Origin of the sequence: Poseidonibacter antarcticus, from assembly GCF_003667345.1 — a bacterium.
Classification (GTDB): Bacteria; Campylobacterota; Campylobacteria; order Campylobacterales; family Arcobacteraceae; genus Poseidonibacter; species Poseidonibacter antarcticus.
Genome location: NZ_RCWF01000010.1, coordinates 1 through 57,671, shown reverse-complemented (window position 1 = coordinate 57,671; position 57,671 = coordinate 1). Strand labels below are relative to the sequence as shown.

Here is a 57,671-nt window from a genome sequence, read left to right as displayed (position 1 = left end):
TTTTAGTAATTGTAACTTATATAAATGAAAAACATACAAAAGAACCTTTAGGAAGAGCAAATGCAGCCAATAGAGGTACTTCTATTTTTGTAGAATCAAATATTAGAAATTCAGAAGTTATTCATGCTATGGGTATGTTACCTAGTATAAAAAAGACATGGAAAGAAAAACATGATGATTTTTTAACTCAACAAACTATTGCAAGTGAAAATGCATCAATTTGGACAAATAGTACAAAAACATTAAGAATGATGTTTCAATCACTTATGTTAGGTTTAGGTGGATATTTGGCTATTACAAATGAAGTTACTCCTGGTATGATGATTGCTGGTTCTATTGTTTTAGGAAGAGCTTTAGCTCCTTTGGATTTAATAGTAAATACATGGAAACAATTTTCAAGTGCAAGAACATCATATAAAAGAATAGATGAACTTTTAGAAAATTCGCCAGCTGATATTGAGTATATGCAACTTCCTGATCCTGTAGGTGAAATTAGTGTTGAAAATATAGTTTTAGTTCCACCAAAAGCTACAAAACCATCTCTTTTTGGTGTAAATCTTCAAATTGATAAAGGTGAAATAGTAGGTATTATTGGACCTAGTGCCGCTGGTAAATCAAGTTTAGCTCGAGCTATATTAGGTATTTGGCCATTAAATAATGGAAATGTAAGACTTGATAAAGCAGATATTAAACAATATGATAGAGGGTTTTTAGGAAAATTCATAGGATATTTACCTCAAGATATAGAATTATTTGAAGGAACTGTTGCTCAAAATATTGCAAGATTTACAGAAGTAGATTCAACAAAAGTTGTTAAAGCTGCACAAATGGCTGGTGTTCATGAAATGATTTTACAACTTTCAGATGGTTATGACACAGTTATAAATTCTTCTTCACTTTCAGGTGGTCAAAAACAAAGAATTGCATTAGCAAGAGCTTTATATGATGATCCTATACTTGTAGTTTTAGATGAACCAAATTCAAATCTAGATGATGTTGGTGAATTAGCATTAGTTGAAGCACTTAAAGCATTAAAAGAAAGAGGAACTACTGTTATTCTTATTACTCATAAAAGAAATGTTTTAATGGCAACTACAAAACTTGCATATATGAAAGATGGAAAAGTAGAATTATATGGTCCTACACAAGAAGTTTTACAAAAACTAGGGATGTCTCAACCTGCTGTAAAAGGGCTTGAAAATAAAGTAAAACCTAAAATACAATTAAGTAAACCAGGAGCTAATTAATGGAAAATGATAAGATTATAAGTAATCCAAATAATATTATAAAATTTGGATTTAGTGTTCTTTTTATAGTATTTGGATTATTTTTTGGTTGGATGGCGTTTGCTCCTTTAGCAATATCTATTGTATCAGCTGGTGAAGTTTCAGTTGATACGAATAAAAAAACTGTTCAGCATTATGAAGGTGGAATAATAAAAGAGATTTTGGTAAAAGATGGTGATTTTGTAGAAAAAGGCGAGTCATTAATTGTTTTAGACTCTACTCAAATAGAATCAAGTTTAAGAACAAATCAAAATCAATATTATGGTGTAATAGCAGCAGCTGCAAGACTTGAAGCTCAAAAAAACAAAAGTTTAACTATACATTTTCCTAAAGAGTTATTAGATAAAAAAGATGAAGCAAGTATAAAAACTATTATAGATAGTCAAACTAATATTTTAAGATCTAAACTAAGATCAGTAGAAGAAGAAGAATTAATAAGTAAACAAAAAATAATGCAATCTAAAAATCAGATTGCAGGTTTAAACTCTATTATAAAAAGTAATAAAGATAGATTAAAATCAATATCAACTGATATTAGTGCACAAGAAGAATTATTTGCTCAAAGATTAGTTGATATTCAAAAACTACAAGAGTTAAGAAGAGAAGAGATAAAAATAAAAGGTGATATTCAAAACTCTTTATCTGATAAAAAAAGATTATATGCACAAATTGAAGAGGTTAAAGGTCAACAAGAATTAAAAAATAAAGAATTTCAAAATGAAGTTTTAAATAGTATTGTTGAGTATGATTTAAAAAAAGTTGATTTACAATCAAAAATTACAATTTCAAAAGATCAATTAAAAAGAGTTAATATTACAGCTCCTGTATCAGGTTATATTATTGGCTTAAGTGCTCATACGATTGGTGGTGTAATAGATTCTTCAAAACCAATATTAAGTATTGTTCCAAAAGACAGTGATTTATTTATTTTAACAAAGGCTCAAACTCAAGATATTGATAAATTAAAAGTAGGGTTATTAGCAGATACTAGATTTTCAGCTTTTAATACTCAACAAACGTATACAGTAGAATCAAAAGTTATAAATATTTCAGCAGATGCTTTTGTTGATGAACAAAGTGGATCATCTTATTATGAAGTGAAATTAATATTAACAGAAGAGGGTAAAAAACAACTTAAAGAAAATGGATTTTATTTACTTCCTGGTATGCCAGTTGAAGCTATGATAAAAACAGGAAATAGAACTACTCTTAGTTATTTGATTAAGCCATTTGTTGATATGATTAGTAGAGCATTTAATGAGGAATAATAATGAAAAATAAATTAAGATATATCCCCATTTTAACGATTATTCCTATACTTTCATTTGGAATTTCATTAAAAGATGTTTATTCATTTACTTTACAAAATGATGAATCTATTAAAACTAATTATTATGATACTGAATCAAGAAAGCAAGATTTAGATATTCAAAAAGCAAGATTATATCCTAATATTAGTTCTACTTTGACTAAGTCAAATAGATCTTATTTAACAAATACTGAAATCCAAAGAACAGAAAAAGAAAATTATAATAGTTTAGAATTTTCTCTTTCTCAATCTATATATGATGGATCTATTTATTCTTCTATAAAAGAGGCTAAATATGATATGAAATTGCAAGAAATACTTCTAGAAGAAAAAAAACAAGAAACAGCTTTATCAGCTATAGATGTTTTTATTGATGGATTGATTTCAAAAAGTTTAATTGAAACTACGAAAAAAGAGTTAAAATACTATGAAACAAAAAGACTTCAATTTGAAAAGATGTATAAACTAAATCTACTTGCTAAAAATCAATTAGATAAATCGAAATTGGATTATAATGATATTTATATTAAGTTAAATGAATATAAAAATGATCTAAAATTAGAAAAATTAAAACTTCATCATTTTATGAATAAAAAAGTTGATAGTCTTGAAGAAGTTAAAGATATAGAAAGTTATGATGTAAATTATGAATTTGATAAATTACTTCTTGATAACTTAAAACTAAAAGGTGGAAAAGTTGGAATTAATTTAGTTAAACAAAGAGTAGAAACATCTAAAACTGGACATTATCCCGTATTAGCATTAAGAGCAAATTATACAAAATATGATTCAAATAATTATATTGATGATTATGAAACAGATAAAAGAATATTATTTGAATTAAAAATACCACTTTATGAAGGTGGAGGTACTAATGCTAAGATTGAGCAAAATAGATTATCTTATGAAGCTTCAAAAATGGATTTTATTGATAAAATTGAGCAAACAAAAAATGAGTATGAAGAGCTTATGTTATTAAAAGAAATACAAGTTGAAAAAATCGAGATTTATAGTTCAGCTATAAAAGATACTGAAATATATTATAATTCTATATTAAAAAGTTTTGAGAAAAATTTAAAAAATAGAGTTGATTTAGCAGAAGTAGAATTTATGTTTGCAGAAAAGAAACACAAAATAATTGAAGCTAAATATGAAAAACTAAGAATAAATCTAAGACTTAAATTCTTAGCAGGAAATCTAAATTTAGCATTATAATATATATATTGAAGGGAAAAATTATATGAAAAAAGCAATAATTACAGGTATTACAGGACAAGATGGAGCTTATTTAGCTGCCTTACTTTTAGAAAAAGGTTATGATGTTTATGGTACATATAGAAGAACTTCTTCTGTTAATTTTTGGAGAATTGAAGAGTTAGGAATTAAAAATCATGAAAACTTACATTTAGTAGAATATGATTTAACTGATCAATCAAATAGTATTAGAATGGTAGCTGATATTAAACCTGATGAAATCTATAATTTAGCAGCTCAAAGTTTTGTGGGAGTTTCTTTTGAACAACCAATTGCAACAGCTCATATTACAGGTCTTGGTTGTGTTCATTTACTTGAAGCTATTAGAATTGTAAATCCTAAAATTAAATTTTATCAAGCAAGTACTTCTGAAATGTTTGGTGATGTTCAAGAAATTCCACAAACAGAAAAAACACCATTTTGGCCACGAAGTCCTTATGGAGCTGCAAAAATGTATGCACATTGGATGGTAGTAAATTATAGAGAAGCTTATGATATATTTGCAACAAGTGGAATTCTTTTTAATCATGAATCACCATTAAGAGGTCAAGAATTTGTAACAAGAAAAATCACAGATAGTGTAGCAAAAATAAAACTTGGGAAATTAGATCATATAGAACTTGGAAATATGGATGCAAAAAGAGATTGGGGTTTTGCAAAAGATTATGTTGAGGGAATGTATCTTATGCTTCAAGCTCCTAAACCTGACACTTTTTTACTTGCAACTAATAGAACTGAAACAGTAAGAGATTTTGTAACAATGTCTTTTAAAGCAGTTGGAATTGAAGTTGAATTTAGAGGAAAAGCTGAAGATGAAATAGCAGTAGATAAAGCAACAGGAAAAACTTTAGTAAAAGTAAATCCAAAATTTTATAGACCAGCTGAAGTTGAACTTCTAATTGGAAATCCACAAAAAGCAAAAGATGAATTAGGATGGGAACCTAAGTGTACACTTGAAGAATTATGTGCAATGATGGTAAAAGAAGATTTAAGAAGAAATGAAATAGGTTTTTCTTTTTAATAAATGAAAAAAGTCTTAATAACTGGAATTAATAGTTTCACAGGAAAACACTTAGAAAAATATCTAAAAGAGAAGAATTTTGAAGTAGTAGGTACTACTTCAAAAACTTGTGATATTACAAATAAAGAAGATATTGTAAATGTATTAAATAAATTTAAACCAAATTTTATAATTCATTTAGCTGGAATATCTTTTGCTGCACATAAAAACAATGAAGATTTTTATAAAATCAATACAATTGGAACAACAAACTTACTTGATGCAATTTTACAAACAAATTTAAAAGTAGAAAATATTATACTTTCAAGCTCTGCAACCATATATGGAAATCAATGTAAAGAAGTATTAGATGAATCTCTTTGTCCAAAGCCAGCTAATCATTATGGAGCTAGTAAATACTCTATGGAATGTTTAGCAAGTGGATATTTTAATAAATTACCAATAATTATTACAAGACCTTTTAATTATACAGGAATAGGACAAGCCCAACATTTTTTAATACCTAAAATTGTTTCTCACTTTAAAGAGAATAAAAAAGAAATAGAATTGGGTAATTTAGATGTAAAACGAGAATTTAATGATGTTAATTTTGTTTGTGAGGTTTATTCTAAGTTACTTATAACAAAAGAAAAAAGCCAAATAGTAAATATAGCTTCACAAAATCCTATTGCACTTTTAGATGTAATAAAACTAATGAATAAAATATCAGGATATGAAATAAAAGTTTTAGTAAATCCTGCTTTTGTGCGAAAAGATGAAATAAAAACTTTATGTGGAAGTTCAAAAAAACTTTTTGAATTAATAGGTGAAATAAAAATAGATAAAATAGAAAATACTTTAAAGGGCTTATATGAAGCCTAAGATTCTTATTGATTGTATTTCTTTATTATCTCCTTTAACTGGAATTGGTAGATATACTTATGCAATTGCTAAAAAAATAGAAAAGAACAAAGATATTCAAAGTAGTTTCTTTTATGGATATTATAGTAAAACATTGATTCAATCTACGGATAAAAGAGATTTGAAAATATTGAAGAAACTTTTATCGAAAAGTCAAATATTAAAAAAAGTAGCAAGAAAAATCATAGGAGTTTCTAGTAGATTTTTTGTTCCATCTTATGATCTTTATTGGCAACCTAATTTTATACCAAATGAAGGTATAAAAGCAAAGAAAACTATTACAACAGTACATGACTTTTCATTTATATTACATAAAGATTTCCATCCAAAAGAAAGAATAGAATATTTTGAAAAGTATTTTTTCAAAAATATAATTAGAAGCGATATGCTTATTACAGGATCAGAATTTTCTAAACAAGAGATTTTGGAAAGATTAGATTTTAAAGACGAGCAAATTAAAGTAATTTATCATGGAATAGACCATAATTTATTTAAAATTCATAATGATTTAAAATTGGATTTTGAAATTCCTAAGAAGTTTATATTTAGTGTTGGAAGTATAGAACCAAGAAAGAACTTGATTGGATTATTACAAGCATATAATCTTTTATCAGATAATATAAAAAATGAATATAAGCTTGTTCTGGCTGGGTTTAAAGGGTGGGAAAATAAAGAGATAATGAATATTATAAATAAAAACAAAGAAAATATTATTTATCTTGGTTTTATTTCTGATATTGAACTTGCAAAAGTTTACAATCTTAGCTCTTGTTTTTTATTTCCTTCTTTTTATGAAGGTTTTGGTTTACCTATTCTTGAATCTATGGCTTGTGGAACTCCTGTTATTTGTAGTGATACTACTTCTTTACCAGAAGTTGGTGCAGATGCTGTTGTATATTGTAATCCTTATGAGATAAAAGATATAAAAGATAAAATAGAATTGGTGTTAAATGATACAAAATTACAAACTAGGATGATAGAAAAAGGACTTAAAAGAGCAAAGTTGTTTTCATGGGAAAAATCAGCAAAAGAACATCTTGATTTATTTGAAGAAGTTTTAAAAAATTGAAAATAGCAATAATACACGACTGGCTTGTTACAAATGCAGGTGCTGAAAAAGTTCTGAAAAATATAATAGATATTTATCCAAGTTCTGATATTTTTTCTTTAGTTGACTTTTTAAATGAAAAGAATAGAAAAGATGTAATAAATGAAAAAATAGTAAAAACTTCTTTTATACAAAAACTTCCTTTTGCAAAAAATCATTTTAGAAACTATTTACCTTTATTCTCAAAAGCAATTGAAAGTTTTGATTTATCTTCTTATGATTTAATAATTTCTTCTTCATGGGCTGTTGCAAAAGGTGTTAAAACTGCACCTTCACAGATTCATATATCTTATTGTCATACTCCTATTCGTTATGCATGGGATTTATATGATGAATATACTTCAAATATAAAACAACCCAAAAAAATTCTAGTAGAGCAAACCTTAAAAAGATTAAGAAAATGGGATATAAAAACTTTATCAAGAGTTGATTTTTTTATTGCAAATTCAGAATTTGTACAAAAAAGAATAGATAAAACTTATAAAAGAGAATCTACAGTAATCTATCCACCTGTAAATACAAACAAATTCATTTTAAATGAAAAAAAAGAAGATTATTATCTAACTGCATGTAGATTAGTTCCATATAAAAAAACAAAATTAATAGTTGAAGCTTTTAATCAAATGCCAAATAAAAAACTAGTGGTAATTGGAAATGGTGAAGAATATAAGTTAATTAAAAAAATAGCAAAAGAAAATATTGTACTTTTAGGTTATCAAGAGTTTGATGAAATGATAAAGTATATGCAAAAAGCTCGTGCTTTTGTATATGCAGCTATTGAAGACTTTGGAATAGTTCCTATTGAAGCGCAAGCTTGTGGTACGCCTGTTATTGCTTTAAACGATGGTGGAACAGCTGAAACTGTAATTGATGGAGTAAATGGTGTTCATTTTCAAAAACAAACTTGTGAAGATATTATTGATGCTATTAAAAGGTTTGAACTTATGGATTTTGATTATAAAAAAATATCTTTATTATCAAAAAAATATAGCCAAGAACGATTTAAAAAAGAGTTTAAATTATTTGTAGATAGTAAAATTAAACAAATTTAATTATAAAATAAAGTATAATGATTTATGCAAATAAATAAATTTAATCTATCAACTACAATATATATGTTTTTATTACTTAGTATGGATTTTCTTATTTTACTTTTTTCTTTGGAAATAAGTAAGTATCTAAGAAGTGATATCCCAACAAATACTATGCCAGAATTTATTGCTTCAAATATTAGCAATTATTATTGGATAATTTTAGTTGTACTTTTTATTTTTATTTTAGAAAAAATTTATTTTATACGATATGATTTTTGGGCTGATACAAAAAGAGTTTTTAAAGGCTTGATTTTATCTTTTATAGCTGTTTTTACAGTTATGACTTTTGCAAAAATATCAAATGATTATTCAAGAAGTTTTATAATAATATTCTTTTTAATATCTGCTTTTTTAATTCCTTTTTCAAAAAGGTTATTTAAGAGATTTTTATTTCGTTTTGATATTTTTAAAATAAAAGTAAAAATAATTGCAAACTCCTCACAATATGAAACATTATGTAATGAAATGATTGAAAACTGGTATTTTGGTTTTAAAATATCAAAAAAAAGATATGATATAGTTCTTATATCTTCAAAAAATTTTGAAATTAAAAAATTAGAAAAAATCATTAAAATACATTCAAAAAGAACAAGAGATATGTATATTATTCCTTATATGTATCACTTAGATTTTTCACATACAAATGTAGTAGATTATTTTAATATTAGATTATCTGCTATTCATATTGAAAATAGATTGTTAAATTTCAAAAATATACTTATTAAATATGTTTTTGAAAAATCTTTAGTTATTTGTATTTTACCATTTGCATTACTTTTACATCTTTTTATAGCTATTGTGATTAAGCTTGATTCTCAAGGTACTGTTTTTTTTAAACAAAAGCGTTTTGGGAAAAATGGAAAAATTTTTAGATGTTATAAATATAGAACTATGTATATAAATGGAAATGAACTTTTAGATAAATATTTAAAAGAAAATTCCGAAGAAATAGAGTATTATAATATCTATCATAAATATAAACACGATCCTAGAATTACAAAAATAGGTAAATTTTTAAGAGCTACATCATTAGATGAATTTCCTCAATTTTTTAATATTTTAAGAGGTGATATGAATTTAATAGGTCCTAGACCTTATATGCTAAATGAAAAAGCAAAAATAGGTAAAATAAATGAAGATACTATCTTAAAAGTAAAACCTGGTATTACAGGGCTTTGGCAAGTTAGTGGAAGAAATGAATTAACTTTCAAAGAAAGAATAGAACTTGATAAATGGTATATCCAAAATTGGTCATTATGGATGGATTTTGTAATTTTTATGAAAACAATTAATGTTGTACTATCAAAAGTAGGGGCAAAATAAAGTAAAATTACTTTATAATGTTTTATATTATTAATATAAAGGATTATAATGAAAAATGCATTTTCACTTTTAGAGTTAATATTTGCTATTGTAGTTATTGGTATTATCTCTTCTTTTGCAATTCCAAAATACTTAGATACTAAAAATTCTGCTGTAATTTCTACTATTAAAAGAGATATAGCAACTGCTACTACTTCTATTCAAAGTTATTATTTAGTAAATAATGAAATTGATAAAATATCTGATGCTGTTACTTTAAATGAACAAAATTGGACAATAGAAGATTTAAAAGTTACTTATAAAGAAAATGAAAATAATTGTGTTGTATTAGAAGTAAAAAAAGATGATGATGGAGATGAATTAACACTTAGCATAACCCCTGATGTTGGTCCTATTTGTAAAAAGTTAAATGAAGATGGAATTATTGAAACTACTTATGACTTGTATTAATTATTCTAATTTTCTAACTCTTAAAAAAGAAGCAAATTTTGGTTTACCATATTTTGTAAGATTATAGTATTTAAAGCTAACCATATCTTTGATTTTTGGATGATTTATTCTTTCTTCTTTTGAAAAGCCATTTCCTAAATTGAAAATAATTCCATTTTCAAGTTTTAGAACTAAACTTTTAAAATTGCCATTTTTATAATTTATTCCAATTACTTCTGCTTCCATATCTTTAAATTTTTTTACTTTTAAGATATTTGGACTTCTACCTATAAAATATTCTAAATCTGGATTTTTTATTATTAAACCTTCAGCTTTTTGCTCTACTAGTTTATTTAAATATTCTTCCAAATGTTCTTTGTTTTTACATCTTATTTGTTTAATTATCTTGATATATTTATTATGATGTTTTTCTTGAAATTTTTTTATTTTTTCTAATCTTTTTAGAAAATTACCTTTTTCTTCTGGAACTTCAAATATATTATAAGTTATTTCATTCCAATGTTTTGATGGAATTTTATCTAAAACTATACTTTGAATATTCTCAAAATCATCTCTTTTAGTCCATAATTCACCATCAAGTTGGAACTTTGGAAAATTTTTGATAAACCAAGAAGGGGCATTTATAATATTTCCATTTTTACTTAGTAAATTTTTTCCATTCCAATATGCTCTTATTCCATCAAGTTTCTCACTCATTAACCAATTTGTAATATTTTGAGAATGATTATATGTTTTTGGTTTTTGTAACTCTATAGAAAATAAAGAAATTTGTAAAGTAAATAATAGTATAAGTAATAAAAGTAATCTCATAATAACTCTTTTAAAATAATTTATTTTATTATATTTAAAATGATATTAAATATTTCAATTAAATCATAAAGTCATAATAATTATTTAGATAAAATAATTTACTTTTCACTAGATTTAGTGTAACTTAAGGATTATTTTGAGTAAAAAAATATTAACAAAAGATGAAAAAAATTTATTACTAAATTCAATTAGAAGTGTTGATAATTTCCCTAAAGAAGGGATAATATTTAAAGATATTACGACTTTATTAAATGATAAAAAGGCCTTTAGACTTCTAATGACACATTTAGAAGATAGATATAAAGATTATAATTTAGATTATATTGCAGGAATTGATGCAAGAGGTTTTATTTTTGCAGCTGCACTTGCAGATAGATTAGGAATTGGTTTTGTTCCTGTTCGAAAAAAAGGAAAACTTCCAAATACGACAGTATGTGAAAAATATGAGTTAGAATACGGTTTTGATGAGGTAGAAATACACTTGGATGCTTTTAGAGATGATAAAGATGCACGTGTACTTTTAATGGATGATATTATTGTAAGTGGTGGAACAGCTTATGCTGCTGCTAGCTTGATAAATAAGTTAAATGTTGACTTAGTTGAAGTGTGTTTTTTAATGAATATTGAAATTTTAGGTGGTGTTAAAAAATTAAAACAAATTGCACCTGTTTATTCAGTATTAGAAATATAAGAAAGAGATATTATGAGTGATTATATACCAAAAACAAGTGCTTTTGATCCAGATTCAAAAGGTCAGTTTGGCATTTTTGGAGGACAATATGTTCCTGAAACTTTAATGCCTGTGTTAAAAGAGTTAGAAATAGAGTATAAAAAATACAGATTTGATAAAGAGTTTTGGTCTGAGGTAAATGCTTTATTAAAAGATTATGTAGGACGTGAAAATCCACTTTATTTTGCAGGAAATATTTCAAAAGAAATAGGAGCAAAGGTATATTTAAAAAGAGAAGATTTAAATCATACAGGTGCACATAAAATTAATAATGTTATTGCTCAAGGATTACTAGCTAAAAAACTTGGTAAAACAAAAGTAATAGCAGAAACAGGAGCAGGGCAACACGGTGTTGCAACTGCTACAATTGCTGCTCTTATGGGTTTAGAATGTACTGTATTTATGGGTGCAAAAGATGTAAAAAGACAAGAGTTAAATGTATTTAGAATGAAACTATTAGGTGCAAAAGTAATTGCAGTTGAAAGTGGAAGTAAAACATTAAAAGATGCAATGAATGATGCAATTAGATATTGGGTTACAAATGCACGTGATACTTTTTATATAATTGGAACAGTTGCAGGTCCTCATCCTTATCCTATGATGGTTAGAGATTTCCAAGCAGTTATTGGTTATGAAGCAAGAAAACAAATTTTGCAAAAAGAAAATAGATTACCTGATTATGTAATTGCATGTATTGGTGGTGGTTCAAATGCTATTGGTATGTTTTCACACTTTTTAGAAGATAAGGAAGTTACTTGTATTGGAATTGAAGCTGGTGGTTTAGGACTTGATACTAATAAACACGGATGTTCACTTGAAAAAGGAAGTCCTGGAGTTTTACATGGTCAATGTTCTTATTTACTTCAAGATGAAGATGGTCAAGTATTAGAAGCACATTCTATTAGTGCAGGGCTTGATTATCCAGGAATTGGTCCTGAACACTCTTTCCATAAAGATAATAAAAGTATTCAATACGATTCAATTACAGATCAAGAAGCATTAGATGCTTTCGTTTGGTTAAGTCAAGCTGAGGGTATTATTCCTGCTTTTGAAAGTTCACATGCAATTGCATATTTAAAGAAAGCTAAAGAAAAATTAAAGGGTAAAACAGTAATTGTAAATTTATCAGGTCGTGGTGATAAAGATATGATTCAAGCAAAAAGTTTATTAGATTTTGACTAAGGAATGAAAATGCAAGAGTTCTTTAAAAAGTTACAGACTCACGCTGGAAAAATATTAGCTGTTATATTGCTTATATTTATTTCTTTTATAGCCTATAGCCTTTATCAAGCGCCTGTTACAGGTTTTGAAAATAGATTTATGTACTTATTAAAAGAGTATGGATATATTATACTTTTTGCATGGGGAATGATTGAGGGTGAAGCTGGTCTTATAATGGCTGGGCTATTATCTCATTCAGGACATATGAATCTTTATATTGCAATTTTTGTTGCAGGTCTTGGTGGTTTTGCAGGAGATCAAGTATATTTTTATATTGGTAGATTTAACAAATCTTATGTAAATAAAAAGTTTAAAGGTCAAAGAAGAAAATTTGCCCTTGCTCACCTTTTATTACAAAAATATGGTTGGCCTATTATTTTTGCACAAAGATATATGTATGGTATGAGAACTATTATTCCTATTTCAATAGGACTTACAAGATATTCAGCAAAAATGTTTGCTTTTATCAATCTTCTTTCTGCTTGGTGTTGGGCTACTTTTACTATTGTTCCTGTTTGGTATTTTGGTGAAGAAATATTAGAAGTATTACATTGGATAAAAGAGTATTGGTATTTTGTATTACCTATTGTCTTAGGTTTTGGAGGAAGTATGATTTATTACTTTAACAAAGCTTCAAAAAAAGTAGAAAAAATAAATATAAATGAAAAGGTTTCAAATGAAAATTAATTTAACAAATACAAATATAGATAAAATAAAATCAGATTTACAAATTGTATTAGTAGATAATATTGATGATGTAGAAGAAAAAGAGTTATTAGAAAGTTTAGGTTTTGAAGCTCATGATGAGATTATAGCTTTTTTACCTGAATCAGGAAAAATATTTGTAGGTTTTGAAGAAGAGACTTATGACTCTTTAGCAATTGCAATTGCTACTGCGATTAAAAAGTTTCAAACGACATCTTTTAAAAGTGCAAAATTAGATTTGACTTCTTTAGATTCTCGTGTATTAAAGTTTATTGTTGAAGGTACACTTTTAGGTGCATATACTTTTGATAATTATAAATCAAAAAAAGATAAAAAGAAAAAACAAGAATTAACTATTTCTATTGAAGAGGACTCACCATCTTTAGATAATATCGAGTTAAATTCAATTTTAGAAGAATCTAAAATTATCTCAAAAGCTGTTAATAAAACTAGAGATATGGTAAATACAACTCCTGCTGATTTCTATCCTGAAGTAATGGCAGAAGTTGCTAAAAAACTAGCAAAAGATGCAAATATTGATTGTAAAATCAAGGGTGAAAAATATTTAGAAAAAAATGATATGAATGCAATGTTAAGTGTAGGACGTGCATCTATTCATGAGTCTCAATTAATTCATTTATCATATAAACCAAAAGAAGCTAAAAGTAAAATTGTTCTTGTTGGAAAAGGACTTACTTATGATTCAGGTGGGCTTTCTTTAAAACCTGCTGATTATATGGTTACTATGAAATCTGATAAATCAGGTGGTTGTGCAGTATTAGCTACTATTTGGGCTATTGCTAAACTTGAATTACCTTATGAAGTTCATGCAGTTGTAGGTGCGGTTGAAAATATGATTGGTGGAGATGCTTATAAACCTGATGATGTATTAGTTGCTAAAAATGGTAAAACTATTGAAGTAAGAAATACAGATGCAGAGGGAAGACTTGTTCTTGCTGATTGTTTATGTTATGCACAAGATGAGATAGATGATATTGATTATATTTTTGATTATGCGACACTAACTGGTGCTTGTGTAGTTGGAGTTGGAGAATATACAACTGGAATTATGGGAAATGATGAGGTATTAAAAGCAAGTGCTGTTTCATCAGCACATAATTCAGGTGAATATGCAACAACTTTAGATTTTAATAGATTTTTAAGAAAATCAATCAAATCAGAAATTGCAGATATCTCAAATATTGCAAGTACTAGATATGGTGGAGCTATTACAGCTGGATTATTTTTGGATAATTTTGTATATGAAGAAAATAAAAACAAATGGATTCACTTTGACATTGCAGGACCTGCTTATGTTGAAAAAGCATGGGGATATAATCCACATGGTGCAAGTGGTGCTGGTGTTAGAATGACAATAGAGTTTTTAAAAAGTATTAGTTAATTAATACTTTTTATGACTCTTGTCATAAAACTAATTATTCTTACTTTAAATTACCACTCTAAACTAACTTGTGTATTTGGTTTACTAAATAATTTTTTTTGAAATGTTTACTATTAAAAGAATAAATTATATTAATATTTATTGGTACAGTAATTAATGAAGTTTAATTTAGATATTAGATTGTGTTTGTATTGTCTTTATATTGTTCTATATAATCACTCTCAAAATAATTGATATTATCAACTTTTTTTTGTTTTTTAATAAAGTATATAACTCTATCAGATTTTTCCAATTTTTTATAATCTAACTTTACTATAGCATTATTAAACTCTTCGATTGTTAATCCTTGGATTTCATCACCATCTTGTGTTTTTATATACGCATAATTTTTGTCTAGCATTTTTTTTCCTTTCAAATGTAGAATTAAGTATATAATAATGTTAATTATGAACATCTTAAATGTGATTTATTGACAATTACTATGTAAATAAATCACATTCAAGACGCTATTTTACAGAAAGCTAAATAAATGCCAAAAAGACTAAGTTCATATCTTAACTTAGAAAATATTTCTCAAATTGTAATAGGATCTTTTGCTGTGCTTGTATCTTTTTCTGAACAGTTTCTTTCTTATTTTGTAAAAACTTTGCAGTATTATGAAAATTGATGATTTATCAAGGAATCAAAGAAATATTATTGACATACTTAAAAAAGTAAAAGAAAGAACAAGCATTAACAGCTAAAATAGAAGGTAAACACTCAGCCTTAAGTGGTAATCAAAATAAGGTAGAGAAGCTATTAAAATATAGGTTTTTAAGACAAAGGTAGTGAAATCTTAAAATTAGCTCCATAATACGTAGTGTCTTTATATATAAATTTCTCATTTGAAACAGAAATTTCTCCATTTAAATGATTTTCTATAATCTGTTTTGACATATGTAGACCAATTCCTGTTCCTGTGATTTCTTTTGTAGTAAAATATGCTTGAAAAACTTTATCTAAATATTCTTCAGGAATTCCTCCTGCATTATCATGAACAGTAATAATAAGTTTATTATCAATTTCTTCTGTTGCTACTTTAATTATTCTATCTTCTTTTGATTTCACAAGTTCTTCAATTGCATTATTTTTAATATTTATTAAAACTTGAATTAGTTCATTTTGATATGTAGTTAAATGAAAATCATTAATTTCTTTTATTAATTTTATATGGTGTGTTTTTGTTTGTGAAAGTATTAATTTTTCAACTTTATTTAAAGTATCTTGTATATAAAAAGAACTTTCTAATTTATTTGGTTTTAAATAACCTTGAAAATCATTTAATGTATTATTCATATAATCTACTGAATTCATTATATTTGAGACCATACTTTTTATTGTATTGTTTTCATCTATTATATTACCAAATTCTTCTTCAAGTTTTATACTTGAAGCACAAATAGAAATTGTATTTAAAGGTTGTCTCCATTGATGTGCAATATTTGTTAACATCTCTCCCATGGCAGCCATTTTTGATTGAATTACTAACATTCGTTCTTGTTTAATAATCGCTTGTTCATTTTGTAACTCTTTTTCAAATTGTTTAAGTTCAATTATTAAATCGTCTAAATCTATTGGTTTAAGAATGAAATTTTTTACTTTTAATTTTATAGCTTCAATAAAATATTCTGGTTGACTAAACGCTGAAGCTAAAATAATAGGAATATCTAAATTATTTTCTTTTAATTCTTTATACATGTCTATACCACTCATCTCAGGCATATCTATGTCAGAAATAATTATATCAGGCTTGATTTCATTTACTTTGCTTATAGCTTCAATTGGATTTTTAAAGGTATATATATTTGAAACTTCTTTTTCTAAAACAGTTGCTATTTTTTTTAATAAAAATTCATCATCCTCTACAATTATTACTCTCAAATTTATCATAAAAAAATATCTCCTAAATTAAATAAGATTTATATTAGCATATATTTATGCTTATTAAGATAAAATCTAGAAACTAAATAATAGGTATTAATTTAATGGTAGATGACTTTTTAAAAAGTATAAGTATTTTAATAGTTGATGATAATAATACAGACTTAGAAGTCATTTCTAAATCTCTAGGTAGATATTTTAAAAAAGTTCATACAGCTTCAAATGGTGCAGATGCTTTTAATATTTATGAAGAAAATAAAAATATTGATATTATAATTTCAGATATAAATATGCCTAAGATAAACGGAATAGAGTTATTAAAACTTATTAGACGTTCTGATATGCAAATCCCTTTTTTAATTGTTTCAGCAAATCTTGATCAAGAAATATTAATTCAAGCAATTAATTTAAATGTTAGTTCTTTTTTACCAAAACCTATTAATCTTCAATCTCTTATTCGAAAAATTGATATGCTTTGTGAAGGAAAATATTTTAAATATAAAGCTGAATTAAGAAAGAATGAGATTAATAATTATCTAGATTCTGTTAATAGTGTAGCCTTGATTTATAAAATGCAATCAAATGGTAATATAACCTATATGAATGAATCTATGTTTGAAGTTACAGGATATAAAGAAGAGGATCTAAAAGATTTATCTTTTGAAGATATTATTCATCCTGATATAGATAAAAAATATATTGATGATACTTGGAATACCTTAAAAGAAGGAAAACTTTGGAAAGGTAATACAAAGTTTATAAGTAAGAATAAAGAAGAATTTCATTTAAATAATACGATTTTTAAATTAGATACAGAAGAAGATTCTTATATAACTATTTCTTTTTTAACAACTAAGGAGAATCTTGAAAAAAGAGATTTTCATAAAAAAGTTTTAAATAGTATAAAAGAATTTAATATAAAAGAATTTAATTATAAAAAAGAAATAGAAAATCTTAAATTTGAAAGATCAAATTTATCAATGTTTTCAAACTCTTCTGATATTTTAGAAAAAAGAGTAAATACTTTACTCTCTCAAGTAGATAAGTATGAAAAAGATTTAAATAAAAAAGATGAAAAATACAATTCTATGCTGATGTCTAAAAGAAGTGAACTTGAGAATCATATAGAAAAAGCTCAAAAAGAAATAATTAAAGTTGATGCTCTTACTGAAGAGAATAGTATAATCAAAAATAAAATAGAATTACTAGAGAAAGAAAATATTAAGATAAGAGAGACTACAATAAATCTGGTTAAACGTGTTCGAGAACTAGAAGAAGTCTTAAAAATCGAAAGAACTAAATAACTTAATTCCCCTAACTTAGTTAATCTAACCAATACTCAAAAAGAAAGAACTAATTTGTTAAAAGAAAAAATAATTAATATAAATTTTATGAAAAGAGTACTTGTTTTTACACTAGGACTCTTTATTATGGCCTTTGGAATTTCCTTTTCTATAAAAGCAGATATAGGAGTATCACCTATATCATGTGTACCTTATATATATAGTTTAAAGTTTCCTTTATCAATAGGGGAACTTACAATAATTTTAAATGCTTTATTTATGGTAATCCAAATAGCAATACTTCGTAAAAAATATAATATTGTTCAGTTAGTACAACTTCCTGCTATTATAGTTTTTGGTTATTGTATTGATATTGCAATGCCTTTGGTCGAAAACTTAAACCCAATAAATTATATGGAACAACTAATTTTGTGCTTAATTGCTTGTGTTGTATTAGCCTTTGGAATATTTCTTGTTATTAAAACAAGATTAACCTATCTTCCATTAGAAGGATTGGTTCTTGTTATTTCGCAAACTTTTAAAAAAGAGTTTGGGAAAATAAAAATTTCTATGGATAGCCTAATGGTAGTAATAGGAGTAATTAGCTCATTTATTTTTTTAAATGAATTAGTAGGAATAAGAGAAGGTAGTATTATCGCTGCATTATTAATTGGAGCACTTATTAAGTTTTTTAGTGTTAAATTAAATGTTGTAGAAAAATGGCTTTTTAATGAAGAAATAAAAGAATCAAAAAATGAAGATTTAAGTAATAAATATAATAATACATTTGTTATTACAATTTCAAGAGAGTATGGTAGTGGTGGACATGAGATTGGAAAATATATCGCACAAGAATTAGGAATATCATTTATTGATAAAGAATTAATTGATTTAACCGCAAAACAAACAGGTTACACAACACAATATATTCAAGAAAATGAGCAGAAACTTACTAATTCATTAATATATGATTTATATGAACAAAACTATACTTATGTAAATGATGAGATACCACCAAAAGATGCACTTTTTTTAGTTCAAAGTAAAATAATAAGAGAAATTTGTGCAAAAGAATCATGTGTAATAGTAGGACGATGTGCAAATTTCATTTTAAAAGATCATCCAAATTGTATAAATATTTTTATTCATGCAAATGAAGAGTATAGAAAAGAGAAAATAAATAAAGAATATAATGTAAAAATACCTTTAGAAAATAATGACTTAAAACAATCAGATGAGCAAAGAGCGAATTATTGTATGCATTTTACAAAAAAAGATTGGCGAGATGCAACAAATTACCATATTACACTAGATAGTACATTATATGGATCAAAACAAAGTGCAAAAAAACTTATAAAACTTTTAAAAAGTAGTATTTAATATTACTTTTTCTAAGATTTTTATCTTTTTATTTTATGCTTTTGATATAATATTAAAGTTTAATTTTTCGAAGTCTTCTTTGAAGTCTTCTCCAATTTTTGTGACTTCATCATTATTATGACAAATCCAATTAATTACAAAATTTAATGAATGGCTAAAATCTTCAATAAGATCAAATATTTCAAAGAAAACTCTTGAACTACTTGAATTAAAATAAACTATTTCAATATTTAAAATAATGTCTTTATTTACTGTATTTTTAAAAAAATTTTCTAATATATTTAAAATTGGGTCATAAAATTCTAGAGTATTTTCAGGATAAGAATTTCCTTTTATATTCATTACTCCTTCATTAAGATTAAGATTTACCTCTGGTGTATATTTTGTTTCTTTTATAATAAAATTTTCCATAAAATTTTTCCTTATTTTAATAAAGCAAATTATATATTTAAATTGTTATGAAATGGTAAGAAGAACTAAAAGCATTCTATTTTATAACCAAAACCATAGACATTACTAATGTGGATATTTATAATTTTTTTTCTTAAACCTGTAATAATAGTTTTTAAAGTTTTTCTATCACCCATCTCATCATTTTTTTGCCAAACTTCATAAATAATTTCATTATAAGTAAAAACTTGGTTTGGTTTTGTTAGTAAAAAATTTAATACTTTTTTCTCTTTTGGTGTAAGCTTTAGTATTTTATTATCATTATAGAGCTCAAATTCATCTCTTTTCCATATAAGATCATTAGATATTTTTATACTATCTAATGAAATTGTATTAAATCTACTTAGCTCTTCTAAAGAGTTAACAATAATTTTTTTTAGTTCTATTAAGTTTATTGGTTTGATTAAATATTTAAAAAGTTTAAGTTCTGTTGCTGCTAAAAGTGTATCAATATCATCTTTAAAAGTTGTAATTATTATTTTTGAGTTTTGATCAATTTCTCGTATCTTTTTTATAAGTTCAATTCCATCCATAATTGGCATTTTTAAATCACTTATAATTACATGAGGATTAAATTTTTTATAAAGTTCAAAAGCTTTTTTACCATTAACTGCAGTAATTACATTATAATCTTCTTTTAAAACTTTTGATAGCATACTTAAAGTGACAAGTTCATCTTCAACTATTAATATACGATATTTCAAATAAGACCTTTTTATTGATAATAATCATTATAAGCAAAAAATACTTATACGATGTTTTGTTAGTATTTTATTAAATAATAAAATTAAAGATCCTTTTCCATCTCTTTTAATAAAGTCATTCTCATCCAAGCTGAAGTAGTAATCTTAACTCCAACTTCTCTTGACATATTTAAAGCCTGTTGCTCAATCCAATCTTTTTCATGTTTGTTTAATGCAACAGGAATAGCTACATTTCTTACTTCTTCTTGTACTTTTTTTGGTCTTCCTGCTTTTTTCTTTGTAGGTGCTTTTTCTTTTAAAACTTTTTCATTAGTTTGAATTTTTGAAGAATTTTGTTTTAACTTATCTGCATAGCCCATAATTAATCCTTTAGTGCTTTTTTAATATTATTCATATCTTCTATTGCATTTCTATAAATATGTCTTTTAAATCTATTTGTTCCAGCTTTATTTTCAATAGCTTCACAATCAAATAAACTATCTTCTAATACAGAAGAATCTCTAACAAATAAAATAGTAAAATTTATATCTTTATATGATTTTTTTATCTCTTCTTCTAAATACTCTTTTAACTCAATAGCTTTGTTGTTGTTCTTAGTTCTATTAATTACAATGATTATATCCTTGTTAATTTCAGATACATCTTTAAGTGTTGCAATAGTAGCTTGAACATCAACAATTGAAGTAAGTGTTGGTATTATAATTTTACTAGCTTGTTTAATAATATCATTTATTCTAGAATCTTTAAATCCACCAAAATCATAAACTACATTTTCATCAAATGGAATTTCATCATAATCTTCAGTTGAAACTAAAAAACCTTTTTCTTCTGGCATTAAATTATGTGCAGATGAATGAGAATCATTCGTAACATAAGTATAATTTAACATTTGAGATACCTGAACAGATAGAGTAGTTTTACCAACTCCACCTTTTATACTATAAACAACATACGACAATATAAGCTCCTAATAATTATTTCTATATTTGATATAAAATAATTATAACTAATATATTATTAACAATTACTTCTATATATAAATATAATATTATATGTTTAATATATTTTTATTATAACTAAATAGAGAGTTATTATTTTATTTATATTTTATATAATATTTCTATATATAAATATAAGAATAAACAATTGTTTAACTATATTTATACTAATTAAAAAAATAAACTCATTATTTCTTATGTTTAATAAGATAAATTTTATCTACTTCTTTGCCATTATCGTTTATAATCTGTTTGTAGAAAATACTCTGTTTAATTGATGGGTTATTATAGAATAAATACTAAAGGATAGAAATGGGATTAGGTGTAGGAATAGTAGGATTACCAAATATAGGAAAGTCAACGACTTTTAATGCTTTGACAAAAGCTCAAAATGCAGAGGCACAAAATTATCCATTTTGTACAATTGAACCAAATAAAGCAATTGTACCCGTTCCAGATAAAAGATTAGATGAATTAGCAAAAATTGTAATTCCTGATAAAATCCAACATTCAACTATTGATTTTGTTGATATCGCAGGTTTAGTAAAAGGTGCATCTAAAGGTGAAGGTTTAGGAAATAAATTTTTATCTAATATTAGAGAAGTTGAAGTTATCTTACATATGGTTAGATGTTTTGAAGATGAAAATGTTGTACATGTTGAAGGTGGAATTGATCCTTTAAGAGATATTGAAATTATTGAAACTGAACTTATCTATGCCGATATTACTCAAGTTGAAAGAAAATGTGACAAATTAAAAAAAGAATCAAAATTTGATAAAGTTGCAGCTGCAAAATTTGAAATTGCATCAGCTTTATTAAAACACTTAGAAAATTTAGAATCTGCTAAAACTTTTGAAGATTGTGAAAATGAATTATTTATTGAATTAGATAAAGAGTTAAGACTTTTATCAAATAAAGATGTTATTTATGGTGCAAATGTTGATGAAGATTCTTTAGCAGATGGTGGAAATAAATTTGTTGATTTAGTAAAAGAACACGCTTCAAAAGTGCAAGCTGATGTAATTGTATTATGTGCAAAAATTGAAGAAGAATTAGTTGGACTTGATGATGATGAAGCACAAGAATTTTTAACAGATTTAGGTGTAGAAGAATCTGGATTAGAACAAATTATTCATAAAGCATTTGATAAACTTGGACTTCAATCATACTTTACAGCTGGAAAAGTTGAAGTAAGATCTTGGACAATTCCAAAAAATACAAAAGCACCACAAGCAGCAGCTGTTATTCATAATGACTTTGAAAAAGGTTTTATTAAAGCAGAAGTAATAGCTTATGAAGATTTCATTGCCTTAGGTGGAGAAGCAAAAGCAAAAGAAGCTGGAAAGTTAAGACTTGAAGGTAAAGATTATGTTGTTCAAGATGGTGATATTATGCACTTTAGATTTAATACGTGATGAGTACTGATATTATAAAAAGAATTGAGTCATTGTCTCCTTTACCTAAAACAATTATAGATATTGAAGAGTTTAGAAAAAAAAGTGATAAGGAGGCTTCTGATTTATTAGAAATAATAGAAAAAGATGCTTTAATTATTTCTACTTTATTAAAAATTTCTAATTCTGCAATGTTTGGATTTAGGTCTAAAGTAGAAACACCAAGTCGTGCTGTTAATTTATTAGGTATTAATTTTACAATTACTATTGCTATTGGTGGAACGATTCAAAATCTTTTAAAGACTAATTTAGAGCCATATGGAATTACAAGTGATGATTTTATGAGAACATCAAATCTCTCTTCATCACTTGTAAGTTTATGGTTAGGAAAAGTTAATTATGATTTAAAAGAAGAGTTATTACTTCCTGCATTATTACAAGAAACTGGAAAATTTATTTTAGCAGATAATATAATTAATGATGGGAAATGTGAAGAGTTTAAAGCAAAAATTTCTTCAGGTATAAATTTAGCTCTTGCTGAAAAAGAAGTTGTTGGATTTAGTAGTTCAGAAATTACTGCGAAAATATTTAGACATTGGAAATTAAGTGAAAACTTAATTGAATTAATTGAAAATGTTGATAATATTTCTAACTGTGATGAAAGAATTAAAGAGAAAGTTCAAATACTTGATGTAATTAAAACCGCATGTGAAATTACAAATCCATTAAGCCAAAAAAATATAACTCTTGCAATTAAAAAAGCTAAAAATTATGGTTTAAATGTAAAAGCTTTAGAAGAAGCAATTGAAAAATTAGAAGATAGATTATTAGATGAATAAAGTCTAATAATCTATTATAAACCTTGCAAAATAATATTCCATAAATATTCTACTTCTTCATCATTTAGATTGATTAATTTTTTTTCTTCAAATAACTCTTTTATTTTTTTCAATTCAAATATTCTTGAATAAGTACACTTAGCATGAACAGGAAGAAAACCTCTAACCAATGAGATATTCTCAGTAATTTTATTCTCACATATTAAACATTCATAATCTGTATGGAGTCTTCCCTCATGTTCTAAAATAGATAAATAAGATTCACAAATTGCTCTTAGTGCATTTTGTTTAATCATAATATGTACTAAATTATCTAAATTATAAAAATAAAAAGAATCAATTTCTTCTAAGTCTTTAAAATGAGGTTTGAAGTTTTTTATAAATCTTTGCCAGCAATACATTTTTTCATAATCTAAAATCCACTCAAAACCTAGTTGTATTACATCTTTTAGTCTTGGAATCGTTGATTTTGTATCTTCTAGTTCGAAATCTATTTTATAACCTATATTAATATTAGAATGTCTAGCACCATAAAATCTATAAGTTGTTAAAATAGATGTCTCTGTTAGTATTGAAACAATTAAGTCATCATCTTTTACAGGTTTTATATCTATTATATAACCTTGCATAAAAAGATTAGTCCTCTTTTCTCATTTCATTTATTTCTTCAATTATTTCTTTTGCTTCCTCATTATCAATAGCATCATCTTCAATATCTTGAAGCATAGCATTAAAATCATCTCTCATCTCTTGCATAGAGCTTAACTCTTCTTTTGTTCTTTCATCTTCTTTTTTTGCTGCAATTATTTCAAATAATTCATCAATGTAATCTTCTATTTCTATTAGTACGTCATTCTTTATTAAAGAGGCTAATTCTTCTTGAATAGTCATAAGTATCCTTGTTTAATTTATTTGCAATTGTATCTAAAAAAAACTAGCCTTTTGCTTCAATAAAACCAAATAATAAATCTGATATAATCAATAAAATAATTATGTAAGGAAATTTAATGGCAGAATTTAATAATGTTTCTATCGCAAAAGCTGCATGCGTTCTTTTTGAAGGTAATATAACAAGCAGAAGTATTGAATTTGATGATGGTTCTAGAAAAACTTTAGGTATTATGCTACCAGGAGAATATGAATTAAATACAGTTCATACTCAAATTATGGATATTCAAAGAGGTGAGTTGGAAGTTCTTTTACCTGCAAAAGAGTGGGTTTCATACAAAGGACCTGCAACATTTAAGGTTCCTGCAAATTCAAAATTCAAATTAAGAGTGACATCATTAGTTGACTATTGTTGTTCATTTATAAAAAATAATTAGAATAAATTTATAAAGTTTATTTACAATGCGAATTAATCGCATTGTAAAACGTTTAATATAAAATCTCTTCTTTAATCTCTTCAAATTTTAATATTTTTTTACCAGCATGACTTTGAGAAAATTCTTTGGCTTCTTTTTCATTTTTAAAAGGAATTAATTCTTCACCCATTGGTCCATAAATATTTGAACCTATTACATAATAAGCGCTTTTTGCATCAATTGCATTTAAACTATAATAATCAGTTACAATCATTTTACTTATATCACTTTTTTTATGATTATGATTGAATTTACTTGGATTAAAATAAAACTTCATCATATCTTTTACACCATCAAAATAATGAGTGTGTTTTTGACTTACATCAATTTGCGCTACCCATTTTGGATATTTTGATACAAACATTCCACATACTGGGCATTTTGCATCTTCAGGTACTTTTATCATTTTATCTTTATTTGCAGCTAAAATAGGGTCATATAAATAAATCGCAACTGCTTGTTGCATATTTGCTTTTAAAGGTTTACATAATTTATTATCTATAATATATTTTTTAGCTTCACCTACAGAATTAAACTCAGGATGTTTATCTTGTTTACACATAGCTTCGTAAATTTTTTTACCTTTTTTTGCAACAGGAACCCTTTTTTTATCAACCATCGCATTATCTTTATTTATATCTTTTTTTGCAATTTCTAATGCTTCATCAAAGTTGTGAATTTTTCCTCCAAACTCTTTTTGAAAAGCTATAGCATCATTTTCATTTAAAAATGCATATTTACTAATAGCACTCATCGTACCTTTTTTTGAAGAACCCACTACATAAAATGCTTTTTGTGCATCAATTAATTTTAATGATTTTGTATCAACAACTTCAATTTTTTCTATCTTGTCATTATAATGATTATGAATCTTTGCTTGACAATGAAGAGAACAATACTGTTCTTTATTACCATTTTTGAAAGTTGTAACGTGATTAGTTTTGTAAAATTTTGTTAAGTGCATTCCACATACATTACAAAAGTTTTTACTTGAATCAGTTTTTACCAAAGTAGCATCTTCAGATTTTACAGTTTGGAACATTTTATGTTCATTTGCATTTAGTGATGTAAGAGCTAGTCCTACAATACTTAGCATAATTAGCAGTTTTTTTAACATTAGTTTTCCTTATTTTTGTTTGTAAAATTATATTACGAATAAGTTAAATAAATGTTAATAAATGAAGATTGGATAGGAAATAGAGTTAAGGATAGAGAAACTCTATCCTTATTTTAATTATGCAGCTTTTTTAACTGCTTTTTTTGCAATTTTTTTAGCACATTTTAATTTTTTAGGTGCTTTTTTAACAAGTACTTTTTTAACTGTTTTTACTAATTTAGCCGCTTTTTTCTTTTTAAGATCCGTTTTTTTAACTGCTTTTTTTGCAACTTTAGTGATTACTTTTTTCTTTAATTCTTTTGCCATTTTTGGCTCCTTTATTATTTAATTATTGAAAGTATAATCATTTATAACTTAAATGTATGTTAAGATATATATTTAAGTAATAAAATATAGAGTTTTTTATGAAAAATAGTATAAAAATTTCAAATTATAAATATAAATAAAATATTATTTAATAATAATTATATGTTAAGTTGCTTTTAGCTTATAAAAAATAATATGATAAAAGCATTTTTAATAAGAGAATAGTCTATATTTATTTAATTTATGAATATAATATTAGATAATCTTATATCGTTAAAATATAAAGTTGAATAATTTAAAATAGCTTAAATATCTTTAAGTTGAATATATTCATCTTCGATTTCATGTTTTATTTCACTTTTTTCAAGTAGTTCTGTAATTTCAATTAGTGCTTCTAGTTTTGATTGTTTAGTCATACTATTTATCTTAAATTTATTTGTTTTATCAATAAAAGAAATATATGGATATTTTTTTAATACTTCTTTTTTAAATTTCTCAATTATGAATATTTCTTCATTTATATTAACAATTTCACAATTAAAGTTATTAAGAAAAATTTTTATAATTTGACTTGGATCAAAAGGTTTAATTAAAATATTTGTTTTATTTTCCGCTCTACATTTTACACAGTCCATATTATTAAAACAAGTAAATTCATCATTTAATAGTATAATATTTTGTTGTTTATGCATATTGTGAATATGGTCTACAATTTCTATACTTATTTTATTATCAAAATCTATAAAAACAATATCATAAGTATATTGATTATATTGATTACGAAAATTATTAAGAGTAGATACGTATTCTATATGGATATCTATTGACAGATTTTGGATAATATTAGATATTTGATTATATGTATCTGGATTTTTATCATAAATTAAAGTTTTCATATTTATCCTAATTACTCTTTGAGTTATTATTTTAATTGAATTTAATGAATAAAAAATGAATTTAATTTATAATTATCCTAATTTATATATATTTGTAATATCATTGCGAAGCGCAATAAATTCTTCTATATCTCCATCATGATTTAATATTGGCATGATTGAAGTTTGTACATAGTATGCATGACCATCTTTTGCTCTATTTTTTAATACACCAGACCAAATTTCTTTTTTATATTTTATAGTATCCCACATTTGTGTAAACATTTCTTTAGGAGAATCAGGATGTCTAATAATATTGTGAGCTTGACCTATTAGTTCTTCTTTTGTATAACCTGATAAATCTGAAAATACAGGATTAACATAAGTAATTATTCCATTTATATTAGTTTTAGATATTACAGCAGACTGATCAACAATTTTTTTATAATTATCTAATATTTTTTTATTATCACTTAATTCGAATATTAACTTTGTATTATCAATATGTTGCTCGACTTTTAATATAAACTCTTCTGCAAAAATAGGTTTACGTAAACATTCATCAGCTCCATTATTATATGATTCCCTAACAGTTGCATAAGTTCTATTTTCATCAGATAAAACAAAGAAACTAATTACTTTTGATATATCTTGTTTGATTAATTGTATAAATTCAAAGCAGTTTTCATAATTAAGGTCTAGTATAATTAAACTATATGGTTTTGATTTTATTAAATCAAAAGCTTCTTCAAAATTATTTAAAATATCTACATCATAATTTCGTGGAACTAATAAATCTTTTATTTGCTGACAAGTTTTTTTTGATTGTTCAATAATAAGAATATTATTGAATCTTGTGTTGTTTTCTACTTTATAGATTGTTTTATAAATGGAATTTGATAAATAATCTACATCAGAAATATCTACTATATAATCTAAAACACCTTTAAAATAAAGATAATCTTTGTAATGAACATCTTCAGTACTTGATAATACGATAATTTTTGTAGTATAAAGCTCTTCAAATTTTCGTATAAAATCAATACCTTCTCCATCAGGAAGGTCTAAGTCTAAAATAATATAAGCATATTTACTATTATTTATATAATCTCTTGCTTGTTGTAGTGTATAAGCATTTTCACATTTAAAACCATATCTTTCAAGTTTGTAAGATAAACGTTCATTTCTCTTATAATTTCCTTTCACAATAAGTACTTTTACATCTAATTTTTCATAAGTAGTGTTAAATTTAATCTTCGAATTAGGATTATTCCAAGAGATTTTATATCCCATTCCACTTTGATTTAAAATTATTTCATTAAAACTCTTTTTACGTATTTTTCTAATTACTGTCCTAATAGTATCTAATGAAGTTCTATTTTTAGAAATAGTATTTTGTATTGTTTCATAAGATACGCATGAACCTTTTGCATCAATTAGTATTCTTATTAAATTGTTTTCTTGAGAAGTAAGTTTAATAATTTTATTTTCTGCTGTTTTAATATCATTTCCATTATAAATATAATGCTTACCTAAGTCAAAATTTAAATCAACTTTTACCTTTTTACTTTTTAAACTTTTATCAATTATTATGAGTTTTTTTATAACATTTAATATTTTCTCTAAAGTAATATCTTTAAATAAAAACTCATCTACTTTTACTTTAATAGCTTGAAGTAAAATATCTTTATTTGATTCACTTGTAATTATTACACTTTTAATAGTAGGAGATATTTTTTTTATTTTTTTTATTAAATTTATACCATTACCATCTTTTAATTGAGTATCTGTGATTACTATATCTGGATTATGAAAAGAATTTTCTATGATAGCATCTTTTAAAGTACTTGTATATTTTACGTTATAGTTTTGAGCTAATAATGCTAATAAAAGTTTTTGACCATATTCTTTGTTTGAATCTACATATAGTATTTTTGTACTATTCATTATGTACCTTATTTTCGTATTATTTCATATTATATAAAAAAAATGAATATTTAATGAACATAAAACTATTTATTTTGAAATTTTCTTTTCTAAAGCTTAGTATTGTTTGAATTGGCTTTTGATATAATAAGAACTAAATCAAATATTAAGTAAAAGCAAATAGGATAAAAATGATAGACTTAGGTCATAAAATAATTGGAACAGGTACAAAAAAAGTTATGTTTTTACATGAACTTATGGGAAATTATAAAAATTATGAACCCACTTTCCCTTACTTGGATACTCAAAAATATACTTTTATATATGTGGACTTACGAGGATATGGATTGTCAAAAGATATTGAAGGTGAGTATAGTTGTATTGAAGCTGCAAATGATGTTAAAAATCTTATAACTTTGTTGGATTTAGATGAAGTTGTTATTGTAGCACACTCTATGTCTACGATGATAGCACAAAAAATCGCACTATTAGATACAAGAGTTTTACAACTTATTCTTATCACACCCATTCCTGCATCTGGTATAAAACTTCCAGAAATAGCAAAAAATAAACTTATAAATGAAATGAGTGAAAATAAAAATAAAATTGAAGAAATAGTATATAGTTCAAGTAAAAGATACAATAAAACTTGGGCAAAAAGTAGAATAAAAATGGCATACGAAGCATCAAGTTTAAAAGCTAGAGTAGGGTATATGAAAATGTATTTAGAAACTGATTTTTCCAATGAAGTAGAAAATATAAATATTCCTATTAAAATAATAGTTGGAAAGTATGATTTTCCTATTTTTTCATTAAAATTAGTTACAAAACTATTTTCAGAATATTATAATGATTTAGAAATTATAGAGTGTCAAGAAGCAGGGCATTATCCAATGTTAGAATGTCCAGTATATTTTGCATCAAAAATTGAAGAATTCTGCTCATAAAAAAAGTCAAAAATTTTAAAACTCTACCTTTTAGATACTTGTAGACTATAAACAACATACGATAATATAAGCTTTTACTAATTATTTCTATATTTAATTATAACTAATATATTATTACTTATTATTCCTATATATAAATATAAAATTATATATTAAATATATTTTTATTATAACTAAACTTTAGGTACAAATATTTAGAACTTAATAGGTACATAATCTTATTTGATTTGTTTATCACTTAATTATTGGAATAAAATAATATATAAAATAAGAGTTAAATAATAGCCGGTGTAAGTTTAGTGACAATTGACATATTTTTATCATTATTTCCAATTATAATCAAAAGATTATATATTATTCCGAAGGATAAGAATGAAAAGAGTGATTATTATTGGAGCTAGTTATGCTGGTCTCTATGCTGTTAAAAATTTTTCAGAGTGTAAGAATATTGAAGTTGTTTTATTTGATAAAAATGAATATCATTATATTCAAGTGGAATCTTATTCTTTTGTATCAACATCTCAAAATATTGATGACGTTACTATAAATATAAGTCAATATATAAAAAGTTTAAATAAAAATATAAATTTTTATAATGAAAAAATAGATTATTTTGATTCAGAATTAAATGAAGTTATTACAGATAAGAATATTAAATATTCTTATGATTATTTAATAATTGCAACAGGATCTCTGACAAATTTTCCTATTCAAGTTCCAAATATTAAAGAATATTCAATTGGAATTAAAACTCTTCAAAGTGCTGTCAAAGTAGAACGACTGTTTAGTTCTCTTATTAAAAATAAAAATAAAAAATTTAATATTGTTATTGGTGGTGCGGGTCTTTCTGGTATAGAAGTAGCTACTGAGATGGCTGCAATTATAAAAGATAAATTTCATAATATGAAAGATAATAATTTAGAGATAAATATCATTATTGTAGATGGTATGAAAACGGTTTTACCAAATATGGATGATAGATTAGTCAGAGCTTGTGAAAAAAGATTAGATGAATTAAATGTAAAAACATATTTAGGTTCATTTATAACGGATGTAGATAAAAATAAGATTTATTTAACTAATGAAACTGTTGTTGATTACGATTATTTTATTTTTACAGGAGGGATTAAAGCTGTTACAATTAATTCCAATAAGAACCATGATGTTAATAAATTGAATCAATATATTGTCAATCAAAATTTAAAAATGAGAAATGAAAAGAATATCTTTGTTATAGGTGATGCTGCTGAAATAACTTTAAATGATAAATATTTTGCTCCAACTGCACAACTTGCAATTCAATCAGGTGAATATGTATCAAAATATATTCAAAATGAACTGTCGTTTAAATATACAGAAAAATTTAATCCTAAATCAAACGGTGTTTTGATTTCCTTAGGTGGTAAATATGGGATAGGTTTAGTTTTTAATAAATTATTCATTAAAGGGTATGTAGCATTTTTATTAAAGAATTTTGTTACTTATATGCATAAAATAAAATTTATTATGAAATAAAAATAAATTAGATTTTGCCATAATTTTATCATTTTATAAATATAAAATATCAAAAGGCTTTGTTTAATATTATAATTAATTATAAGGATATAAAATGTATAGAAATTTAGAATATAAAAAAAATAATAAAGTAGGAATAATAACTTTTACAAGAGAAAGTGCATTAAATGCTCTAAATAAAGAAACTCTTCAAGAATTATCATTATTAATTGACAATATAAATAAGGATAAAGAGGTGACAGTTATTGTAATGAGTGGTAAAGGAAGAGCATTTGTTGCAGGTGCTGATATAAAAGAATTTGAAGGTTTGAGCGTAGATGAAGGTAGAGACATTAGCAATCAGGGCTCAGCTTTATTTAGGAAAATAGAGTTATCAGACAAAATTTTTATAGCAGGTATAAATGGATTTGCTTTAGGTGGAGGATGCGAACTTGCAATGGCATGTGATATTAGGATTGCTTCTACAAAAGCTAAGTTTGGTCAACCTGAAATAAATCTTGGACTAATACCTGGTTTTGGAGGGACTCAAAGATTGATTCGATATGTTGGACTAGAAAAAGCTAAAGAGCTAATTTTAACTGGAAGAATTATAGAAGCTGAAGAAGCTTATACTATAGGTCTAGTAAGCAAGATTACTGATGATGAACTTTCAGAAGTCACTATGGACCTAGCTAATAAAATAGCTTTAAAGAGTCAAGATATAGTGAAATATACAAAAAGAATTATGAATAGTTATTTAGAGAATTCAGATTGTTATTTATCTAGAGAATCAGATATTTTTGGGATGTGTTTTAATCTCCCTGATCAAAAAGAAGGTTGTTCTGCTTTTATTGAAAAAAGAGAACCTATTTTTAATAAAGAACAATAGAATTGAGTGGAACTTTTAGTAGTTAATATTTTGCTATTTCTTTTAATAGAACAATTCTTATTGTAGTATCAACCATGGTACTATTTACTATTTTGTAATTTATCTTATTGTTACAACATTATTTAAAGAAGCAGGAAATATGAAAAAAGTTATTTCCTGCAATAATAGTTATATTAGTTCTTAATATAAAATGATTTGATAATACTTAAGAAACATAATTAAAATATCTAAGTTATCATCTTTCTTAAATATAAATCTATTATTCTTACTTGAGAAAACTATTCTTTAGTAGTAGGAATATATGTAATATCTCCTATATACCTTTTACATTTAAAATTTCAACTGGATTAATATTATATTGTTTACTTGAAAGATCAAAACATTTAGGTAAGTATGACAGTAATAATGTTGTTTTTGAAGAGATGATAGTTCTAATATCGTAAAATAAATCTTTACCCTTTATAGATTCTAAGATACAAAATAAAGAGTAAAGAATTTATTTATTTAAAAATAGGTTTTCTTTCTTTATCTCTTCATAATTTTTAAATAATTCTTCCTTATGACATTTTAATGTCATCTTTTCTATATATACTAATTTATATAAAAAATAAGGAGTTAATAATGAATTTTGGAATCAGTGAGGATCATAATGTATTAGTAGATAGTCTTAGAGACTTTGTTGATAATGAGATAAAACCTATAGCTATCGAAATTGATGAAAAACATGAAATACCAACATCTTTGATTACACAGATGAGTGAGTTGGGATTTATGGGTACATATATTCCTGAAGAATATGGTGGGGCAGGAATGGATTATTTTTCTTACATTTTAACAGTAGAAGAAGTTTCAAAAGCTTGTGCTTCAACAGGTGTTTTAATTGCAGCACATACATCATTATGTTGTGGACCAATATTATCTTATGGAACAGAGGAACAAAAGAAACAATATCTTCCTGATTTAGCTAGCGGTAAAAAAATTGGTTGTTTTTTACAAACAGAACCAAATGCTGGAAGTGATGTTGTAAATATTGATACAAAATATAAAGAAGAAGATGATTGTTATGTAATATCAGGTTCTAAAATATTTATCACTAATGGAGCATATAAAGGTACAGGTATTTTAATTGCCACAAAAGATAAGACATTAGGACATAAAGGCTTATCTGCTTTTATTATTGATTTATCAACACCAGGTGTTGAAGTTACTAAAAATGAAGTAAAGATGGGTATTAGAGGTAGCTACACTACAGCTTTTGGTTTGGATTCAGTTAGGATTCCTAAGGAAAACTTATTAGGAAAAGAAGGTGATGGTTTTAAAATTGCCATGGAAACTCTTAATGCTGGAAGAATAAGTATTGGAGCACAAGCTTTAGGTATTGCCCAAGGTGCACTTGATAAATCTATTGATTATACACAAGAAAGAAAACAATTTGGAAAACCACTTTCTGCTTTTCAAGCTGTATCTATGAAATTAGCTGAAATGAAAGTTAGAATAGAGCAAAGTAAATTGTTAATTTATAAAGCTGCTTGGTTAAAAGAGAATGATAAACCATATATTATGGAATCAGCTATGGCAAAACTTTCTGCCTCTGAAACAGCTACTTTTGTTACAAAAGATGCAATTCAAGTTCATGGTGGCTATGGATTTATATGTGAATATGAAGTTGAAAGAATGTATAGAGATGCAAAAATCACAGAAATATACGAAGGTACTAGTGAGATTCAAAGAATAATCATTGGTAAGATGTTAATAAAGTAATAGATTTAGGAGTAGAAATATTTCTCACTCCTAAAATAATATATATATAATTTAATTTAGGGAAGATTATGGAAATAACTAGAGAAGTATATTGGAATGTTGGTAATAATGCAACAACAATAGGATTAATGTATTTGTTTACTTTTTTAGCAATGGGATTAGTTGTGTATTTTTTTTATAAAAGATACAAAGTATATCAATTAGGAAGACCTTTAAATAGAACTGATAATATTGGTAAAAGAATTAAGTATATGCTTACTAATATGATGGGACAAATTAGAGTTAGAAGAAATAGTCGTCCAGGAATTGCACATAGTATATTCTTTTGGTCATTCATAATTTTATTTATTGGAACATTTTTAGTATTTGTTCAAGCAGATATTACTAACCTTTTATTTGATTATGTTTTTCTAAAAGGTGATTTTTATAAAATTTATTCACTATCTCTAGATATAGCAGGTTTTGTTGCAATAATAATGATGACAGCTTTATTTATTAGAAGATTTATTTTTAAACCTAAAAACCTAATAACTTCACGTGAGGATACAATTATACATATTCTTTTATATCTGATTTTAATTACTGGATTTTTAATTGAGGGTATAAGAATGGCTGCAACTGAACTTATAACTAATCCAGAATGGATGATTTTTTCTCCTATTGGTATGGTTATAGCTAATATGCTTTCAGAGGTAGATTCTACTACTTTATTACTTACACATAAAATATTATGGTGGGTACATCTTTTTATCGTGCTTGCTTTTTTTGTTGTGATACCTTTAACTAAATTAAGACATATGTTTACAATTACAGCAAATTATGTATTTAAAGATACAGGACCTACGGGTAAACTTGTTACTTTAAATATGGAAGATGAAAATATTGAGACTTTTGGAGCTTCTAAGGTGGCAGATTTTACATGGAAAGATATCTTTGATGCAGATGCTTGTATAAGTTGTAATAGATGTGAAGATATTTGTCCTGCAAATGCAACAGGAAAACCTTTATCTCCAATGAGTATAATCCATAAAATAGGCGATGCTGCTTTTAATGATCCAGAACGAAATTTAATAGAAGATATTGGTCGAGACTCTATTTGGTCGTGTACTACATGTAGGGCTTGTGAAGATATTTGTCCTTCTGCAAATGAGCATGTAAGTAAAATCGTAGATATTAGAAGAAACCTTGTTCTTATGGAAGGTGAATTTGCTGGGGATGAAGTTATGAAAGCCATGGATAATGTTGAAGTTAATGGTAATCCTATGGGGTTGGCACTAGCATCAAGAGGTGATTGGGCAATTGGACTTGATGTTGTAATTATGAGTGATACTTATGAAATAATAGAAAATCCTGTTGATGTTCTTTATTACGTAGGATGTTATGCTTCTTTTGATGCTAGAAATCAGAAAATTGCAAAGAATTTCGTTGAAATATGTAATGCTTCTGGGATTAAAGTAGGTATTTTAGGAAAAGAAGAAAAATGTTGTGGGGAACCTATTCGTAAAATGGGTAATGAATATTTATATCAAGAACTTGCAAAAGAAAACATTCAAAACCTAGATAAATATAAAGCACTTAAAATTGTAACAACTTGTCCACACTGTTTTAATACTTTAAATAAAGACTATAGAGATTTAGGATTTGAAACAGAAGTAGAGCATTATACGGTTTTTCTTAATAGACTGGAAAAAGAAAAAAGAATTCCTATGGAAGAAAAAGAATTTGATTGTACTTATCATGATTCATGTTATTTAGTAAGACACAATGATATAGATGAAGAGCCTAGATCTCTTTTAAATTCTGCTGGTGCAAATATTATAGAAATGACTAAAAGTAGGAAAGATACTTCTTGTTGTGGTGCAGGTGGTGGAAGAATTCTTGCCGAAGAGCATCTTGGAAATAAGAAGATTAATGTTGATAGAGTAAATATGGCTCAAGAGACAGGGGCTCCAACGTTAATTTCTAATTGTCCTTTCTGTCTTACAATGTTTGAAGATGGAATTAAAATGGCAGATTGTGAAGATAGTCTTGTAGTAAAAGATTTATCAGAAATAATAGTTGAAAGACTAAAAAAATAATAAAGGATATATAAATGAAAATACTTGTATGTATTAAACAAGTTCCTGATATGGAATCAAAATTTAAAGTAAATGCTCAAAATAATTGGTTTGATGAAAATGATTTAGCATATCGTATAAATGAGTATGATGAATATGCTATTGAGCAAGCAGTTCAGCTAAAAGAACAATTATCAGATGTTGATATTACTGTTTTATCTGTAGGTCCAAATAGAGTTAAGGAAGCTTTAAAAAAAGCTCTAGCAATGGGATGTGATAGAGCTATTCATATTGAAGATGAAGAATCATATATAAAAGATTCTTCACAAATTGCAAGCTTAATTGCTGATTTCTCTAAAGATAAGGAGTTTGATATTATTTTCACTGGAATGCAATCACAAGATAGAGGATCTGCACAAGTTGGTGTTATTATTTCAGAATTGTTAAATATTGCTTGCGTATCTACAATAGCAGATTTTGAATATAACGATAGCATTACTGTTAAAAGAGAACTAGAAGGTGGATTAAAGTCTATTATTAAAGTAGATACTCCTGTTGTATTAACTTGTCAATTAGGACTTAATACTCCAAGATATCCTACTTTACCTAATATTATGAAAGCAAAAAAGAAAGAACTATTAACTATTGATAGTTTAGAGTTATCAAGTACTGATAGTTTAAATGAAACACTTAATTTTTACTATCCAGAGAAAAGTGGTGCTTGTCTTATTTTAGAAGGTGATACTTCAGAGCTTGCAGATAAATTAATTACAATATTAAAAGAAAAAACTTCGGTTCTTTAAAAGGAAATTATTATGAAATTATTATTAGTTGGAGAATATAGAGAAAATAAATTGTTGGATGTTACTTACGATTTAATAGGATTTGCAGATAAATTAGAATCAGAAAAAGTAATGGTAGCTATTGGTTATGAATCAGATGTCCCAAAGTTTGATGGCAAGCTTTACTTAGCAGATGCCAATGAACTAGGGGAGTATAACCCTTCAACTCATAAACAATTGATTTTAGATGTTATTGAAAAAGAAAACCCAGATTTAATAGTATTTATACATTCTTCTTTTGGCTGGGATTTAGCTCCTAGAGTTGCTACTTCATTAAAAGCAACACAATTGACAGAGGTTGTTGAGTATAAGGACAATTCTTTTATTGTTCCTTCTTGTAATTCAAAGTTGAGAAGAGAACTAAAATCTAAAACTTCAAAGACTGTTATTACAATTCAAGCTGGTGCTTTTACTCCTCTTTATGATTCTGTTGGAGTTCCTGAAATTGAAAATATATCAATAAGTACTACATCAGATATAAATTTTGTTGGATATGAAAAAGCGGAAGAAAAAGGTTTAGATTTAACAAAAGCAGAAATAATAGTTACAGCAGGTAGGGGAGTTGGTAAAAAAGATAATATCCCAATCATTCAAGCTTTAGCAGATAAATTTGGTGGTGAATTAGGTGCTAGTAGACCAGTTGCTGATAATGAATGGGTTGATCAAAGTCACCAAGTTGGTACCACAGGACAGACTGTTTCTCCTAAATTATATGTAGCTTGCGGTGTTTCAGGGGCTATACAACATTTAGCTGGGATGAAAAAATCTGAATTTATTGTTGCAATTAATACAGATAAAGATGCTCCAATTAGTGAGGTTGCAGATATTCTAGTTGTTGCTGATGTACTTCAGTTTGTTCCAATTCTAACAAATAAATTATCATAATAGTTAGTTTGGAGAAGTAAGGTGGATATTAATTTTTGGAATGAGCGATGGGAAAAGAATGAAATAGCTTTTCATATGAAGGAAATAAACCCTATGATAGTTAATCATTTTAATGAATTAAATTTATCAAAAGGAAAACGTATATTTGTACCTTTATGTGGAAAAACATTAGATATAAAATGGTTATTGTTAAATGAATATCATATTGTTGGTATTGAATTAAATAAAACAGCAATTGATTCTTTATTTATTGATTTAAATATCATTCCTACAATATCAAAGTATAAAAACTTTCTTTCCTACAGTGCTGATAATATAAATATTTTTGTAGGTGATTTTTTTGAATTAACAAAGGAGTTGATTGGTTATATTGATGCTATTTATGATAGAGCAGCATTAGTTGCTCTCCCTGAGGATATGCGTTTGAATTATGTATCTCATTTATTAGATATTACAAATGTAGCACCTCAATTATTAATTAGTTATGACTATGATCAAAATATAATGAAAGGACCACCTTTTTCAGTTCCTTATCATGAAATTCAACTACATTATTTGGAATATTATGAGATTACATTACTTAATGAGAATATTAATATTCCAAGTGGTTTAAAACGTAAATCGCAAGCTAAAGAGACTATTTGGTTATTAAAAAATAGTTAAAAATATAAAATTTAGAAAAGGAAAAATTATGAATATAGAAGAAGTTGGGATTATTGGTTCAGGACAAATGGGAAATGGAATAGCACATGTTTGTGCTCTTTCAGGGTATAAAGTTGTATTAATAGATATTGCAGAAGAAGCATTAAATAAAGCAATGCAGACTATTGAAAAGAATCTTAATAGACAAGTACAAAAGAATAAAATATCTCAAGAAAAGATGGATGAAGCTATTAGTAAAATAACAACAAATACTGATTCAAAAGCTCTTAAAAATGTTGATTTAGTAATTGAAGCTGCTACAGAAAATTTTGACTTAAAAGTAAAAATATTTCAAGGAGTATTAGAACATATAAAAAAAGATTGTTTATTATCAACAAATACATCAAGTATTTCTATTACAAAATTAGCATCTACAACTGATAGAGCAGAAAAATTTATTGGTTTACATTTTATGAATCCAGTTCCTGTAATGAAGTTAGTGGAAATAATACCTGGCATTGCAACTACAGATGAAATGTTTGAGACATCAAAACAATTTGCAGAGTCTTTAGGGAAGGTTGTTGCTGTTTCAAAAGATTTTCCTGGTTTTTTATCAAATAGAATTTTAATTCCTATGTTAAATGAAGCAATATATGCCTTACATGAAGGAGTTGGTGATATAAAATCAATTGACACTACAATGAAGCTAGGAATGGCACATCCAATGGGTCCATTTCAATTAGCAGATTTAATTGGATTAGATACTTGTTTAGCAATTATGAATGTTCTTTATGAAGGATTCTCTGATACTAAGTATAGACCTTGTCCATTATTGGTGAAATATGTTGAAGCTGGTTGGTATGGAGTAAAGTCAGGAAAAGGTTTTTATGATTATTCTTCAGATACACCAATTCCAACAAGATAAAAGAATATTAGGAGAATAATTATGAATATTTGGAATAAAGAAATTTCATTAGAAGAACTCAATGAAATGGGTAAAAATACAGCAATAGAAAGTTTAGGAATTAAAATTACTAAAATTGGTGAAGATTCATTAGAAGGTGAAATGCCAATTGATACGCGAACTCATCAAATACAAGGTATTCTACATGGTGGATCTTCTGTACTTTTTGCAGAGACATTAGGTAGCCTTGCTGGATTATTAGCAGCAAGGGAAGGTTTTACTGTTGTTGGATTAGATATAAATGCGAATCATTTAAGAGGTTTTTCAGATGGGAGTGTTTTAGGAATTGCAACAGCTATTCATATTGGACGAACTACCCAAGTATGGGAAATCAAAATATTCCATAAAGAAACGAAGAAAATGGTTTGTGTTTCAAGATTAACAATTGCTGTTATAAAAGAAGCTTAGATGAAAATTAGAATTTATTATGAAGATACAGATGCAGCAGGTATTGTTTATCATACTAATTTTATAAAATATTGTGAAAGAGCAAGATCAGAACTTTTCTTTCAAGAAGGTTTTCATAAAAATAATAATAAAGATGAACATTTTGTTGTAAGACATATTGTTAGTGATTTTGTTCAAGTTGCCTTTTTGGGTGATATAATTGAAGTTAAAACAGAAATTGTTGAACGAAAAAATACATCAGTGATTTTAAAGCATAGTATTGTAAGAGATAATGAACTTATTTGTACATTTGATGTTGTACTAGTTTATGTGAAAAATTATAAAGCAATACCCATCCCTGATAAAATTTTTCAAGTCTTAGAAAATAAAAAATAACTAGATTACTACATAATTTTTTATGTAGTAACTACTCTTATAAAAATCAAAAAAATAAATTTTTACTATTTAAAGTAACTTATTATTAGAAATTCTAATTTGCCATAAGTTTATCATTATTTATTCATATACTTTCAAAGTAAATGTAATTAAAGGGAGAGATACATGGACAAAGAATTAGATATAACTGAAGTTGGAAAATTTCTAAAAGATGGTATGACTATTGGTATTGGTGGATTTTTAGGTTGTGGTAATGCACATAATATAATAGATGAAATACTAAAAACAGATGTTAAAAATTTGACTTTAGTAGCAACAGACACTTTTTTTGAAGCTCAAGGAATTGGAAAGCTTATTACAGAAAAAAGAGTTTCTAAATTAATGGCTAGTCATATTGGTACTAATAAAGATACTCAAAAACAAGTTAATGAAGGCTTTATTGAATTAGAACTAGTACCTCAAGGAACATTGGCTGAAAGATTAAGATCTGCAACTGCTGGCTTAGGTGGTGTTTTAACTCAAACAGGTATAGGTACTTTCGTTCAAGAAGGTAAGACTACTATTTCTATTGATGGTAAAGATTATATATTAGAAAAACCAATCTATTTAGATTTAGCAATTGTTAAAGCACAAATTGGAGATAGAGCTGGGAATTTGGTTTATCATGGTGCAACGAGTAATTTTAATGTTCCAATGGCAGGTGCAGCAAAAGTAACAATTGCTGAAGTTGAAGAGTTAGTTGAAAATGGAGAAATAGATCCTCATACTATCCATACTCCATTTGTATATATAAATCATATTATAAAGGCATAAAAATGGAAGCAAAGAAAATAATTGCGAATAGAGTTGCAAAAGAATTTAAAGATGGTGATTTCATAAACTTAGGGATTGGATTACCTACTTTAGTTGCGAACTATATACCAAAAGAAATAAAAATTAATTTACATTCAGAGAATGGTTTTGCAGGACTTTGGGATAAAGCAGAAGAAAATGATATAGATGAAAATATGATTGATGCAGGTAGAAACTATGTAAAACTAAAAGCTGGAGGTGTATTTTTTGACTCGGTTAGTTCCTTTGAAATTATTAGAGGTGGGCACATAGATATTACTGTCCTTGGGGCTTTAGAGGTTGATGAAGAAGCTAGTTTAGCAAGTTGGACTATACCAGGAAAATTTGTACCTGGAATGGGTGGTTCAATGGATTTAGTAAGTGGTGTAAAAAAAGTAATTGTTGCAATGCAACATACAGCAAAAGGAGCACCTAAAATTCTTGAAAGATGTACTTTACCTTTAACTGGAAAAAGTGTAATAGATATGCTAATAACAGAATTAGGTGTATTTGAATATGTTGATGGGAAATTACATTTAACTGAACTTATGGGTAATACAACACTAGAAGAAATTAAAGAACAAACACCTGCAACTTATATTGTTGCATTAAAATAATAAAAGGAGATATGTTGAAAGTATATATAGTTGAAGCAAAGAGAAGTGCTATTGGGAGTTTCCTTGGAAGCTTAAAAGATATTAAACCAGGAGATTTAGGTGGTCAAGTTATAAAAGATTTAACTAAAAATATTGATAATAATATCGTAGATGAAGTAATTGTAGGAAATATTTTAAGTGCAGGACATTTACAAGGAGTAGGAAGACAAGCTTCAATATTGGGGGGAATCCCTAACTCGACGGTTGCTTATTCTGTAAATATGCTATGTGGTTCGGGTATGAAGGCAGTTATGAATGCAGTTGCTGAAATAAAATCTGGAGAAAAAGATGTAATAATTGCTGGTGGTGTTGAAAATATGTCCCAAGCTCCTTTTTTAGTTTCTCCAAAAACAAGGTCTGGAAAAGCGTTAGGAGATGGGAAACTTATTGATTCTATGAGTGATGCATTAACTGATGCTTTTGAAGGATACCATATGGGTATTACTGCTGAGAATATTGCAGAAAAATTTAATATTACGAGAGAGTTACAAGATAGTTATGCCCTTGAATCTCAACGAAAAGCTATTGAAGCAGATGATTTAGGGAAATTTAAACAAGAGATAACTCCTATTGTTGTTAAAACAAGAAAGGGTGATATTATTTTTGATAGAGATGAATACATTAATAGAAATACTTCTTTAGAAAAATTAGCAAAACTTAGACCAGCTTTTAAAAAAGAAGGAACAGTAACAGCTGGAAATTCATCTGGAATAAATGATGGTGCTAGTTTTACATTAATTGCATCAGAAGATGCTATTAAAAAATATAATTTAAAACCATTAGTTGAAATAATAGATATTGCCCAAGTAGGAATTGAACCTTCGTTGATGGGACTAAGCCCTGCTTATGCTATTGAAAAACTTTTAAATAAAACAGGTATTTCTATCGATGAAATAGATGTTCTTGAAATTAATGAAGCATTTGCTTCTCAAATTCTAGGAGTTTTTGAATTACTTAAAGAAAAAGTAAATTTAACAGATGAAATTTTAGAAGAGAAAATGAATATAAATGGAAGTGGAATAGCTTTAGGACATCCTGTTGGAGCAAGTGCAAATAGAATAATAGTATCACTTGTTCATGAGATGCTAAAAGAAGATTTTACTTACGGTTTAGCTTCATTATGTATCGGTGGAGGAATGGGAACAGCTATTTTATTGAAAAAAGTAAAATAATATTTTTATTTATGATACAATTTTTATAAATATGAATTGGAATGTAAATGAATAAAAAATACTATTATGATTTAGAAAAAAAATTAAATTTTGAGGATGTATTATTGGATGCTTTACCCAACCCAATATATTATAAAGATGTAAAAGGTGATTTTATAAGATGTAATAGAGGCTTTTCTGAATTAACAAATACTTGTAAAAAAGAAATCATAGGTAAATCTGCCTATGATTTCTTTCCTAAAAGTGCCGCAGATAGAAATAAATTAATTGACAAGCAAATAATGAAAACATTAAAGCCTTATGAAGATGAAGTTCATTTCATAAGAAAAAATGGTGAATTGAGGTACTATAAATTGAGTAAAGCAGTCTGTCAAAATACTGATTGTGTAGTTGAAGGTATTGTTTGTATTATGACAGATATTACCGAAAGAATTAAAGAAAAAGAAATTCTTATTCAACAAAGTAAATTTGTAGAGATGGGAGAAATGATTGCATCAATTGCTCATCAATGGAATGAACCTTTAGTTGAACTTTCAGCGCAGGTTCAAAAAATGGAATTATATTATTCAACTAATCAAATTAATAAAAAGAAAATTTCTAATTTTGTATCAGAGTCTATGGTTCCAATACAATATATGTCTGAAACATTAAATGACTTTAGAAACTTTTTAAAACCATCTACATTAAAAGAAGAGTTTGATTTAAAAAATGCAATCTCTGAAATTTTTGATATTGTTGGCAAACAAATATTTTATTTTAATATAAATGTTATTTTTGATTATAATAAAGAAGAAGAATTTTTAACATTTACTTATAAAAATCAATTGAAGCAAGTTATATTAAATATTGTAAATAATGCTAAAAATAAAATAATAGAACGATATAAAGAAATTAATTTTGATGGAATAATTACAATTAGATTAAAGAGTAATAAAAATCTAAATATTATAGAAATAATTGATAATGCAGGAGTTATTGACGAATCAATTATAGATCAAATATTTGACCCTTTTTTTACGACAAGAGAGAATGGGACAGGATATGGTTTATATATGGCAAAAACAATTATTGAAGATAAAATACATGGAAAAATTTTAGTTAAAAATGATAATGATAATGTAATATTTACAATAAAAATACCTAAAATAATAAGGTCTTAATATGAAAATTCTGTTACTAGAAGATAATAAAACTTTAAATGAAACGATTAAATTAAAATTAGAACTAAAAGGATATAAGGTTCATTCCTTTATTTGTGGACAAGATGCCTATGATAGTATTACCGATGGTTATGCCTGTTTCCTTCTTGATATTCATGTTCCAAATATTGATGGAATTAAAATTCTTAAAAAGATTAGAGAATTTTATGAAGATTCACCAGTAATTATAATTTCTTCTACTGTTGAACTTGATATTATAAAGGAATCTTATGCTTTTGGTTGTAATGATTATTTAAAAAAGCCATTTTATATAGATGAATTAGAAATTAAGATAGATAAATTATGTAATATACCTAAGAAAGAAATTTCGTTAAATTCCACGTGTGTATTTAATTTTGCTGAAAGCACACTAACAGTTAATAATATTAAAAATGAATTAACTCAGAAAGAAAACTTATTAGTAAACTTATTTTCAACAAATAGAAATAAGTTAGTTACATATGAAAGTATCCAAAATTATGTTTGGAATGGTGAATATGCTTCAATTGATGCAATTCGGACATTAATAAGAAGATTAAGGAAAAAAATGACAACGCTTACTATAAAAGCATCCTCAAATAGGGGATATACTCTTTTAACATAATAATATTAAATCATTTTTTGTTATTTTCAAGATAAACTTTTTGAACAAATTGAATCAAATATTAGAAGTGCTTAATATCCTCAGTTTTAATATTTTGCTTTGTCCTTTTATATTATCCACCAAAAATAGAATAAAACAGTCAAAACTAATAGTTAAATATGATATTTATTGTGTGAACTAAAGTCTTTTTTCTGTTTTTGATTCTTTATTTAGATTTTGAGCTAAATGAGAATTTATTTCTACTACAAATACAGCTTCTCTTCGCCGATACTTTTACTTGATTTTATATCTTTTGTAAATTCCTCTGCATCTATTTTTATCATATCCTTTAGTGCTTTTTCATAACTGACAATTTGGCATCTACCTATACAAGAGATATAACTTGTATATACAAGATGTAACTAAAGTGTAATTCTACTGTTTTATACTTCCAACGTTCAGCTTGTATAGACAAGATAAAGGAAATGAAATGAAGAGTTTTGATAGACCATTATATCTACGATTATATAATAAAATTTTAGAAAATATTGAGAATAAAAAATATAATATTAATTATAAATTACCATCAGAAAATACTTTTGCATCTGAATTTAATGTTAATAGACATACAGTAAGACAAGCTTTACAATTACTAAAAGATGAAGGTTTTATTTATACATTAAAAGGTAAAGGTAATTATATTTCTAATATAAAGATTCCTTATTCTATCTCAGATAAAAGTTCATATACACAACGAATATTAGATTTAGGTTATGAACCTACTACTAAAGTTTTAAGTGTTGATATTATTGAACCAAATCTTGAAGTGTCAAAAAAACTAGGATTAAATAAAAATCTAAATGTAATAGAAATTAAACTTCTTAGGTTTGCAAATGATTTGCCAATAACTGTTTCCTATTCTTACTTTGATGCATATGTTTTTAGAGATATGATAAAGCATTTAGATATGAAACCTTTTTCTTTATATAAAGTTTTAAATAAATGTTATCCAAATATGAAAATAACAAAAATGTCAACAGTTTTCGAAGCATTAAACCCAACATCAGAATTAAGCTCTTTACTTAATTTACGTTCAAATACTCCAATCTTAAGTGCAAGTACAATTTCAAAAGATCAAGATGGCAACCTTGTTGAATTTGGAACATCATATTCAAGGGCAGATGCAGTAAAAATAAAAGTCGATTTAATCTAATTTAGGAGAATTATAAATGATAAAAATGAAAAACCTTACATTAGGTTATAAAAAAGAAAAAATATTAAGCGATGTAAGTATTAAAATAAAAAAAGGTGAATTTATTGGAATTATAGGTCCTAGTGGAGCAGGTAAGTCTACTTTATTAATGGCAGTTACTGGTGGAATAAAAGTATTTGATGGAAAATTTGAAGTTTTAGATTATGATTTAGAAAATATTAAAAAAAAGAACTTAATTAAATTAAGAGAGCAGATTGGTGTAATTTTTCAAGGTTACAATTTAGTTGACAGAATATCTGTCTTAGATAATGTAATAAGTGGAACGTTAAAAGATATACCACTTACAAGAGCAATTATTAAACTTTATAAAAAAAAGGAGTTACAAAAAGCAAAAGAATACATGGATATTGTTGATATGACAAAACACTCATTAAAAAGGTGTGATGAACTTTCAGGAGGTCAAAGACAACGTGTAGCAATTGCACGAGCATTGGCCGCTGAACCAAAGATTATTTTAGCAGATGAACCTGTTTCTGCTTTAGACCCAAAGAGTGCAAAAAAGATTATGAGTATATTGAAGAAGGTTAATGAAACTTATGGGGTAACTGTAATTGCTAACCTTCATCATTTGGAGTATGCAAATGAATACTGTGACAGAATTATTGGTGTCAATAATGGAACAGTAGTGTTTGATGATAAAAGCGAGAAATTAACTGATGAGTTAGTTGAAAAAATATATGCTAACAATGAAAAAGCATAATAAAACATTTAAAACAAGGAATTAAAATGAAATTTATTAAGAAAATTATATCTTCTTCGATCGTATTAGGTCTAACAACTACATCTATGATGGCTCAAGAAAAATGGCCAGAGAAACTTGTTTTTGGTGTAATTCCAGTAGCTGGTTCTACTTCAATGAAAGAAAACTTCGGACCATTAACTAATTATATTTCTAAATCTTTAGGAATTAAAGTTGAAATGAAATTAGCAGGTGATTACACAGGTATTATTACTGCAATGCAACATAAACATATTGATTTTGCTTACTTAGGGCCAAAATCTTATGTTGAAGCTGCAAAAAGAGCAAATGCAGAAGCTTTAGTTGTTGAAGTTGATGGAGAATCAGGATTACCAGGTTATGTAGGAACAATTATTACTAAAAAAGGTTCTGGTTTAAAAACTTTAGCAGACTTAAAAGGTAGAACTTGGGCATTTACTTCTTCTCAATCAACTTCTGGAACTTTAGTTCCTACTGTTATGTTTTCAAAAGCAGGAATAAATCCAAAAAAATATTTCTCAAAAGTAATTTATTCAGGTGGGCATGAAGCTTCTATTCTTTCAGTTAAAGCTGGAAAAGTTGATGCAGCATCTACAAATAATTTAGACTTCAATAGAGGTTTAGGAAAACATTGGGAAAAAGATCAATTTAATATTCTTTGGACTTCAGACCTAATTCCAGGTGCTCCAATTGCAGCTAGAAAAGATTTACCAACTTCTTTAAAAATGGCTTTAAAAGGTGCTTTCCTTTCTTATAACGATCCAGAAGGATTAAAAAGACTTAAGAATAAAGGATTTATTAAAGGTGATGATTCTGTTTATAATCCAGTAAGAGAATTAATCAAATTAAAAAACGAATTAAAAAAGAAAAAATAACCAAATTATAAAGTGGGCATTTCTTGCCTACTTAAACTTCCAAGGAAACAAAACATGAATATAGACGAGTTAAAAGCACAGAGTAACCCATTTTCTTTTTCTAAATCAATAGTGATAATCATTTTATTATTGATTTTCATACAATCTTGGAAAGATACAGATATGAGCTTTACTTCATTAATTGATGGTTGGCAATATATGCTTGAATATATAAAAGGAAATCCAAATATTGAAAATAGTGGTTTCTTTCCGCCTAATTTAAATAGTGATGATTTATTAACGTATGCTTTGTCAATGCTTGAAACTATACAAATGGCAGTTGTTGCCCTTGTTTTATCAATTATAGTAGCAGTTCCATTGTCATATATGAGTTCAAGAAATATACTTGATATTTTAATTCCAGGAAAATCTCCTATCCATATTTTTTCAAAAAAAGTGATATATGGAAGTGCTACTTTAATATCAAATATTTTCAGATCTATAAATGAAATTATTTGGGCTTTAATTTTTGTAAGTGCAGTAGGACTTGGTCCAATGGCAGGTATTTTAGCCTTAGGTGTACATACAGCAGGAGTATTATCAAAACTTTTAAGTGAAGGAAATGAAGCAATTGATCCAGGTCCTGTTGAAGCTTTAACAACAACTGGTGCTGGATTTATTAAAGTATTAATATTTGCAGTAATTCCACAAACAATGCCTCATTTTGTATCGATGGTTTTATATAGATTTGAATCAGATGTAAGATCAGCTTCAATACTTGGTTTTGTAGGAGCTGGTGGAATTGGGTTTTACTTATTTGACAAAATGAGAGCTTTTGAAAACGGTGATGTTTGTACGATTATTATTGTTATTGTTTTAACTGTTTGGGCTTTAGACAAAATGAGTGCATTAATTAGAAAAAGGTTTATTTAAAAAATGAAAAGAGAAGAAATAAATGATTTAGCACAATTAGTGCAAATTGAAAAATTAGAAAAATTATATAAAAAAATTGAAGAGAATCATAAAGTAAAGATTTTAACACAAGCAACAGAGCAAACGCTTTTAGTTCCTGTACAAGATCCAATTTCAGGCGGAAGTTTTTACGCAGGTGAAGTGCTTGTAACTTCTACAATTGTTCAAGTTGAAGAAGTAAAAGGTTGGTCAATGGTAATGGATTTAAATGAAGAAATATCATTATATACAGCAGTTTTAGATGCATCTTTTGAAGCAAATATTTGTAAAGAAGAAATTGAAAGTTTACTAATAGATGCAAAAAATATAAAAGAAGAAAATATTAAAAAAACAAATAGAAAAGTTAACTCAACTAGAGTCTCTTTTGATTTAATGTAAGGTTAGAAATGAAATCAGTAGATATAGAAAAATTAAATAGAGAAAATTTTAGATCAATGATGAATGTATTATCAATGCCTGGAAAAATTGAAAAAATTGAAGAGCTTTTTAACTCATCTTTTTTAGCTATTGCAAATACTCTTTTATATTCAGAAGTTAGTTTTTACTATGAAGGTAAAGAAGAGTTTGAATTAATTAAAGCAATTACAAATCCTAAAGAAGCAGATACAAAAAATGCAGATTATATTTTTTGTGATGAATTAAATGAATTTATTTTTAACCAAGGGAAAATAGGAACATCTATTGATCCTGAGCGTTCAAGTACGTATATTGTTAAATGTAAAAACTTTAAGGGCTTAAATGTAAGACTTACTGGACCTGGAATAAATGAAAGAAAAGATATTTCTTTACCGATTAATGAATCGTTTGTAAATTCATTTAATGAAAAAAATTCATACTTTCCCCTAGGAAATGAAGTCTTCTTTTTAAATGAAGAAAATGAGATATTAGCAATATCAAGAACAACTAAACTGGAGATTTTATAATGGCTTACTATGCAATTAAAGGTGGAGAAGAGGCAATTAAAAACTCTTTACATTTCTATGATGAGGTAACATCAAGTGCTAATGATATAGAAGATAAAAATCTTATTGAAGGTTTAACTTTTTCAATTGATAAAGTAATTAGTGAAGGTTCTTTATATTCTAAAAAATTAGCTGCAAAAGCTATTAAAAGAAGTGCAGGGGATTTATTAAATGCTTCTTTTTTCTTAAGAGCACACAGAAGTTCTTGTCAAAGAATTGGAATAGCTAAAGAAATTGATGTAAATGATATGAGATTAAGTAGAAGAATTTCTTCTGCATTTAAAGATATTGAAGGTGGACAATTATTAGGGCCATCAAATGATTATGAGATTAAATTATTACTTGATTTGAAAAATAAAGATGTAGATATTGAAGAGTATTCAAATGAAGATAACGTAATTAAATCAGCATTAACACCTTTACGAAATGATAATTTGATAAAAGTTTTACCAAAAGAAGATGAAACTTGGGATATTACAAGAAATTATCCAAATGCACCATATCCAAGATCAGCAGTATTACAAGTTATGAGTAGAGGAGAATCTGGTTCCTTACTTTGTATTGGATATACAACAATGAGAGGATATGGAGATATTCATCCTACTATTGGTGATTTACGTATTGGGGAATTAGATATTAAATTTACTCATCCTTTTACAAAAAATGAAGTAAAAATTGGAAGTGTTGAAGTAACTAGTGTTGAATGTGTTGGGACATTTAATCAAGATGAAAATGGTGATACAAAACTAACAACTGGATTTGGATTTTGCTTTGGGAAGAATGAAACAAAAGCTATTTCTATGTCTATGATTGATTTATCACTTTATAATTCACATTATTCAGTGGGTGGAGAACATATTGTTGCAGCAGATTTTGACATGATTATGCATCATTTAGATGGAATTGAGTCATTTGGAATGACAAATCACTTTAAATTACCACATTATGTGACTTTCCAAACAGATTATCAAATCTTTAAATCAGCACAAAAATATGTAGAAGAAAATGAAAATGGAGAAGGAAAATGAGATATGCCTTTTTAGATGAAGAAGCAAAAAAAGAAATTAGAAGATCTATTTTAAAAGCAATTGCAATTCCTGGATATATTGTTTCTTTTGCATCACGTGAATTACCAGTTGCTAGAGGATGGGGAACAGGTGGTCTTCAAGTTACACTTGCAATTATAAATGAAGAAGATAATTTAAAAGTAATTGATCAAGGTTGTGATGGTTCTGTAAATGCAGTAAACATTAGAAACTTTATATCATCAGTTACTAAAGTAAATACAACAACAAGTACAACAGATGCAACTATTATACAAACAAGACATAGAATTCCTGAAATACATTTAGAAGAGAATCAAACTTTAGTATTTCAAGTTCCTATGCCAGATATTTTAGAAACAGTTGAACCTAATATTTCAAAAGCAAAATTGCTTCATGCAAATGCTGATTATTCAAAACTTTGGGTTCTTTTATATGAAGATACTTCACAATTTGGAGATTCAAGAATTTCAAATAGATATCCAGTAATGGTAAATAATAGATATGCAATGGATCCAAGTCCCATTCCTAAATATGACACACCAAAATTAAATAATTGTAAAGCCTTACAAATTTTTGGAGCAGGAAGAGAAAAGAAAATCTATGCAATTCCTCCATATACAAATGTAGTACCTTTAAAGTTTGAAGATAGAGAGTTTAAAGTTGAGAGTTTTGAAAATAAAGTTTGTTCAAGATGTGGAAGTACACATAGCTTTTTAGATGAAGTTTATGATGACAATGGAGATATACATTATTATTGTAATGATACAGATTTTTGTGATACAAATTTAAAAAGTAAGGAAAATAAATGATACTTGATATGAAAAATGTTTCTAAGGTTTTTGGTAGATTTTGCCCAAAATGTCTAGAAGAAACAGGAGCTGATGTCAACAGTTCAATTTGTCCTTCTTGTAAAAGTGTAGTTGGAGTTAACAATGTAAATTTAACTTTATCACAAGGTGAAGTTTTAGGAATTGTAGGTGAGAGTGGTTCTGGGAAATCTACATTATTACAATTAATATATCAAGATCAAAAAGCAAGTCTTGGTGATATTTTTGTAAAAGATTTTGTAGATAAAGAAGGGAATAGAAAAAATATTTTAGATGCAAATTTGAATGAACTATCATATTTGCGAAATTCTTTGATGTCTATGATTTATCAAAACCCCAGATTAGGATTAAATTATAAGTTTTCAGCAGGTGGAAATATTGCTGAAAAAGTAATTATGAGTGGAAATAAAAAGTATGATGAAATAAGAAAAAGAGCATTATATTTTTTAGAAAAAACAGAAATACCAGTAAGTAGAATTGATGATTATCCTGAATATTTTTCAGGTGGACAACAACAAAGAATTCAAATATCAAAAGCACTATCTTCAAATCCAAAGATATTACTTTTAGATGAACCAACTACGGGACTTGATTTATCAGTTCAAGCAAAGATACTTGATTTAATAAAAGAATTACAACATGAAATTGGTTTTGCAATGATTGTTGTTTCACATGATTTAGGTGTTATTAAACACTTAACAGACATTACAGTTGTAATGAAAAATGGTCAAATAGTTGAACGTGGATTAACAGATCAAGTTTTAGAAGATCCACAACATTCATATACACAACTACTTGTGTCTTCAATATTATAAGGGTAAAAGATGATTAGATTAGAAGTAAAAGATTTAAATAAAACTTTTAAAGTACACACAAGAGGAAGTATTGAAGTAAAAGGTTTTGAAAATATTAATTTAACTGTTAAAAATGGAGAGTTTTTATCTTTATTTGGACCAAGTGGTGCAGGAAAATCATCTATTTTAAAAACTTTATATCGAACATATACTACAACATCAGGAAGTATCATTTTTACAAGAGATGATAGAAGTAATATTGATATTTCAAATGCAAGTGAAAGTGAGATATTAAATTTAAGAAAATCAGAAATTGGATATGTTTCTCAATTCTTACAAATTTTACCAAGAGTAAGTGCAGTTGATGTTGTATCTGAACAACTTATCTTTAAAGGTGAGAGTGAAATATCATCAAGAGAAAAAGCAAAAGATCTACTATCATATTTATCAATAAGAGAGGAACTTTTTGATTTATCACCATTGACTTTTTCAGGTGGAGAGCAACAACGTGTAAATATTGCAAAAGGTATTATTGCACCAAAATCATTACTTTTATTAGATGAACCAACTGCATCATTAGATAAAACAAATACGATGAAAGTTGTAGAAAAATTAAAAGATTTAAAAAAACAAGGTGTCGCAATGGTTGGTATTTTCCATGACCTTGAAGCAATGAAAATTATTAGTGATAGAATTTATGAATTAGAGAGAGTAAAGTAAAATGGAAACAATTTTAAGAAGTAAAAATGTATTAATAAATGAAGAGTTTGTTCCTGCTGATATAGTAATTCAAGGTGAATTTATAAAAAGAATTGATAAATATAAAGAAAATGAAGTGGCAATTGATTTAGGAGATAAAAAAATAGCTCCAGGAATTGTAGATTTACATTCAGATGCAATTGAAAAAGAAATAGAACCCAGACATGGTGCTACTTTCCCTGTTTCTCTAGCTATTGCTGAATTAGATAAAAAACTATCAATGGCAGGAATTACTACAATGTTTCATGCTATTGGTTTTGAAGATAATCCTAAAAAGAAAAGAAGTATTGATTTAGCAATTGAACAAATAAAAGAAATAAATAAGGCAAATAAAAAACATTTAGGTGTTGATAATTTTGTACATGCAAGATTTGAGCTTAGTTCAGAAGAAGCGGTTGAACCTATTAAAGAAGTGATTAAAAATGCAATGGTAAAAATGCTATCTTTAATGGATCACAGTCCTGGTCAAGGTCAATTTAAATCATTGGAATCATTTAAAACATATTATGAAAATTATTACAATTTAAACGAAGAAGAAATTAATGATGTTGTTAGTAAAAAGTTAAATAAGAATGAAGAAAAAATCAATGAATTAGTTTCATATGCAAAAGAGCATAATTTAACACTATTAAGTCATGATGATGATTGTATTGAAAAACTTGATGGTTTACTTAGCCTTGGTGTTCAAATTTCTGAATTTCCTTTAGATTTAGAAGTTGCAAAATATGCAGTTTCAAAAGGAATAGCAACTGGTATGGGAGCTCCTAATATTGTAAGAGGAGGAAGTCAAAGTGGGAATATTGCTGCAATTGATTTAGTAAAAGAAGATGTATGTAAATACTTATGCTCAGATTACCATCCAACATCAATGCTTCAAGCTGTTTATAGAATGAAAGAAGATGCTAATTTAGATATTGCAAAAGGTTTTTCAATGATAACATCAACTCCTGCAACATACGCAAACTTGGAAGATAGAGGTATTATAAAAGAAGGTAAAAGAGCTGATATTATTGTAATTGATGATACATATATTCCAAAAGTTGTTTTGACAATTAAAGATGGAGAATCAATTTATAATGCAATTAGAGGTTTTAATTTTTAGTACTAACTAGATTATTTTAAGAAGTATAAATATTTAAAGTAGGGAAAATGAAAACAAAAATTATATTGATTGTTGGACCAAGTGGAGTAGGTAAAGATACACTTTTACGCTCTTCACAAGAAAAACTAAGTTCTAAGTTAAACTTTGTTCAAAGATACATAACAAGAAAAGCAGATTTAAATGAAAGCAATTATTATATAGATGAGTATGCTTTTTTGTTATTAAAACATAATTCATATTTTGCTTCATCTTGGAATGCTCATGGTAATTCTTATGGTATTGCAAAAAGACTTATTACAACAGGAGTTAATGTTATATCAATTTCAAGGTCTAAAATTAAAGATTTTGAAGAACAATATGATAATGTGTATACAATTAATATAACAATTCCAAAAGAAATACTAAAACAAAGACTAATTTTTCGTGGAAGAGAAACAAAAGAAGAAATTGAAAAAAGATTATCTCGTAGTTATGAGAAAATAGAAGCAAAGAATTTAATTAATTTTGATAATTCTACTTCTTTAAAAGAATCAATACAAAGATTTGATGCATTACTTAATAAAATAGAAAATGAATAAAGGACTAGTTTGTTATCAAGATTATTTATTGAAGGCTCTGTTAAATCTGTTATAGGACTTGGAACTACTATGACTATTGGTTATGGTACTTTGTATTATTCTATTACAATAATGTCAGAAGAATTATCCAAACAATTTAACTGGACAAACTCTTTTATCTTTGGTGTATTATCTGTGGGAATCTTATTAGGAGGTTTTCTAGTTCCTATTATTGGAAAACTTTTAGATAAAAAAGGTGCAAGAATAATTATGAGTATAGGCTCAATTCTTTGTGGTATGGGATTACTTTTATTATCTTTAATTACTTCAAAATTAGAATTTATTCTAGCTATGTTATTTTTAGAATCTGTTTCAATACTTGTTTTATACGAAGCAGCTTTTGTAGCTTTTTCTCAATTAGTAGGAACTAAAGCAAAACTTCCTATTATTCAAATTACATTAATAGCAGGTTTTGCTTCAACAATTTTTTGGCCTTTAATATCCTATCTTTTAACTCTTGTTTCTTGGAGAGAGGTTTATCAAATACTTGCACTATTTCATTTCTTTTTAGCCTTACCTATTCATTATTTTGTCCTGAAAAAGAATCTAAAAATTGACAATAAAAACTTTGATGAAAAAAGTTTTGAAGAATGTATTTATCAAGAAGGTAGTAATAAAAAAAGATCAATTTTATTAGTATCTATTGCTTTCTCACTAATTGCAATTCCTATTACTGCTATGCAAACACAATTTTTATCATTATTTAAAAGTTTTGGTATTGAAGCAAGTGTTGCTATTGCTCTTGGAACCTTAATTGGACCAGCACAAGTTTTTTCAAGAATATTACTTATGAGTTTTTCTTCAAAAGCAACACCTTTGTTAACTGCAAGTATCTCAATATCAATGATGGCAATTGGACTTTTATGTTTATTATTTAGTGGATATAATTTAAATGCTGCTTTATATTTTGTAATACTTTATGGAGCAGGTCAAGGCCTAAGTGATATAGTCAGAGGAACATTACCCTTATATCTTTTTGGAAAAGAGGGGTTTGGAAAAACTATGGGGAAAATAAATCATGTTAGATTAATAGTTATGTCAATGGTTCCTTTTACTTTTGCTTTAATGTTAGAAACCCTAGGTGGAACTTTTTCAACAATTTTCTTAAGTATTGTTACTGTAATTGCAGTTTTTTTAATAAAATTGATTGATATTGGAAAAACTGAAAAAGAAAAAAGGTAAACTATGAAACTAAAATTTTTAGGAACAGCAGATAGTGCAGGTATTCCTGTACATAATTGTACTTGTTCTATTTGTTCTGAATATAGAAGTAATAATATGAGAAATTTATCAACTTGTGCATATTTAGAAATTGAAGACAAGGTTATTTTAATAGATGCAGGAGTCGAAGATATTTCAAATATTTTTGACAATAAAAAAATATCAGCTATTTTTCTTACTCATTTTCATGCAGATCATTGTTTAGGTCTTTTAAGACTTAGACATTCCTTTGATAATATTAATTGTTACCATCCAAAAGATGAACAAGGGTTCTCTGATTTATTTAAACATAAACATTCGCTTTTTTATAATGAAATAAAGCCTTTTAGTCAAACAATAATAAATGAAATAAAATTTACTACAATTCCGTTAAAGCACTCAAAAAATACTTTTGGATATTTAATTGAATACAAAGATACTAAAATTGCTTATTTAACTGATTGCGCTGGAATTAGTAAAACAAGTATGGAATTTCTAAAATCATTTTCATTAGATTATGTGTTTATTGATGCTTGCTATGATGAAAGAAAGAAGACAGGAAATCATTTAAATTATTTACAAGCGAGCCAAATAATAGATGAACTTGAAGTTAAAAATGCTTTTCTAATGCATATATCGCATACTACAGCAGAATATATTAAAAAAAATAATGTATTTTTAAAGTACAAATATCTTAATGAGAATGAAAAGATTATATTTTGATATTTTTTTTTCTAATCTGTAACCTTCGTATCATATATAATCACTAATACAGATAAAATATTAGTGAAGTTTTTGTTCTAAAGTAATAAACTCACAATTATTAAAATATTCCTTTTTTAACCTATATTTAGTATAGAATAAAATTGAAAAAGTAGTTTAAATTTAATCACTTAAAACAATTTCTAAAGCCACCTTTCTAAAAACTCAATAACTTTCCTATTGCCTACGTTGTTAATAAGATAGTTTAAAGCAAAGCCCATAATTAAAATAGAAAAAGCAATAAAATATTCTAACTTAGTTTGAGCATTAATAAATATAAACATAGGAGTAATAAAATAAAGTAAAAATAAAAAGATTCTTGTTATATATAAATACTTACCAAACATATCTATTTCTTCTCCAATTCTTTCATAACATCAAATATTTCATTTTTTATATAATCATACTTAATAGATTTTTCATAATGTACTAAAAATGGACTTACCCATTTAGGAACAGGTATTATCTTATCATTTGATTTAAATCCCCAATTACCAATAGTAGAATAAGGTACCTCTGCAATTGTGGAAAAATCTTTGCTTGATAAATTTAATTCTTTAAGTCTTGCAATAAAACTTTCTTTTGTCATAATAAATAGCCTTTATCTCTTATATTAGTACTTATTATATCATATTATAACTATATTAGTATGCAATTTTTAAGAGTATCTATAATGTGATGTATATTTACTAATGAAAATAAAATTTCATTTTTAGACTAAAAGAATATAGTCTAATTTAACTCATTTAACCTAGAATTACAACATCAAACCATAAATTAACAAATTTAAGTTTATTTAAAGTAAATCCTCTTGACAAAGAGAGAAAAAAGTTCTATAATTCCCGTCCAATTTAAGTGACACAGTTGTTGCGAAAAATAGGATGATCTTTAACAATGTAATTTAAGTTTG

Annotated in this window: 63 protein-coding genes (1 of these 63 running past the window's edge); 49 read left to right on the top strand and 14 right to left on the bottom strand. The window is 26.2% G+C overall.

All coding sequences use genetic code 11. The features are described 5' to 3' along the window. The 9 genes in view from D9T19_RS11415 to D9T19_RS11375 are tightly spaced (at most 48 nt apart) and all read left to right on the top strand, a layout consistent with a single transcriptional unit that may run on beyond the window. On the top strand, positions 1–1,247 hold the 3' portion of the coding sequence (locus D9T19_RS11415) for a type I secretion system permease/ATPase (RefSeq protein WP_121628366.1). The gene continues 496 nt to the left of window position 1, outside the view; only the last 1,247 of its 1,743 coding nucleotides appear in the window; its start codon lies beyond the left edge, outside the window; it ends in the stop codon at positions 1,245–1,247. Next, positions 1,247–2,554: an HlyD family type I secretion periplasmic adaptor subunit gene (locus D9T19_RS11410; protein WP_121628365.1), complete on the top strand. Its 1,308-nt coding sequence runs from the start codon at positions 1,247–1,249 to the stop codon at positions 2,552–2,554. Before D9T19_RS11415 ends, D9T19_RS11410 begins: the two co-directional genes overlap by 1 nt. A 2-nt stretch (positions 2,555–2,556) precedes the next feature. Next, positions 2,557–3,810, top strand: coding sequence for a TolC family protein (locus tag D9T19_RS11405; protein ID WP_121628364.1), 1,254 nt, complete (start codon positions 2,557–2,559; stop codon positions 3,808–3,810). A 25-nt stretch (positions 3,811–3,835) separates the two neighbouring features. Continuing rightward, the gene (gene gmd / locus D9T19_RS11400) at positions 3,836–4,870 is read left to right on the top strand and encodes a GDP-mannose 4,6-dehydratase (RefSeq protein ID WP_121628363.1); all 1,035 of its coding nucleotides are present in this window, start codon (positions 3,836–3,838) and stop codon (positions 4,868–4,870) included. A gap of 3 nt (positions 4,871–4,873) precedes the next feature. Continuing rightward, positions 4,874–5,731, top strand: coding sequence for an NAD-dependent epimerase/dehydratase family protein (locus D9T19_RS11395; RefSeq protein WP_121628362.1), 858 nt, complete (start codon positions 4,874–4,876; stop codon positions 5,729–5,731). After that, entirely contained in the window at positions 5,721–6,839 is a 1,119-nt protein-coding gene (locus D9T19_RS11390) for a glycosyltransferase family 4 protein (protein WP_121628361.1), read from the top strand. The genes D9T19_RS11395 and D9T19_RS11390 overlap by 11 nt, the downstream gene beginning before the upstream one ends. After that, positions 6,836–7,930, top strand: a complete 1,095-nt coding sequence (locus tag D9T19_RS11385; RefSeq protein WP_121628360.1) for a glycosyltransferase — start codon at positions 6,836–6,838, stop codon at positions 7,928–7,930. The genes D9T19_RS11390 and D9T19_RS11385 overlap by 4 nt, the downstream gene beginning before the upstream one ends. A gap of 24 nt (positions 7,931–7,954) precedes the next feature. Continuing rightward, positions 7,955–9,295: a sugar transferase gene (locus tag D9T19_RS11380; protein ID WP_121628359.1), complete on the top strand. Its 1,341-nt coding sequence runs from the start codon at positions 7,955–7,957 to the stop codon at positions 9,293–9,295. A gap of 48 nt (positions 9,296–9,343) precedes the next feature. Beyond that, a complete protein-coding gene (locus D9T19_RS11375; RefSeq protein ID WP_121628358.1) occupies positions 9,344–9,745 on the top strand; it encodes a type II secretion system protein in 402 nt (133 codons plus the stop codon). On the opposite strand, the gene D9T19_RS11370 is transcribed toward D9T19_RS11375, so the two are convergent. Beyond that, on the bottom strand, positions 9,746–10,555 hold the full coding sequence (locus D9T19_RS11370) for a DNA ligase (protein WP_121628357.1): 810 nt from the start codon (positions 10,553–10,555) through the stop codon (positions 9,746–9,748). Positions 10,556–10,688: 133 nt separating this feature from the next. Between D9T19_RS11370 and D9T19_RS11365 the strand changes: the two genes are divergently transcribed. The 4 genes from D9T19_RS11365 to D9T19_RS11350 are packed head-to-tail and all read left to right on the top strand — an operon-like array spanning position 10,689 to position 14,613. Beyond that, positions 10,689–11,246 (top strand): adenine phosphoribosyltransferase, encoded by a 558-nt coding sequence (locus D9T19_RS11365; RefSeq protein WP_121628356.1) that lies wholly within the window; start codon positions 10,689–10,691, stop codon positions 11,244–11,246. Positions 11,247–11,258: 12 nt separating this feature from the next. Then, complete coding sequence (gene trpB, locus D9T19_RS11360) at positions 11,259–12,467, top strand: tryptophan synthase subunit beta (protein ID WP_121628355.1); 1,209 nt, start codon at positions 11,259–11,261, stop codon at positions 12,465–12,467. Between the two features lie 9 nt (positions 12,468–12,476). Beyond that, positions 12,477–13,193, top strand: a complete 717-nt coding sequence (locus D9T19_RS11355; protein WP_205588716.1) for a DedA family protein — start codon at positions 12,477–12,479, stop codon at positions 13,191–13,193. Beyond that, positions 13,183–14,613: a leucyl aminopeptidase gene (locus D9T19_RS11350; RefSeq protein ID WP_121628353.1), complete on the top strand. Its 1,431-nt coding sequence runs from the start codon at positions 13,183–13,185 to the stop codon at positions 14,611–14,613. Before D9T19_RS11355 ends, D9T19_RS11350 begins: the two co-directional genes overlap by 11 nt. A 175-nt stretch (positions 14,614–14,788) precedes the next feature. Here the strand turns inward: D9T19_RS11350 and D9T19_RS11345 are convergent, their stop codons facing one another. Then, positions 14,789–15,013, bottom strand: coding sequence for a hypothetical protein (locus D9T19_RS11345; protein WP_121628352.1), 225 nt, complete (start codon positions 15,011–15,013; stop codon positions 14,789–14,791). A 129-nt stretch (positions 15,014–15,142) separates the two neighbouring features. Between D9T19_RS11345 and D9T19_RS14545 the strand changes: the two genes are divergently transcribed. After that, on the top strand, positions 15,143–15,280 hold the full coding sequence (locus tag D9T19_RS14545) for a hypothetical protein (protein WP_162984576.1): 138 nt from the start codon (positions 15,143–15,145) through the stop codon (positions 15,278–15,280). A 146-nt stretch (positions 15,281–15,426) separates the two neighbouring features. On the opposite strand, the gene D9T19_RS11340 is transcribed toward D9T19_RS14545, so the two are convergent. Then, on the bottom strand, positions 15,427–16,542 hold the full coding sequence (locus D9T19_RS11340; protein WP_121628351.1) for an ATP-binding response regulator: 1,116 nt from the start codon (positions 16,540–16,542) through the stop codon (positions 15,427–15,429). Between the two features lie 95 nt (positions 16,543–16,637). Here D9T19_RS11340 and D9T19_RS11335 point away from each other — a divergent pair, with 95 nt between their 5' ends. Beyond that, a complete protein-coding gene (locus tag D9T19_RS11335; protein ID WP_121628350.1) occupies positions 16,638–17,837 on the top strand; it encodes a response regulator in 1,200 nt (399 codons plus the stop codon). A gap of 54 nt (positions 17,838–17,891) precedes the next feature. Beyond that, positions 17,892–19,196 carry a cytidylate kinase family protein gene (locus tag D9T19_RS11330; protein WP_205588715.1) on the top strand — a complete coding sequence of 435 codons (1,305 nt, stop codon included), beginning with the start codon at positions 17,892–17,894 and terminating at the stop codon, positions 19,194–19,196. A 33-nt stretch (positions 19,197–19,229) separates the two neighbouring features. Here D9T19_RS11330 and D9T19_RS11325 read toward each other — a convergent pair whose 3' ends face one another. The 4 genes from D9T19_RS11325 to D9T19_RS11310 form a co-directional block, all read right to left on the bottom strand. Next, entirely contained in the window at positions 19,230–19,607 is a 378-nt protein-coding gene (locus D9T19_RS11325; RefSeq protein ID WP_121628349.1) for a DUF1987 domain-containing protein, read from the bottom strand. Positions 19,608–19,672: 65 nt separating this feature from the next. After that, entirely contained in the window at positions 19,673–20,350 is a 678-nt protein-coding gene (locus tag D9T19_RS11320; protein ID WP_121628348.1) for a response regulator transcription factor, read from the bottom strand. Between the two features lie 83 nt (positions 20,351–20,433). Continuing rightward, positions 20,434–20,709: a hypothetical protein gene (locus D9T19_RS11315; protein WP_121628347.1), complete on the bottom strand. Its 276-nt coding sequence runs from the start codon at positions 20,707–20,709 to the stop codon at positions 20,434–20,436. 2 nt (positions 20,710–20,711) lie between these two features. Continuing rightward, the gene (locus D9T19_RS11310) at positions 20,712–21,308 is read right to left on the bottom strand and encodes a nucleotide-binding protein (protein WP_162984575.1); all 597 of its coding nucleotides are present in this window, start codon (positions 21,306–21,308) and stop codon (positions 20,712–20,714) included. Between the two features lie 352 nt (positions 21,309–21,660). Between D9T19_RS11310 and ychF the strand changes: the two genes are divergently transcribed. Then, positions 21,661–22,764: a redox-regulated ATPase YchF gene (gene ychF, locus D9T19_RS11305; RefSeq protein ID WP_121628345.1), complete on the top strand. Its 1,104-nt coding sequence runs from the start codon at positions 21,661–21,663 to the stop codon at positions 22,762–22,764. Then, a complete protein-coding gene (locus tag D9T19_RS11300; RefSeq protein ID WP_228198003.1) occupies positions 22,764–23,582 on the top strand; it encodes an HDOD domain-containing protein in 819 nt (272 codons plus the stop codon). The genes ychF and D9T19_RS11300 overlap by 1 nt, the downstream gene beginning before the upstream one ends. Positions 23,583–23,596: 14 nt before the next feature. On the opposite strand, the gene recO is transcribed toward D9T19_RS11300, so the two are convergent. Together recO and D9T19_RS11290 are read right to left on the bottom strand one after the other, a co-directional pair. Beyond that, positions 23,597–24,211 carry a recombination protein RecO gene (gene recO, locus D9T19_RS11295; RefSeq protein WP_121628343.1) on the bottom strand — a complete coding sequence of 205 codons (615 nt, stop codon included), beginning with the start codon at positions 24,209–24,211 and terminating at the stop codon, positions 23,597–23,599. A gap of 7 nt (positions 24,212–24,218) precedes the next feature. Next, the gene (locus D9T19_RS11290) at positions 24,219–24,473 is read right to left on the bottom strand and encodes a hypothetical protein (protein ID WP_121628342.1); all 255 of its coding nucleotides are present in this window, start codon (positions 24,471–24,473) and stop codon (positions 24,219–24,221) included. 116 nt (positions 24,474–24,589) lie between these two features. Here D9T19_RS11290 and ppnP point away from each other — a divergent pair, with 116 nt between their 5' ends. After that, a complete protein-coding gene (ppnP, locus tag D9T19_RS11285; RefSeq protein ID WP_121628341.1) occupies positions 24,590–24,907 on the top strand; it encodes a pyrimidine/purine nucleoside phosphorylase in 318 nt (105 codons plus the stop codon). 52 nt (positions 24,908–24,959) lie between these two features. Here ppnP and D9T19_RS11280 read toward each other — a convergent pair whose 3' ends face one another. From D9T19_RS11280 to D9T19_RS11265, 4 genes are all read right to left on the bottom strand, one after another. Further along, entirely contained in the window at positions 24,960–26,063 is a 1,104-nt protein-coding gene (locus D9T19_RS11280) for a nitrous oxide reductase accessory protein NosL (RefSeq protein ID WP_121628340.1), read from the bottom strand. Positions 26,064–26,180: 117 nt separating this feature from the next. Further along, positions 26,181–26,369, bottom strand: a complete 189-nt coding sequence (locus tag D9T19_RS11275; protein ID WP_121628339.1) for a histone protein — start codon at positions 26,367–26,369, stop codon at positions 26,181–26,183. A gap of 305 nt (positions 26,370–26,674) precedes the next feature. After that, on the bottom strand, positions 26,675–27,265 hold the full coding sequence (locus D9T19_RS11270) for a hypothetical protein (RefSeq protein ID WP_121628338.1): 591 nt from the start codon (positions 27,263–27,265) through the stop codon (positions 26,675–26,677). A 72-nt stretch (positions 27,266–27,337) separates the two neighbouring features. Then, positions 27,338–29,191, bottom strand: a complete 1,854-nt coding sequence (locus tag D9T19_RS11265) for a response regulator (RefSeq protein ID WP_121628337.1) — start codon at positions 29,189–29,191, stop codon at positions 27,338–27,340. A 170-nt stretch (positions 29,192–29,361) separates the two neighbouring features. Here D9T19_RS11265 and D9T19_RS11260 point away from each other — a divergent pair, with 170 nt between their 5' ends. The 30 genes from D9T19_RS11260 to D9T19_RS11115 all read left to right on the top strand — a co-directional run bounded on the left by D9T19_RS11260 (position 29,362) and on the right by D9T19_RS11115 (position 56,722). Further along, a complete protein-coding gene (locus D9T19_RS11260; RefSeq protein ID WP_121628336.1) occupies positions 29,362–30,117 on the top strand; it encodes an alpha/beta fold hydrolase in 756 nt (251 codons plus the stop codon). A 372-nt stretch (positions 30,118–30,489) separates the two neighbouring features. Beyond that, a complete protein-coding gene (locus D9T19_RS11255; RefSeq protein WP_121628335.1) occupies positions 30,490–31,632 on the top strand; it encodes an NAD(P)/FAD-dependent oxidoreductase in 1,143 nt (380 codons plus the stop codon). 94 nt (positions 31,633–31,726) lie between these two features. Then, complete coding sequence (locus D9T19_RS11250) at positions 31,727–32,500, top strand: enoyl-CoA hydratase-related protein (protein ID WP_121628334.1); 774 nt, start codon at positions 31,727–31,729, stop codon at positions 32,498–32,500. Between the two features lie 621 nt (positions 32,501–33,121). Further along, positions 33,122–34,261, top strand: a complete 1,140-nt coding sequence (locus tag D9T19_RS11245; RefSeq protein ID WP_121628333.1) for an acyl-CoA dehydrogenase — start codon at positions 33,122–33,124, stop codon at positions 34,259–34,261. Positions 34,262–34,329: 68 nt separating this feature from the next. Then, complete coding sequence (locus D9T19_RS11240) at positions 34,330–36,339, top strand: heterodisulfide reductase-related iron-sulfur binding cluster (protein WP_121628332.1); 2,010 nt, start codon at positions 34,330–34,332, stop codon at positions 36,337–36,339. A gap of 14 nt (positions 36,340–36,353) precedes the next feature. Further along, a complete protein-coding gene (locus tag D9T19_RS11235; RefSeq protein ID WP_121628331.1) occupies positions 36,354–37,121 on the top strand; it encodes an electron transfer flavoprotein subunit beta/FixA family protein in 768 nt (255 codons plus the stop codon). A 12-nt stretch (positions 37,122–37,133) separates the two neighbouring features. Further along, on the top strand, positions 37,134–38,045 hold the full coding sequence (locus D9T19_RS11230) for an electron transfer flavoprotein subunit alpha/FixB family protein (protein ID WP_121628330.1): 912 nt from the start codon (positions 37,134–37,136) through the stop codon (positions 38,043–38,045). Between the two features lie 21 nt (positions 38,046–38,066). Next, on the top strand, positions 38,067–38,708 hold the full coding sequence (gene tmpT, locus D9T19_RS11225; protein WP_121628329.1) for a thiopurine S-methyltransferase: 642 nt from the start codon (positions 38,067–38,069) through the stop codon (positions 38,706–38,708). A 28-nt stretch (positions 38,709–38,736) separates the two neighbouring features. Next, positions 38,737–39,612, top strand: a complete 876-nt coding sequence (locus D9T19_RS11220; protein WP_121628328.1) for a 3-hydroxybutyryl-CoA dehydrogenase — start codon at positions 38,737–38,739, stop codon at positions 39,610–39,612. Positions 39,613–39,633: 21 nt separating this feature from the next. Beyond that, positions 39,634–40,059 carry a hotdog fold thioesterase gene (locus D9T19_RS11215; RefSeq protein ID WP_121628327.1) on the top strand — a complete coding sequence of 142 codons (426 nt, stop codon included), beginning with the start codon at positions 39,634–39,636 and terminating at the stop codon, positions 40,057–40,059. Then, on the top strand, positions 40,060–40,434 hold the full coding sequence (locus tag D9T19_RS11210) for a YbgC/FadM family acyl-CoA thioesterase (RefSeq protein ID WP_121628326.1): 375 nt from the start codon (positions 40,060–40,062) through the stop codon (positions 40,432–40,434). It begins immediately after the preceding gene. A gap of 165 nt (positions 40,435–40,599) precedes the next feature. Then, positions 40,600–41,247: a CoA transferase subunit A gene (locus tag D9T19_RS11205; protein WP_121628325.1), complete on the top strand. Its 648-nt coding sequence runs from the start codon at positions 40,600–40,602 to the stop codon at positions 41,245–41,247. A 2-nt stretch (positions 41,248–41,249) separates the two neighbouring features. Next, a complete protein-coding gene (locus tag D9T19_RS11200) occupies positions 41,250–41,882 on the top strand; it encodes a 3-oxoacid CoA-transferase subunit B (protein ID WP_121628324.1) in 633 nt (210 codons plus the stop codon). Positions 41,883–41,896: 14 nt separating this feature from the next. Next, positions 41,897–43,093: a thiolase family protein gene (locus tag D9T19_RS11195; RefSeq protein WP_205588714.1), complete on the top strand. Its 1,197-nt coding sequence runs from the start codon at positions 41,897–41,899 to the stop codon at positions 43,091–43,093. 47 nt (positions 43,094–43,140) lie between these two features. After that, positions 43,141–44,253, top strand: a complete 1,113-nt coding sequence (locus D9T19_RS11190; RefSeq protein ID WP_121628322.1) for a PAS domain-containing protein — start codon at positions 43,141–43,143, stop codon at positions 44,251–44,253. Position 44,254: 1 nt separating this feature from the next. Further along, positions 44,255–44,896: a response regulator transcription factor gene (locus D9T19_RS11185; protein WP_121628321.1), complete on the top strand. Its 642-nt coding sequence runs from the start codon at positions 44,255–44,257 to the stop codon at positions 44,894–44,896. A 469-nt stretch (positions 44,897–45,365) separates the two neighbouring features. Further along, positions 45,366–46,088, top strand: a complete 723-nt coding sequence (locus D9T19_RS11180; RefSeq protein ID WP_121628320.1) for a GntR family transcriptional regulator — start codon at positions 45,366–45,368, stop codon at positions 46,086–46,088. 16 nt (positions 46,089–46,104) lie between these two features. Then, positions 46,105–46,848 (top strand): phosphonate ABC transporter ATP-binding protein, encoded by a 744-nt coding sequence (gene phnC / locus D9T19_RS11175; RefSeq protein WP_121628319.1) that lies wholly within the window; start codon positions 46,105–46,107, stop codon positions 46,846–46,848. Positions 46,849–46,874: 26 nt separating this feature from the next. Next, the gene (gene phnD / locus D9T19_RS11170) at positions 46,875–47,741 is read left to right on the top strand and encodes a phosphonate ABC transporter substrate-binding protein (RefSeq protein ID WP_162984574.1); all 867 of its coding nucleotides are present in this window, start codon (positions 46,875–46,877) and stop codon (positions 47,739–47,741) included. Between the two features lie 54 nt (positions 47,742–47,795). After that, positions 47,796–48,653 (top strand): phosphonate ABC transporter, permease protein PhnE, encoded by an 858-nt coding sequence (gene phnE, locus D9T19_RS11165; protein ID WP_121628317.1) that lies wholly within the window; start codon positions 47,796–47,798, stop codon positions 48,651–48,653. Between the two features lie 3 nt (positions 48,654–48,656). Continuing rightward, on the top strand, positions 48,657–49,070 hold the full coding sequence (locus D9T19_RS11160) for a phosphonate C-P lyase system protein PhnG (protein ID WP_121628316.1): 414 nt from the start codon (positions 48,657–48,659) through the stop codon (positions 49,068–49,070). Positions 49,071–49,078: 8 nt separating this feature from the next. Further along, the gene (gene phnH, locus D9T19_RS11155; protein ID WP_121628315.1) at positions 49,079–49,615 is read left to right on the top strand and encodes a phosphonate C-P lyase system protein PhnH; all 537 of its coding nucleotides are present in this window, start codon (positions 49,079–49,081) and stop codon (positions 49,613–49,615) included. Further along, positions 49,615–50,682 (top strand): carbon-phosphorus lyase complex subunit PhnI, encoded by a 1,068-nt coding sequence (locus tag D9T19_RS11150; RefSeq protein WP_121628314.1) that lies wholly within the window; start codon positions 49,615–49,617, stop codon positions 50,680–50,682. Before phnH ends, D9T19_RS11150 begins: the two co-directional genes overlap by 1 nt. Continuing rightward, a complete protein-coding gene (locus tag D9T19_RS11145; RefSeq protein WP_121628313.1) occupies positions 50,679–51,509 on the top strand; it encodes an alpha-D-ribose 1-methylphosphonate 5-phosphate C-P-lyase PhnJ in 831 nt (276 codons plus the stop codon). The genes D9T19_RS11150 and D9T19_RS11145 overlap by 4 nt, the downstream gene beginning before the upstream one ends. Further along, a complete protein-coding gene (locus D9T19_RS11140) occupies positions 51,506–52,342 on the top strand; it encodes an ATP-binding cassette domain-containing protein (protein ID WP_121628312.1) in 837 nt (278 codons plus the stop codon). Before D9T19_RS11145 ends, D9T19_RS11140 begins: the two co-directional genes overlap by 4 nt. Positions 52,343–52,351: 9 nt before the next feature. Next, positions 52,352–53,041, top strand: a complete 690-nt coding sequence (gene phnL / locus D9T19_RS11135) for a phosphonate C-P lyase system protein PhnL (protein ID WP_121628311.1) — start codon at positions 52,352–52,354, stop codon at positions 53,039–53,041. A 1-nt stretch (position 53,042) separates the two neighbouring features. Continuing rightward, the gene (locus D9T19_RS11130) at positions 53,043–54,182 is read left to right on the top strand and encodes an alpha-D-ribose 1-methylphosphonate 5-triphosphate diphosphatase (RefSeq protein ID WP_121628310.1); all 1,140 of its coding nucleotides are present in this window, start codon (positions 53,043–53,045) and stop codon (positions 54,180–54,182) included. A gap of 47 nt (positions 54,183–54,229) precedes the next feature. Continuing rightward, positions 54,230–54,760, top strand: coding sequence for a nucleoside/nucleotide kinase family protein (locus tag D9T19_RS11125; protein WP_121628309.1), 531 nt, complete (start codon positions 54,230–54,232; stop codon positions 54,758–54,760). Between the two features lie 9 nt (positions 54,761–54,769). Continuing rightward, positions 54,770–55,981 carry an MFS transporter gene (locus D9T19_RS11120; RefSeq protein ID WP_121628308.1) on the top strand — a complete coding sequence of 404 codons (1,212 nt, stop codon included), beginning with the start codon at positions 54,770–54,772 and terminating at the stop codon, positions 55,979–55,981. 3 nt (positions 55,982–55,984) lie between these two features. Then, positions 55,985–56,722, top strand: a complete 738-nt coding sequence (locus D9T19_RS11115; protein WP_121628307.1) for an MBL fold metallo-hydrolase — start codon at positions 55,985–55,987, stop codon at positions 56,720–56,722. Between the two features lie 388 nt (positions 56,723–57,110). Here the strand turns inward: D9T19_RS11115 and D9T19_RS11105 are convergent, their stop codons facing one another. Continuing rightward, positions 57,111–57,350, bottom strand: a complete 240-nt coding sequence (locus D9T19_RS11105) for a hypothetical protein (protein ID WP_121628305.1) — start codon at positions 57,348–57,350, stop codon at positions 57,111–57,113. Between the last annotated feature and the right edge of the window lie 321 nt (positions 57,351–57,671).

Excerpts from the sequence above, each read along its gene's own strand:
- D9T19_RS11410 (WP_121628365.1), top strand. The coding sequence starts at position 1,247 with ATGGAAAATGATAAGATTATAAGTAATCCAAATAATATTATAAAATTT.
- D9T19_RS11405 (WP_121628364.1), top strand. The coding sequence starts at position 2,557 with ATGAAAAATAAATTAAGATATATCCCCATTTTAACGATTATTCCTATA.
- gmd (WP_121628363.1), top strand. The coding sequence starts at position 3,836 with ATGAAAAAAGCAATAATTACAGGTATTACAGGACAAGATGGAGCTTAT.
- D9T19_RS11395 (WP_121628362.1), top strand. The coding sequence starts at position 4,874 with ATGAAAAAAGTCTTAATAACTGGAATTAATAGTTTCACAGGAAAACAC.
- D9T19_RS11390 (WP_121628361.1), top strand. The coding sequence starts at position 5,721 with ATGAAGCCTAAGATTCTTATTGATTGTATTTCTTTATTATCTCCTTTA.
- D9T19_RS11380 (WP_121628359.1), top strand. The coding sequence starts at position 7,955 with ATGCAAATAAATAAATTTAATCTATCAACTACAATATATATGTTTTTA.
- D9T19_RS11375 (WP_121628358.1), top strand. The coding sequence starts at position 9,344 with ATGAAAAATGCATTTTCACTTTTAGAGTTAATATTTGCTATTGTAGTT.
- D9T19_RS11370 (WP_121628357.1), bottom strand. The coding sequence starts at position 10,555 with ATGAGATTACTTTTATTACTTATACTATTATTTACTTTACAAATTTCT.
- trpB (WP_121628355.1), top strand. The coding sequence starts at position 11,259 with ATGAGTGATTATATACCAAAAACAAGTGCTTTTGATCCAGATTCAAAA.
- D9T19_RS11355 (WP_205588716.1), top strand. The coding sequence starts at position 12,477 with ATGCAAGAGTTCTTTAAAAAGTTACAGACTCACGCTGGAAAAATATTA.
- D9T19_RS11350 (WP_121628353.1), top strand. The coding sequence starts at position 13,183 with ATGAAAATTAATTTAACAAATACAAATATAGATAAAATAAAATCAGAT.
- D9T19_RS11345 (WP_121628352.1), bottom strand. The coding sequence starts at position 15,013 with ATGCTAGACAAAAATTATGCGTATATAAAAACACAAGATGGTGATGAA.
- D9T19_RS14545 (WP_162984576.1), top strand. The coding sequence starts at position 15,143 with ATGCCAAAAAGACTAAGTTCATATCTTAACTTAGAAAATATTTCTCAA.
- D9T19_RS11340 (WP_121628351.1), bottom strand. The coding sequence starts at position 16,542 with ATGATAAATTTGAGAGTAATAATTGTAGAGGATGATGAATTTTTATTA.
- D9T19_RS11335 (WP_121628350.1), top strand. The coding sequence starts at position 16,638 with ATGGTAGATGACTTTTTAAAAAGTATAAGTATTTTAATAGTTGATGAT.
- D9T19_RS11325 (WP_121628349.1), bottom strand. The coding sequence starts at position 19,607 with ATGGAAAATTTTATTATAAAAGAAACAAAATATACACCAGAGGTAAAT.
- D9T19_RS11315 (WP_121628347.1), bottom strand. The coding sequence starts at position 20,709 with ATGGGCTATGCAGATAAGTTAAAACAAAATTCTTCAAAAATTCAAACT.
- ychF (WP_121628345.1), top strand. The coding sequence starts at position 21,661 with ATGGGATTAGGTGTAGGAATAGTAGGATTACCAAATATAGGAAAGTCA.
- D9T19_RS11300 (WP_228198003.1), top strand. The coding sequence starts at position 22,764 with ATGAGTACTGATATTATAAAAAGAATTGAGTCATTGTCTCCTTTACCT.
- recO (WP_121628343.1), bottom strand. The coding sequence starts at position 24,211 with ATGCAAGGTTATATAATAGATATAAAACCTGTAAAAGATGATGACTTA.
- D9T19_RS11290 (WP_121628342.1), bottom strand. The coding sequence starts at position 24,473 with ATGACTATTCAAGAAGAATTAGCCTCTTTAATAAAGAATGACGTACTA.
- ppnP (WP_121628341.1), top strand. The coding sequence starts at position 24,590 with ATGGCAGAATTTAATAATGTTTCTATCGCAAAAGCTGCATGCGTTCTT.
- D9T19_RS11280 (WP_121628340.1), bottom strand. The coding sequence starts at position 26,063 with ATGTTAAAAAAACTGCTAATTATGCTAAGTATTGTAGGACTAGCTCTT.
- D9T19_RS11275 (WP_121628339.1), bottom strand. The coding sequence starts at position 26,369 with ATGGCAAAAGAATTAAAGAAAAAAGTAATCACTAAAGTTGCAAAAAAA.
- D9T19_RS11270 (WP_121628338.1), bottom strand. The coding sequence starts at position 27,265 with ATGAAAACTTTAATTTATGATAAAAATCCAGATACATATAATCAAATA.
- D9T19_RS11265 (WP_121628337.1), bottom strand. The coding sequence starts at position 29,191 with ATGAATAGTACAAAAATACTATATGTAGATTCAAACAAAGAATATGGT.
- D9T19_RS11260 (WP_121628336.1), top strand. The coding sequence starts at position 29,362 with ATGATAGACTTAGGTCATAAAATAATTGGAACAGGTACAAAAAAAGTT.
- D9T19_RS11255 (WP_121628335.1), top strand. The coding sequence starts at position 30,490 with ATGAAAAGAGTGATTATTATTGGAGCTAGTTATGCTGGTCTCTATGCT.
- D9T19_RS11250 (WP_121628334.1), top strand. The coding sequence starts at position 31,727 with ATGTATAGAAATTTAGAATATAAAAAAAATAATAAAGTAGGAATAATA.
- D9T19_RS11245 (WP_121628333.1), top strand. The coding sequence starts at position 33,122 with ATGAATTTTGGAATCAGTGAGGATCATAATGTATTAGTAGATAGTCTT.
- D9T19_RS11240 (WP_121628332.1), top strand. The coding sequence starts at position 34,330 with ATGGAAATAACTAGAGAAGTATATTGGAATGTTGGTAATAATGCAACA.
- D9T19_RS11235 (WP_121628331.1), top strand. The coding sequence starts at position 36,354 with ATGAAAATACTTGTATGTATTAAACAAGTTCCTGATATGGAATCAAAA.
- D9T19_RS11230 (WP_121628330.1), top strand. The coding sequence starts at position 37,134 with ATGAAATTATTATTAGTTGGAGAATATAGAGAAAATAAATTGTTGGAT.
- D9T19_RS11220 (WP_121628328.1), top strand. The coding sequence starts at position 38,737 with ATGAATATAGAAGAAGTTGGGATTATTGGTTCAGGACAAATGGGAAAT.
- D9T19_RS11215 (WP_121628327.1), top strand. The coding sequence starts at position 39,634 with ATGAATATTTGGAATAAAGAAATTTCATTAGAAGAACTCAATGAAATG.
- D9T19_RS11210 (WP_121628326.1), top strand. The coding sequence starts at position 40,060 with ATGAAAATTAGAATTTATTATGAAGATACAGATGCAGCAGGTATTGTT.
- D9T19_RS11205 (WP_121628325.1), top strand. The coding sequence starts at position 40,600 with ATGGACAAAGAATTAGATATAACTGAAGTTGGAAAATTTCTAAAAGAT.
- D9T19_RS11200 (WP_121628324.1), top strand. The coding sequence starts at position 41,250 with ATGGAAGCAAAGAAAATAATTGCGAATAGAGTTGCAAAAGAATTTAAA.
- D9T19_RS11190 (WP_121628322.1), top strand. The coding sequence starts at position 43,141 with ATGAATAAAAAATACTATTATGATTTAGAAAAAAAATTAAATTTTGAG.
- D9T19_RS11185 (WP_121628321.1), top strand. The coding sequence starts at position 44,255 with ATGAAAATTCTGTTACTAGAAGATAATAAAACTTTAAATGAAACGATT.
- D9T19_RS11180 (WP_121628320.1), top strand. The coding sequence starts at position 45,366 with ATGAAGAGTTTTGATAGACCATTATATCTACGATTATATAATAAAATT.
- phnC (WP_121628319.1), top strand. The coding sequence starts at position 46,105 with ATGATAAAAATGAAAAACCTTACATTAGGTTATAAAAAAGAAAAAATA.
- phnD (WP_162984574.1), top strand. The coding sequence starts at position 46,875 with ATGAAATTTATTAAGAAAATTATATCTTCTTCGATCGTATTAGGTCTA.
- phnE (WP_121628317.1), top strand. The coding sequence starts at position 47,796 with ATGAATATAGACGAGTTAAAAGCACAGAGTAACCCATTTTCTTTTTCT.
- D9T19_RS11160 (WP_121628316.1), top strand. The coding sequence starts at position 48,657 with ATGAAAAGAGAAGAAATAAATGATTTAGCACAATTAGTGCAAATTGAA.
- phnH (WP_121628315.1), top strand. The coding sequence starts at position 49,079 with ATGAAATCAGTAGATATAGAAAAATTAAATAGAGAAAATTTTAGATCA.
- D9T19_RS11150 (WP_121628314.1), top strand. The coding sequence starts at position 49,615 with ATGGCTTACTATGCAATTAAAGGTGGAGAAGAGGCAATTAAAAACTCT.
- D9T19_RS11145 (WP_121628313.1), top strand. The coding sequence starts at position 50,679 with ATGAGATATGCCTTTTTAGATGAAGAAGCAAAAAAAGAAATTAGAAGA.
- D9T19_RS11140 (WP_121628312.1), top strand. The coding sequence starts at position 51,506 with ATGATACTTGATATGAAAAATGTTTCTAAGGTTTTTGGTAGATTTTGC.
- phnL (WP_121628311.1), top strand. The coding sequence starts at position 52,352 with ATGATTAGATTAGAAGTAAAAGATTTAAATAAAACTTTTAAAGTACAC.
- D9T19_RS11130 (WP_121628310.1), top strand. The coding sequence starts at position 53,043 with ATGGAAACAATTTTAAGAAGTAAAAATGTATTAATAAATGAAGAGTTT.
- D9T19_RS11125 (WP_121628309.1), top strand. The coding sequence starts at position 54,230 with ATGAAAACAAAAATTATATTGATTGTTGGACCAAGTGGAGTAGGTAAA.
- D9T19_RS11115 (WP_121628307.1), top strand. The coding sequence starts at position 55,985 with ATGAAACTAAAATTTTTAGGAACAGCAGATAGTGCAGGTATTCCTGTA.
- D9T19_RS11105 (WP_121628305.1), bottom strand. The coding sequence starts at position 57,350 with ATGACAAAAGAAAGTTTTATTGCAAGACTTAAAGAATTAAATTTATCA.